At 43.3% G+C, this 56,397-nt stretch carries 64 protein-coding genes, 1 tRNA gene and 3 pseudogenes (2 of these 68 cut by a window edge); 45 read left to right on the top strand and 23 right to left on the bottom strand.

Translation table 11 applies throughout. The features are described 5' to 3' along the window. Together JMY03_RS00890 and queF are read left to right on the top strand one after the other, a co-directional pair. Positions 1-447: the 3' portion of an ABC transporter permease gene (locus tag JMY03_RS00890; RefSeq protein ID WP_025644465.1), read on the top strand. 327 nt of this gene lie to the left of the window's left edge; the window shows 447 of its 774 coding nt (coding positions 328-774); the start codon falls outside the window, past its left edge; the stop codon is at positions 445-447. A gap of 341 nt (positions 448-788) precedes the next feature. Further along, on the top strand, positions 789-1,661 hold the full coding sequence (gene queF, locus JMY03_RS00885) for an NADPH-dependent 7-cyano-7-deazaguanine reductase QueF (protein WP_201600124.1): 873 nt from the start codon (positions 789-791) through the stop codon (positions 1,659-1,661). A gap of 78 nt (positions 1,662-1,739) precedes the next feature. Here queF and JMY03_RS00880 read toward each other — a convergent pair whose 3' ends face one another. Further along, positions 1,740-3,461: a proline--tRNA ligase gene (locus JMY03_RS00880; RefSeq protein ID WP_201559653.1), complete on the bottom strand. Its 1,722-nt coding sequence runs from the start codon at positions 3,459-3,461 to the stop codon at positions 1,740-1,742. Between the two features lie 428 nt (positions 3,462-3,889). On the opposite strand from JMY03_RS00880, the gene JMY03_RS00875 reads away from it, so the two are divergent. Next, entirely contained in the window at positions 3,890-4,639 is a 750-nt protein-coding gene (locus tag JMY03_RS00875) for a DUF4230 domain-containing protein (protein ID WP_201600121.1), read from the top strand. Between the two features lie 155 nt (positions 4,640-4,794). On the opposite strand, the gene JMY03_RS00870 is transcribed toward JMY03_RS00875, so the two are convergent. Beyond that, positions 4,795-6,438 carry a cryptochrome/photolyase family protein gene (locus tag JMY03_RS00870; RefSeq protein ID WP_201600118.1) on the bottom strand — a complete coding sequence of 548 codons (1,644 nt, stop codon included), beginning with the start codon at positions 6,436-6,438 and terminating at the stop codon, positions 4,795-4,797. A gap of 194 nt (positions 6,439-6,632) precedes the next feature. On the opposite strand from JMY03_RS00870, the gene JMY03_RS00865 reads away from it, so the two are divergent. The 7 genes from JMY03_RS00865 to JMY03_RS00835 all read left to right on the top strand — a co-directional run bounded on the left by JMY03_RS00865 (position 6,633) and on the right by JMY03_RS00835 (position 14,654). Further along, positions 6,633-7,289, top strand: coding sequence for a phosphoribosylanthranilate isomerase (locus JMY03_RS00865; protein WP_201600115.1), 657 nt, complete (start codon positions 6,633-6,635; stop codon positions 7,287-7,289). Between the two features lie 137 nt (positions 7,290-7,426). Further along, positions 7,427-8,692, top strand: coding sequence for a tryptophan synthase subunit beta (gene trpB / locus JMY03_RS00860; RefSeq protein WP_201600113.1), 1,266 nt, complete (start codon positions 7,427-7,429; stop codon positions 8,690-8,692). 71 nt (positions 8,693-8,763) lie between these two features. After that, on the top strand, positions 8,764-9,582 hold the full coding sequence (gene trpA, locus JMY03_RS00855; protein ID WP_201600111.1) for a tryptophan synthase subunit alpha: 819 nt from the start codon (positions 8,764-8,766) through the stop codon (positions 9,580-9,582). Positions 9,583-9,818: 236 nt separating this feature from the next. Then, positions 9,819-10,736 carry an acetyl-CoA carboxylase, carboxyltransferase subunit beta gene (gene accD, locus JMY03_RS00850; protein ID WP_390879983.1) on the top strand — a complete coding sequence of 306 codons (918 nt, stop codon included), beginning with the start codon at positions 9,819-9,821 and terminating at the stop codon, positions 10,734-10,736. A gap of 196 nt (positions 10,737-10,932) precedes the next feature. Next, positions 10,933-12,363 carry a bifunctional tetrahydrofolate synthase/dihydrofolate synthase gene (gene folC / locus JMY03_RS00845; protein WP_201600101.1) on the top strand — a complete coding sequence of 477 codons (1,431 nt, stop codon included), beginning with the start codon at positions 10,933-10,935 and terminating at the stop codon, positions 12,361-12,363. A gap of 314 nt (positions 12,364-12,677) precedes the next feature. Next, positions 12,678-13,907 (top strand): SPOR and LysM peptidoglycan-binding domain-containing protein, encoded by a 1,230-nt coding sequence (locus JMY03_RS00840; protein WP_201600098.1) that lies wholly within the window; start codon positions 12,678-12,680, stop codon positions 13,905-13,907. A 216-nt stretch (positions 13,908-14,123) separates the two neighbouring features. After that, positions 14,124-14,654: a DUF2726 domain-containing protein gene (locus JMY03_RS00835; RefSeq protein WP_201600085.1), complete on the top strand. Its 531-nt coding sequence runs from the start codon at positions 14,124-14,126 to the stop codon at positions 14,652-14,654. Between the two features lie 14 nt (positions 14,655-14,668). Here JMY03_RS00835 and JMY03_RS00830 read toward each other — a convergent pair whose 3' ends face one another. The 8 genes from JMY03_RS00830 to gatC form a co-directional block, all read right to left on the bottom strand. Beyond that, positions 14,669-15,634 carry a DUF1853 family protein gene (locus JMY03_RS00830; RefSeq protein WP_201600083.1) on the bottom strand — a complete coding sequence of 322 codons (966 nt, stop codon included), beginning with the start codon at positions 15,632-15,634 and terminating at the stop codon, positions 14,669-14,671. A 963-nt stretch (positions 15,635-16,597) separates the two neighbouring features. After that, complete coding sequence (locus JMY03_RS00825) at positions 16,598-16,915, bottom strand: STAS-like domain-containing protein (protein ID WP_201600081.1); 318 nt, start codon at positions 16,913-16,915, stop codon at positions 16,598-16,600. A gap of 10 nt (positions 16,916-16,925) precedes the next feature. Then, positions 16,926-17,993 carry a hypothetical protein gene (locus JMY03_RS00820; RefSeq protein ID WP_201600079.1) on the bottom strand — a complete coding sequence of 356 codons (1,068 nt, stop codon included), beginning with the start codon at positions 17,991-17,993 and terminating at the stop codon, positions 16,926-16,928. Positions 17,994-18,192: 199 nt separating this feature from the next. After that, a tRNA-Pro gene (locus JMY03_RS00815) sits at positions 18,193-18,269 on the bottom strand. A gap of 109 nt (positions 18,270-18,378) precedes the next feature. Beyond that, positions 18,379-19,881 (bottom strand): Asp-tRNA(Asn)/Glu-tRNA(Gln) amidotransferase subunit GatB, encoded by a 1,503-nt coding sequence (gatB, locus tag JMY03_RS00810; RefSeq protein ID WP_227675437.1) that lies wholly within the window; start codon positions 19,879-19,881, stop codon positions 18,379-18,381. A gap of 166 nt (positions 19,882-20,047) precedes the next feature. Beyond that, positions 20,048-20,386 (bottom strand): hypothetical protein, encoded by a 339-nt coding sequence (locus JMY03_RS00805; RefSeq protein ID WP_201600074.1) that lies wholly within the window; start codon positions 20,384-20,386, stop codon positions 20,048-20,050. Between the two features lie 96 nt (positions 20,387-20,482). Then, positions 20,483-21,979 carry an Asp-tRNA(Asn)/Glu-tRNA(Gln) amidotransferase subunit GatA gene (gatA, locus tag JMY03_RS00800; RefSeq protein ID WP_201600071.1) on the bottom strand — a complete coding sequence of 499 codons (1,497 nt, stop codon included), beginning with the start codon at positions 21,977-21,979 and terminating at the stop codon, positions 20,483-20,485. Positions 21,980-22,099: 120 nt separating this feature from the next. Next, positions 22,100-22,426 carry an Asp-tRNA(Asn)/Glu-tRNA(Gln) amidotransferase subunit GatC gene (gatC, locus tag JMY03_RS00795; protein ID WP_025644431.1) on the bottom strand — a complete coding sequence of 109 codons (327 nt, stop codon included), beginning with the start codon at positions 22,424-22,426 and terminating at the stop codon, positions 22,100-22,102. Positions 22,427-23,090: 664 nt separating this feature from the next. Between gatC and JMY03_RS00790 the strand changes: the two genes are divergently transcribed. The 33 genes from JMY03_RS00790 to rplQ all read left to right on the top strand — a co-directional run bounded on the left by JMY03_RS00790 (position 23,091) and on the right by rplQ (position 42,896). Then, positions 23,091-24,128, top strand: coding sequence for a rod shape-determining protein (locus JMY03_RS00790; protein WP_025644429.1), 1,038 nt, complete (start codon positions 23,091-23,093; stop codon positions 24,126-24,128). A gap of 186 nt (positions 24,129-24,314) precedes the next feature. Then, positions 24,315-25,166 (top strand): rod shape-determining protein MreC, encoded by an 852-nt coding sequence (gene mreC / locus JMY03_RS00785; RefSeq protein ID WP_201558523.1) that lies wholly within the window; start codon positions 24,315-24,317, stop codon positions 25,164-25,166. A 146-nt stretch (positions 25,167-25,312) separates the two neighbouring features. Next, positions 25,313-25,798, top strand: coding sequence for a rod shape-determining protein MreD (gene mreD / locus JMY03_RS00780; RefSeq protein ID WP_025644425.1), 486 nt, complete (start codon positions 25,313-25,315; stop codon positions 25,796-25,798). Between the two features lie 113 nt (positions 25,799-25,911). Next, a complete protein-coding gene (locus JMY03_RS00775) occupies positions 25,912-26,571 on the top strand; it encodes a Maf family protein (protein WP_037058727.1) in 660 nt (219 codons plus the stop codon). A 132-nt stretch (positions 26,572-26,703) separates the two neighbouring features. Next, positions 26,704-28,344 (top strand): Rne/Rng family ribonuclease, encoded by a 1,641-nt coding sequence (locus JMY03_RS00770; RefSeq protein WP_201600068.1) that lies wholly within the window; start codon positions 26,704-26,706, stop codon positions 28,342-28,344. Between the two features lie 334 nt (positions 28,345-28,678). After that, a complete protein-coding gene (rpsJ, locus tag JMY03_RS00765) occupies positions 28,679-28,990 on the top strand; it encodes a 30S ribosomal protein S10 (protein ID WP_025644420.1) in 312 nt (103 codons plus the stop codon). Between the two features lie 48 nt (positions 28,991-29,038). After that, positions 29,039-29,677, top strand: a complete 639-nt coding sequence (rplC, locus tag JMY03_RS00760; RefSeq protein ID WP_201600065.1) for a 50S ribosomal protein L3 — start codon at positions 29,039-29,041, stop codon at positions 29,675-29,677. Positions 29,678-29,691: 14 nt separating this feature from the next. Next, positions 29,692-30,294 carry a 50S ribosomal protein L4 gene (gene rplD / locus JMY03_RS00755; protein ID WP_025644417.1) on the top strand — a complete coding sequence of 201 codons (603 nt, stop codon included), beginning with the start codon at positions 29,692-29,694 and terminating at the stop codon, positions 30,292-30,294. Next, positions 30,291-30,641, top strand: a complete 351-nt coding sequence (gene rplW, locus JMY03_RS00750; protein WP_025644414.1) for a 50S ribosomal protein L23 — start codon at positions 30,291-30,293, stop codon at positions 30,639-30,641. Before rplD ends, rplW begins: the two co-directional genes overlap by 4 nt. 11 nt (positions 30,642-30,652) lie before the next feature. Then, positions 30,653-31,483 (top strand): 50S ribosomal protein L2, encoded by an 831-nt coding sequence (rplB, locus tag JMY03_RS00745; protein WP_025644412.1) that lies wholly within the window; start codon positions 30,653-30,655, stop codon positions 31,481-31,483. A gap of 11 nt (positions 31,484-31,494) precedes the next feature. Next, entirely contained in the window at positions 31,495-31,770 is a 276-nt protein-coding gene (gene rpsS / locus JMY03_RS00740) for a 30S ribosomal protein S19 (RefSeq protein WP_025644410.1), read from the top strand. 10 nt (positions 31,771-31,780) lie between these two features. Then, entirely contained in the window at positions 31,781-32,110 is a 330-nt protein-coding gene (gene rplV, locus JMY03_RS00735; protein WP_025644408.1) for a 50S ribosomal protein L22, read from the top strand. Positions 32,111-32,113: 3 nt separating this feature from the next. After that, the gene (gene rpsC, locus JMY03_RS00730; protein ID WP_025644406.1) at positions 32,114-32,842 is read left to right on the top strand and encodes a 30S ribosomal protein S3; all 729 of its coding nucleotides are present in this window, start codon (positions 32,114-32,116) and stop codon (positions 32,840-32,842) included. 3 nt (positions 32,843-32,845) lie between these two features. After that, on the top strand, positions 32,846-33,259 hold the full coding sequence (gene rplP, locus JMY03_RS00725; RefSeq protein ID WP_025644399.1) for a 50S ribosomal protein L16: 414 nt from the start codon (positions 32,846-32,848) through the stop codon (positions 33,257-33,259). Beyond that, positions 33,259-33,456 (top strand): 50S ribosomal protein L29, encoded by a 198-nt coding sequence (rpmC, locus tag JMY03_RS00720; RefSeq protein WP_025644397.1) that lies wholly within the window; start codon positions 33,259-33,261, stop codon positions 33,454-33,456. Before rplP ends, rpmC begins: the two co-directional genes overlap by 1 nt. Further along, the gene (rpsQ, locus tag JMY03_RS00715; protein ID WP_025644394.1) at positions 33,453-33,728 is read left to right on the top strand and encodes a 30S ribosomal protein S17; all 276 of its coding nucleotides are present in this window, start codon (positions 33,453-33,455) and stop codon (positions 33,726-33,728) included. The genes rpmC and rpsQ overlap by 4 nt, the downstream gene beginning before the upstream one ends. 181 nt (positions 33,729-33,909) lie before the next feature. Next, complete coding sequence (gene rplN / locus JMY03_RS00710; protein ID WP_025644392.1) at positions 33,910-34,278, top strand: 50S ribosomal protein L14; 369 nt, start codon at positions 33,910-33,912, stop codon at positions 34,276-34,278. Between the two features lie 8 nt (positions 34,279-34,286). After that, positions 34,287-34,604, top strand: coding sequence for a 50S ribosomal protein L24 (gene rplX / locus JMY03_RS00705; protein WP_025644390.1), 318 nt, complete (start codon positions 34,287-34,289; stop codon positions 34,602-34,604). A 21-nt stretch (positions 34,605-34,625) separates the two neighbouring features. Beyond that, the gene (rplE, locus tag JMY03_RS00700; RefSeq protein WP_025644388.1) at positions 34,626-35,162 is read left to right on the top strand and encodes a 50S ribosomal protein L5; all 537 of its coding nucleotides are present in this window, start codon (positions 34,626-34,628) and stop codon (positions 35,160-35,162) included. 12 nt (positions 35,163-35,174) lie between these two features. Next, positions 35,175-35,480 carry a 30S ribosomal protein S14 gene (rpsN, locus tag JMY03_RS00695; RefSeq protein WP_025644387.1) on the top strand — a complete coding sequence of 102 codons (306 nt, stop codon included), beginning with the start codon at positions 35,175-35,177 and terminating at the stop codon, positions 35,478-35,480. Positions 35,481-35,491: 11 nt separating this feature from the next. Continuing rightward, positions 35,492-35,890 (top strand): 30S ribosomal protein S8, encoded by a 399-nt coding sequence (gene rpsH, locus JMY03_RS00690; RefSeq protein ID WP_025644385.1) that lies wholly within the window; start codon positions 35,492-35,494, stop codon positions 35,888-35,890. Positions 35,891-36,153: 263 nt separating this feature from the next. Further along, positions 36,154-36,687, top strand: a complete 534-nt coding sequence (gene rplF / locus JMY03_RS00685) for a 50S ribosomal protein L6 (RefSeq protein WP_201558529.1) — start codon at positions 36,154-36,156, stop codon at positions 36,685-36,687. Between the two features lie 11 nt (positions 36,688-36,698). Then, entirely contained in the window at positions 36,699-37,049 is a 351-nt protein-coding gene (gene rplR, locus JMY03_RS00680; protein WP_025644381.1) for a 50S ribosomal protein L18, read from the top strand. Positions 37,050-37,051: 2 nt separating this feature from the next. Continuing rightward, positions 37,052-37,567: a 30S ribosomal protein S5 gene (gene rpsE, locus JMY03_RS00675; RefSeq protein ID WP_025644379.1), complete on the top strand. Its 516-nt coding sequence runs from the start codon at positions 37,052-37,054 to the stop codon at positions 37,565-37,567. Positions 37,568-37,587: 20 nt separating this feature from the next. Further along, positions 37,588-37,767, top strand: coding sequence for a 50S ribosomal protein L30 (gene rpmD, locus JMY03_RS00670; RefSeq protein ID WP_071003155.1), 180 nt, complete (start codon positions 37,588-37,590; stop codon positions 37,765-37,767). Further along, positions 37,767-38,207: a 50S ribosomal protein L15 gene (rplO, locus tag JMY03_RS00665; protein ID WP_025644375.1), complete on the top strand. Its 441-nt coding sequence runs from the start codon at positions 37,767-37,769 to the stop codon at positions 38,205-38,207. Before rpmD ends, rplO begins: the two co-directional genes overlap by 1 nt. A gap of 19 nt (positions 38,208-38,226) precedes the next feature. Further along, positions 38,227-39,558, top strand: coding sequence for a preprotein translocase subunit SecY (secY, locus tag JMY03_RS00660; RefSeq protein ID WP_201602044.1), 1,332 nt, complete (start codon positions 38,227-38,229; stop codon positions 39,556-39,558). Positions 39,559-39,589: 31 nt separating this feature from the next. Beyond that, complete coding sequence (gene rpmJ, locus JMY03_RS00655) at positions 39,590-39,706, top strand: 50S ribosomal protein L36 (protein WP_025644371.1); 117 nt, start codon at positions 39,590-39,592, stop codon at positions 39,704-39,706. Positions 39,707-39,971: 265 nt separating this feature from the next. Then, positions 39,972-40,328 (top strand): 30S ribosomal protein S13, encoded by a 357-nt coding sequence (gene rpsM, locus JMY03_RS00650; RefSeq protein ID WP_025644369.1) that lies wholly within the window; start codon positions 39,972-39,974, stop codon positions 40,326-40,328. Between the two features lie 20 nt (positions 40,329-40,348). Then, positions 40,349-40,738: a 30S ribosomal protein S11 gene (gene rpsK, locus JMY03_RS00645; RefSeq protein WP_025644368.1), complete on the top strand. Its 390-nt coding sequence runs from the start codon at positions 40,349-40,351 to the stop codon at positions 40,736-40,738. A 48-nt stretch (positions 40,739-40,786) separates the two neighbouring features. After that, on the top strand, positions 40,787-41,428 hold the full coding sequence (rpsD, locus tag JMY03_RS00640; protein ID WP_025644367.1) for a 30S ribosomal protein S4: 642 nt from the start codon (positions 40,787-40,789) through the stop codon (positions 41,426-41,428). Positions 41,429-41,509: 81 nt separating this feature from the next. Beyond that, on the top strand, positions 41,510-42,517 hold the full coding sequence (locus tag JMY03_RS00635) for a DNA-directed RNA polymerase subunit alpha (protein WP_025644365.1): 1,008 nt from the start codon (positions 41,510-41,512) through the stop codon (positions 42,515-42,517). Positions 42,518-42,536: 19 nt separating this feature from the next. Next, positions 42,537-42,896 (top strand): 50S ribosomal protein L17, encoded by a 360-nt coding sequence (gene rplQ / locus JMY03_RS00630; protein WP_025644362.1) that lies wholly within the window; start codon positions 42,537-42,539, stop codon positions 42,894-42,896. 202 nt (positions 42,897-43,098) lie between these two features. Here rplQ and JMY03_RS00625 read toward each other — a convergent pair whose 3' ends face one another. The 10 genes and pseudogenes from JMY03_RS00625 to JMY03_RS00580 all read right to left on the bottom strand — a co-directional run bounded on the left by JMY03_RS00625 (position 43,099) and on the right by JMY03_RS00580 (position 52,009). Beyond that, positions 43,099-43,719 (bottom strand): L-threonylcarbamoyladenylate synthase, encoded by a 621-nt coding sequence (locus JMY03_RS00625; protein ID WP_201600061.1) that lies wholly within the window; start codon positions 43,717-43,719, stop codon positions 43,099-43,101. Between the two features lie 150 nt (positions 43,720-43,869). Further along, positions 43,870-44,244, bottom strand: a pseudogene (locus JMY03_RS00620) (elongation factor P hydroxylase); the annotation flags it as partial. 394 nt (positions 44,245-44,638) lie between these two features. Continuing rightward, positions 44,639-45,136 (bottom strand): elongation factor P hydroxylase, encoded by a 498-nt coding sequence (locus JMY03_RS00615; protein WP_102094158.1) that lies wholly within the window; start codon positions 45,134-45,136, stop codon positions 44,639-44,641. Positions 45,137-45,241: 105 nt separating this feature from the next. Continuing rightward, positions 45,242-45,661, bottom strand: a complete 420-nt coding sequence (locus JMY03_RS00610) for a hypothetical protein (protein WP_057758729.1) — start codon at positions 45,659-45,661, stop codon at positions 45,242-45,244. Position 45,662: 1 nt separating this feature from the next. Beyond that, positions 45,663-47,702, bottom strand: coding sequence for a hypothetical protein (locus tag JMY03_RS00605; protein WP_201600047.1), 2,040 nt, complete (start codon positions 47,700-47,702; stop codon positions 45,663-45,665). Beyond that, positions 47,699-48,289 (bottom strand): hypothetical protein, encoded by a 591-nt coding sequence (locus tag JMY03_RS00600; RefSeq protein WP_201600044.1) that lies wholly within the window; start codon positions 48,287-48,289, stop codon positions 47,699-47,701. Before JMY03_RS00600 ends, JMY03_RS00605 begins: the two co-directional genes overlap by 4 nt. Positions 48,290-48,419: 130 nt before the next feature. Further along, a pseudogene (locus tag JMY03_RS00595) lies at positions 48,420-48,803 on the bottom strand (transposase family protein); the annotation flags it as partial. An 8-nt stretch (positions 48,804-48,811) separates the two neighbouring features. Beyond that, the gene (locus tag JMY03_RS00590) at positions 48,812-49,252 is read right to left on the bottom strand and encodes a transposase family protein (RefSeq protein ID WP_201600041.1); all 441 of its coding nucleotides are present in this window, start codon (positions 49,250-49,252) and stop codon (positions 48,812-48,814) included. 5 nt (positions 49,253-49,257) lie between these two features. Further along, positions 49,258-50,577, bottom strand: a complete 1,320-nt coding sequence (locus JMY03_RS00585; RefSeq protein ID WP_201600026.1) for a hypothetical protein — start codon at positions 50,575-50,577, stop codon at positions 49,258-49,260. After that, positions 50,570-52,009: a tyrosine-type recombinase/integrase gene (locus JMY03_RS00580; protein ID WP_102092554.1), complete on the bottom strand. Its 1,440-nt coding sequence runs from the start codon at positions 52,007-52,009 to the stop codon at positions 50,570-50,572. The genes JMY03_RS00585 and JMY03_RS00580 overlap by 8 nt, the downstream gene beginning before the upstream one ends. A gap of 267 nt (positions 52,010-52,276) precedes the next feature. Between JMY03_RS00580 and JMY03_RS00575 the strand changes: the two genes are divergently transcribed. Continuing rightward, the gene (locus JMY03_RS00575; RefSeq protein WP_160023035.1) at positions 52,277-53,221 is read left to right on the top strand and encodes an Arc family DNA-binding protein; all 945 of its coding nucleotides are present in this window, start codon (positions 52,277-52,279) and stop codon (positions 53,219-53,221) included. Positions 53,222-53,327: 106 nt separating this feature from the next. Next, positions 53,328-54,076: pseudogene (locus tag JMY03_RS00570) on the top strand (IS5 family transposase). A gap of 312 nt (positions 54,077-54,388) precedes the next feature. Here JMY03_RS00570 and JMY03_RS13385 read toward each other — a convergent pair. From JMY03_RS13385 to JMY03_RS00555, 3 genes are all read right to left on the bottom strand, one after another. Beyond that, entirely contained in the window at positions 54,389-55,411 is a 1,023-nt protein-coding gene (locus JMY03_RS13385) for a DUF4158 domain-containing protein (RefSeq protein WP_201600023.1), read from the bottom strand. A 91-nt stretch (positions 55,412-55,502) separates the two neighbouring features. Continuing rightward, positions 55,503-56,249: a sterol desaturase family protein gene (locus JMY03_RS00560; RefSeq protein WP_265089580.1), complete on the bottom strand. Its 747-nt coding sequence runs from the start codon at positions 56,247-56,249 to the stop codon at positions 55,503-55,505. A 68-nt stretch (positions 56,250-56,317) separates the two neighbouring features. Then, a protein-coding gene (locus JMY03_RS00555; protein ID WP_008295685.1) for a Glu/Leu/Phe/Val family dehydrogenase crosses the window boundary here: on the bottom strand, positions 56,318-56,397 show its final stretch. It continues 1,222 nt past the right edge of the window; 80 of the gene's 1,302 nt are visible here — the last part of the coding sequence; its start codon lies off the right edge, out of view — the gene reads right to left on this strand; its stop codon occupies positions 56,318-56,320.

Here is a 56,397-nt window from a genome sequence, read left to right as displayed (position 1 = left end):
TATGTCAGCGGCGGTATCTTTCGCGGGCTAGTGATTGCCTTTATTGTCTCTATCGTGGCGCTGTTCTTTACCGATTTGGGAATTGAGCATTTATTTGTCACTATCTTTACGGTACTTGGCACGTCTATCTTATTCTCGTTAGGCGGCTTTATTAACGCGGTATTTGCGCGCTCGTTCGATGATATCTCTATCATTCCAAGCTTTGTATTGACGCCATTGACCTTTTTGGGTGGGGTGTTTTATTCGATGGAAGATTTGTCGAGCTTTTGGCAAAACGTCTCGCTATTGAACCCGATTGTCTATATGGTCAACTCATTCCGTTACGGTATCTTGGGTTACTCTGACGTCAACGTTTGGTATTCGATGGCGGCTATTTTTGTCTTTTGCGTAGTGTTCTATGTCATCTCTTATCGCTTGCTCAGTGACGGCTCGCGGATTCGCTTGTAGCTTGAGTTACGATAGTTCGTTTTTAATCAGTCACGTTTAGGGCGTGTTGAACATTCGCAAATAGGCACTGCTGATCGCTAAAATTGTTCCAGACAAGACACAAAGCGACGATAATGCAGATGCCTTAGCGAGATTTGTAACGCAGTATGGGGCAATTTTAGCATCAGACCCAACGATAAAAGCAGGGGACAGGACTCTTTTTTGCCGCTTCATCGTTAAAAATAAGCGCTTAGAATGACTAAACTTATTATTTTTAACATCGAAACGCCTAAAAAATAGTCGCTGTCAGTGCCATGGTCGAATGTTCAACACGCCCTAATAGCATAGACAAAAGGCAAGTTATGAGTATCCATGGCATTTTAGGCGAGCAAACCACCGACTATCCGACCAAGTACAGTCCTGAAACCCTGTATCCGATTGACCGTAGTATGGGGCGCGAAGCTATAGGCTGGCAATTTGATAAGCCCAGTATTGCTAAACTTAGCATCGGTATGGACTGGTGGCACGCATTTGAAGTCTCTTGGCTAAACACGCAAGGTATCTCGCAAGTCGCGATGGCGCGTTTTAGTATCCCTGCGACGTCGCTTTTTATCGTCGAGTCCAAATCGCTGAAGCTTTATCTGAATAGTATTAATTTTACTGAGTTTGCCAGTTGGGACGAGGTTAAGACAATGCTAAGCAAAGATTTATCTAACTGCGTGCAAGGTGAAGTCAAAGTTGAATTATTTGATTTAAATAATAGAGATTCAGAGCTACTCATTACTCAGCCGAAGGGCGTATGTATCGATGATACGCTAGCGGATAGTGACGAAAAAATAGCTCTGACTTCGCATCCTGATGCTTCATTATTAAAAGCTAAAACGCAACAATCAAGTCGTGACAGTAGTCAGCGGTTCAGCTTTTATTCCAATCTACTGCGTAGTAATTGTCCGGTGACCAATCAGCCCGATTGGGGAACGCTAGCAGTAGAGGTGAGTAGCGCTATCGAAGTTGATGACGCGAGTATGCTGCGCTATATCTTAAGTTTTCGTCAGCATAATGGTTTTCATGAGCAGTGTGTCGAGCAGATATTCGCTGATTTAAGTGAGTTCTATCAGCCTACAAAGCTGATGGTCAGAGCTTGGTACACGCGCCGCGGCGGTATCGATATTAACCCTTGCCGTGTCAGTGATATCTCACTATTGCCGAAGCCAAGTCGTTTGATTCGCCAGTAGCGCGTGTCATTGAATAGGCCGCAAAAAAAATAGCCTAGCTCATTTAATGAGCTAGGCTATTTTTTATATTGAAGCGTATTAACCAACGACCTTTGCCAATACTTCCTCGCGGCTTAGCATTTGCTTCTCACTATCGCGGCGATCGACATACTCATACTTATCTTCAGCTAAGTTGCGATCGGAGACCACAATGCGATGCGGAATACCAACCAGTTCAAGATCAGCAAACTTAACGCCTGGGCGCTCATTACGATCATCGAGTAGGACATTGACGCCTTTCGCTTTTAGCTCTTCATAAAGCGCAGTTGCCGTCTCCATCACCGTGTCTTCTTTGGATTTCATTGGTACGATAGCGACTTCAAATGGCGCTAAGGAGTCATCAACATCTGGCGTCTGTGGCCACATGATGCCGTTCTCGTCGTTATTTTGCTCGATAGCAGCGGCGATAATACGGCTCACGCCAATACCGTAGCAGCCCATCATGAGCGTCACAGGCTTGCCATCTTCGCCAGAGACAGTAGCATTCATCGCTTGAGAGTACTTATCGCCCAACTGGAAGATATGACCGACTTCGATACCGCGCTTGATTTTTAGCGTGCCTTTACCATCAGGAGAAGGGTCGCCTTCTTGTACGTTGCGCACATCGACGATGCGGGTGATACGGGTGTCACGCACCCAGTTCATACCGATAGTGTGTTTATTAACGACATTAGCGCCGGCCACAAAGTCGGATAAAGTGGCCGCTGAGCGATCGACAAACACAGGCATATCTAGGTCAACGCCGATATAGCCTTTATGCAGCCCCGCCGCTTTTAGTTCTGCATCAGAGGCAAGTGTTAGTGGCACATTGGCTTCTTCGATTTTCTCTGCTTTGATGGTATTGAGCTGATGATCGCCGCGCAAAACTATGGCGATTAGCTGCGGCGTATCGTCTTCTTTATGACCATGGACGATCAAAGTCTTTACCGTATTCGCCAGCGGGATATCTAAATGTTCAGCAACCATCTTACAAGAGGTCATACCTTCGGTGAGCACATCTTCGCGCGCTTGCTTTGGCGGCTGGCGCTCAGCCATATTAAAGGATAAAGATTCGGCAAGCTCAACATTCGCCGCGTAATCAGAGGAGTCAGAGAAGGCGATATCGTCTTCGCCGCTGTCCGCCAATACATGAAACTCATGCGAGGCAAAGCCGCCGATAGAGCCGGTATCTGCTTGTACGGCACGAAAATCTAAGCCTAGACGAGTAAAGATACGCGTGTAAGCGTCGTACATATCCCGGTAAGTCTTGGCAAGCGAGGCTTGATCGACATGGAACGAGTAGGCGTCTTTCATAGTAAATTCACGCGCGCGCATCACCCCGAAGCGAGGACGAATCTCATCACGGAATTTGCCTTGAATTTGAAAGAAAGTAATCGGTAGCTGCTTATAGCTACGTAGCTCGCTTTGAGCTAAAGTAGTGATGACCTCTTCGTGGGTGGGCCCAAGTACAAAGTCGCGATCATGGCGATCTTTGAAACGTAGCAGCTCAGGACCATAGTCCTCAAACCGGCCGGTAGTTTGCCATAGCTCAGCGGGCTGAGTCATTGGCATAAGCACCTCTTGCGCGCCGATATTTTGCATCTCCTCACGGACGATACGTTCCACCTTTTGTAAGACGCGTAGTCCTAAAGGCAACCAAATATAGAGTCCAGAAGCGATTTTACGAATAAGACCGGCACGCACCATCAACTGGCTGGAGGCGATATCGGCATCACTTGGGGTCTCTTTTAGCGTGGCGAACAAGAACTGACTGGCTTTCATAAATAAAGCGTAACCTTATCTTCAATCATACAATAAATAAAAAAGACGCTAAACGTAAGGCTAAAATTTTATGCCAGCGCTAGCTTGCCTTGGTAAGAAGTCGCTGAAACGAGTCGATTAACGCTCTTTATAATAGAGCTTTTATAATGCTTCAGCGTAACCTGTCTATGTTAGGTAAAGTTAGGCTCAGACGCAATGACTTTTTGTCATTTCCATCCTAGCAAGCCTTTATTATTAACACAAAGCGAATGATTAAAAGATAACTCACTTAAGGTTTGTGTTGACAATAAGTAGCGACGCCTTGAAGTTAGGTGCTTTGATAGCATTTAAGTAGCAGTATTTATTTAAGCTTATGATTTTAAGATAAATATTCTGCACTGAATTTTTTAAGCTGCACACAACAAATAATCCATAAAAAGGTAGCCGCTATGAGTACTCCTGAGCAACCCGTTTCTGATCCTAATAATAGGCTTGTCAAAGAGCGTAAGGCTAAGCCAAAAATTGCTAAGATGTCGTGGCTACTACTTTTTGTGGGTCTGGCGGCGTTGGCTTTTGCGATTTATATCATGCAAAACAGTGCTGAGGAAGAGCCTGTTGAGACGATTACTAGAGAAGGCGTTGTCACCCAAATTCAGCAGCTTAATCGTCTGCAAACGGTGGCTTTTAGTGTCGATACCATTATTACTAGTGAGCGCGAGGGCAGCTGGGCAAAGCTGTGGCAAGATGAGCAAAAGGCGTTGTTCATTGCTAAAGGACGCGTGCAAGCAGGTATCGATCTGAGCGCCTTGACGCCTGAGATGGTACAAGTGGTGCAGCCTACTAATGAGCAGCTCGAAGCCGCGGATAACTCGACTACGCCATCATCGATCATGCCAAAGATTAATATCACTATACCGCCCTCAGAGGTGTTTGCCGTATATCTTGATGATATCGAGATATACGACTGGCAAACGGGCGCGTTTGGGATGATGCAAGTTGATCCGGCGATATTGGCACAAGCGCAAAGTATGGCCAAAAAAGAAGTGCTTGAGCGTGCCTGCCGCGGTGATATGATGACCATGGCACTGAGCAACGCGCAAACACAATTGCAGCAGCTATTTGCGATGACAGGAGCGGTAGTTACTGTTACCACGCAAGGCGCGGGCGCTTGTCGCATGCCGGCGAGTACCGCGAGTTAACTTGGTCAAATTAACTGATTCAAATTAACTTAGTCAAACTAGATAAGTTCTAAGTGTTTAGCTCAATATAAAAAAGCGCTCAGTTACCGATAATTGAGCGCTTTTTTATGGCAACTTTCAGAGGTATGCTTTTCGTATAAATACTGAGCTATGCTTTATTTTTTAAACTCAGCAATAGCCAGTTTGCGCACTTCTTTATGCTCAACCATAGGCACAGGGTAGTCTATATCTGCAAACTCGCCGCCTTTTTTTAGTGCTTTACGCATTGTGTCCTCAGAGTGCAACGTGCTAACAGGGACGTCTTTGAGCTCTGGCAGCCAAGTCTTGATAAACTCGCCCTTAGCATCATGGCTTTTGCCTTGGCTAAAGGGGTTCATAATGCGGAAATACGGCGCAGAATCCGTACCCGTAGAAGCGCTCCATTGCCAGCCGCCATTGTTAGAAGCAAAGTCACCATCGATCAGCTGCTGCATAAAGTAGCGCTCGCCCCAGCGCCAATCGATGAGCAAGTCTTTGGTCAAAAACATTGCCGTCACCATGCGTAAGCGATTATGCATAAAGCCTGTGGCATTCAGACAACGCATCGCGGCATCAACTAACGGCACACCTGTTTTGCCTGCGCACCAAGCGGCAAAGTCATCTTTATCATATGACCAATTGACCTTATTATCGGCGTCTTCTTTATAAGCTTTATGCTCGATGAGTTTGGGTTTATCGACTAACACATGACGATAAAAGTCGCGCCAAGCCAGCTCGCTTATCCAGCGATTGATGTCCTCATTATCGCTATCATTACCGTGCAGTTTTTCTTGCGCTTGCGCTGCTTGCAGGTAACATAGCCTTGGACTGATAGCGCCAATCGTTAAGTAGGCCGACAGGTGACTGGTACCTTGCAAAATAGGCTTGTCACGACTGACATCATAATCTTCGATATCCTCAGCGACAAACTCCTTTAAACGTTGTATAGCAGCGTCTTCACCTGCTGGATAATCCTCACGTGCTTGCTTAAGCTGCGCAGACTTATCGGTGAATTTTTGCTCGTCGTCCTCTAAAGGTTTTTGATAGTCAGCGACTATTTTGTGCGCAAGCTTTTCTATACTGGCGCTAGTATTGGCATTGTCTGTGGCAGACTTTAGTGTCATAGATTTTATGCGAGCTTTGGTTTTATTATTAGCAGTCACTTTTGTAGCTTTATGAGCGCTAAGCGAACCTGCCTCCAACGTATCGCGCCATTTACGATAAAATGGGGTAAAGACTTTATACATGCTATCGCCGTCATTAGTGGTGATGCTCAGCGGCGGCAATATACACTGGTCATGATGGCGGATAAACTCGATGTCATCATTAGCAAGCTGCTTTGTCAACTTTTCATCGCGATCGATTTCATTGCCTTCGTACTCGTGATTGGCCATAACGGTAGTAATTTTTTGCTCTGCACATAGCTCAGTGATAGCGTCTATAGACTTATCAAAATCGGCACATAGATAGACGTTTAAAGCGATATTTAACTGATCTTCTAGCTTTTGCGCTAGTATCGGCAGAGTACGCGCGATATGATCGACTTGTACGAGCGAGTCATCATGCTCATACCATTGCTCAGGAGTGATAAAGTAGACGGCGGTAACAGGCGCTTCACTGGCATTAGCCTGTTCACAAATAGCGGCCAAAGCGGTATTGTCATGGTTACGCAAGTCACGACGAAACCACATTAGATAATGGGGCGAATGTGCATTATTATCCGGCTTTTTTTTACTATCGTTATCTTTACTGCTGCTAGTTGCCGCTGTCTTTTTAGACATTGAAAAGTCCTTATGGTAATCATAAACAAAACTATGAATAAAAGTATGCTAGGATAAGTTTTTGGATGCAATTGATTTGGCTTTGAGTTAACAAATCACCCTCATTTCTAGAGCTGGGCGCCTCTATTAATCGCTAATTTATGAACAGCCACTTTATTAAGACAACTTCAAGTTTACTTGGCTAAGGTCAAAATATGCAGGTAAAATTTTGCGGATTCACTCAGCTTGCTGATATTGAGGCAGCTATCCAGCTAGGGGTCGATGCGGTAGGCTTAGTGTTTTATCCGCCAAGTCCGCGTGCGGTGACCATAGCGCAAGCGCAGCAATTGACTACCGGAGTACCAGCCTTTACTAGCGTCGTCGCTTTAGTGGTCAATGTGGATAAAGACGAGCTTATGGAGTTAGCCGATAAAGTCGCTTTTGATATTATCCAGTTTCATGGCGATGAGAGCCCTGAGCAATGTCAGCAACTGGCTAATAGCGTGCATAAACGTTGGATAAAGGCGCTACGTATCAATAGCGAACAAGATACGCTAGCGAGCGTCCAAGCTAAAATTAACGATTTTGCTAGCGCTGGTGCAAGTAGTATTTTACTTGATGCTTATAATCCGCAGAAATATGGCGGTACGGGCGATCAGTTCGATTGGGATTTGATCCCAACAGACAGTGCGCTGCCTATTATATTGGCAGGCGGGCTTGATGCTGATAATGTCGCTGCAACTTTAGATCTACCTATCCATGCGCTCTACGCGCTCGATGTGAGCGGCGGTATTGAGTCCGCGAAAGGTAAAAAGGATGAAGACAAAATGCGCGGCTTTATGAAAGCGGTCAAACGAGATCGATGGCAATGATCGGTGAAGAGATTGACTATGGCCGAGATCAAGGCAAAGAGTTTTATCGATTTATTTATAAGCCCTATATTGTTTTAATCGTTTGGCCTTTAATTTATAAGCATTTTTAACCTATATGTTATCTACAGGATATTTTGATGAGTACTACAACCGAAAATAATTCAGCACAAACGATCAATACTTTTACCAATCCAAAAGACGTCGCCGATTTCAATCAATACCCTGATTCTCGTGGTCATTTTGGCGTGCATGGCGGCCGCTTTGTGTCTGAGACTTTGATGGCAGCGCTAGAAGAGCTTGAGACACTATACACCAAAGTCAAAGCTGATCCGGATTTTTGGGAGGAGTATCATAACGATTTGGTCAATTACGTCGGTCGTCCAACACCGCTGTATCATGCCAAGCGTTTAAGCGATGAAATCGGCGGCGCGCAAATTTACTTTAAGCGTGAAGATCTCAATCATACCGGCGCGCACAAGGTCAATAATACTATCGGGCAGGCGCTACTCGCCAAAATGTGCGGTAAAAAACGCATTATCGCGGAGACAGGAGCGGGTCAGCACGGCGTGGCAACCGCGACTATCGCCGCACGTTTGGGCTTAGAGTGCATCGTCTATATGGGCGCAGACGACGTCGAACGACAAAAGATGAACGTCTACCGTATGCGTCTCTTAGGCACGACTGTCGTGCCAGTGACTTCAGGGTCGCGCACCTTAAAAGATGCAATGAACGAAGCCATGCGCGATTGGGTCACCAATGTCGATACGACTTATTATATTATTGGTACGGTCGCAGGCCCGCATCCTTATCCGCTACTGGTGCGTGATTTCCAAGCGATCATCGGTAAAGAGACGCGTGTACAGCACTTGCAACAAACGGGTAAGTTACCTGACGCACTAGTCGCTTGTGTTGGCGGCGGCTCGAATGCTATTGGTCTGTTTTTTGACTTCTTAAACGATACCAATGTGAAGATGTATGGTGTCGAAGCTACAGGCGATGGTATCGAAAGTGGTCGTCATTCAGCGCCACTTGCGGCGGGCCGTATCGGCGTGTTGCATGGTAATCGTACGTATCTAATGGCAGATGATGAAGGCCAAATTCAAGAGACGCATTCTATCTCGGCAGGTCTTGATTATCCAGGTGTTGGTCCTGAGCATAGTTTCCTAAAAGACATGAACCGGGTTGAATATGTTGGCTGTACCGACAAAGAGGCGTTAGAGGGCTTCCATGAAGTGACGCGTAAAGAAGGTATTATTCCAGCTTTAGAAACGTCTCATGCTTGTGCTTATGCATTAAAACTGGCCAAAACCATGTCACCTGAGCAGACTATCGTGGTGAATATGTCAGGTCGCGGCGATAAAGATTTGCATTCAGTGATGAAGGCGGAAGGGATTGAGCTGTAGCATTCAATAATATGATTAACAGAGGCTAATAATAGCCTCTTGTTTTTATTAAATAATAACTAGAGAAAATTATGACCCGAATTGAAAGCACCTTTGAAACTTTAAAATCACAGAACAAAAAAGCGCTGATTCCGTACGTGATGGCAGGCGATCCCAATCCGAGTAACTTTGTTGGCTTGCTACATGATCTTGTCAAACACGGCGCCGATATGATCGAAGTCGGTTTACCGTTTTCAGATCCTATGGCCGATGGCCCAACCGTAGCTTTAGCAGGCGAGCGCGCGTTAGCGGCAGGTACCAGCACTCGTGATGCGCTAAATATGGTAAGCGAGTTTCGTAAGCAAGATACACAGACGCCTATTATCCTGATGGGCTATCTTAACCCTGTGGAAATCATTGGCTATGATAACTTTGTGCAGCTGTGTGAACAGGCAGGGGTTGATGGTCTCTTGATGGTGGACCTGCCGCCAGCCGAGGCGGGCAGCTTTACTCAGCATCTATCCGAGCATGCGATGAATGAGATTTTCTTATTATCGCCGACGACTTTACCTGAGCGCCGTGAGCAAGTCTTGACCCATTGTGGCGGTTATATTTATTACGTGTCACTCAAAGGCGTTACCGGATCTGCTACGCTCGATACTGATGATGTCGCGCAGCAAGTACAAGCGATTAAGGCAGAGACGGATTTGCCAGTTTGTGTTGGTTTTGGTATTCGTGATGGTGCGTCTGCCAAAGCCATTGGCGAGCACGCCGATGGGGTCATTGTGGGGAGTGCCTTAGTGCAGAACTTTGCTGATATCGATGCCAATGATAGCAAGGCGGTAGCGGAAGCACAGCAGCGTATTATGACCAAAATGGATGAGCTAAGAGACGCTTTAGATAGTTTGTAATATTATCGTCAGTGCGGGTTTTATATACTATTACTCCAGTAAACTATCGAGAAAAGCCGTTAATAGCAATATGTTGAATGGCTTTGCTAATTTTAGTTTACGTGTGTAAACTAAGACCATATCTGCAATGATGCATGAGCAATCATTCATAATACTATAAACGGTTATGCGCAAACGTGCCGGATAACCTTTTGATAATGGCGAATAATATGACTGAAACTATAGAAAAAACTGAGATGTCAGAGGACAGTGCCAAAATCAGTGCCAAAACCAGTACCGATATGGCAGGCCAATCGTGGTTTAATCGTCCCGTACCGGGCGTTAAGCAGCAGCTCACGCCGCAACTGACTGCAGTTGAGACTGAGCCTTCAACTAAGTGCCCGAACTGCCTGTCGATGATCACCAATACGGCGCTTATCTTTAACTGTTATGTTTGTCCGCACTGCGATCATCATCTGGCGATGACTGCTCGTGAGCGCTTGCAATGGTTTTTGGAGCAAGTCGATGGCGAGATTGGGCAGGAGTTTGTCGCAAAAGACCCGTTAGGCTTCGTCGATAGCAAACCTTATCCTGAGCGTATGACGCAAGCCCAGACTAAGACGGGCGAGAGCGAAGCGCTGATTGTGCTATATGGCAAGCTACGCAATCTTGAAGTCGTGGCCTGTGCTTTTGACTTTCAATTTATGGGCGGCTCGATGGGCTCAGTGGTTGGCGATCGATTTGTACAAGCGGCGGAGAAGTCCTTAGCAGAGCGTAAACCGTTAGTTTGTTTTGCTGCTTCTGGTGGTGCGCGTATGCAAGAAGGGTTACTGTCCTTGATGCAGATGGCGCGTACCGCAGCTGCGGTTGAGCGTCTGCGTTTGGCAGGTATTCCTTATATCGTGGTGTTGACCAATCCCGTTTACGGCGGCGTGACGGCATCGCTTGCCATGCTTGGTGATATCCATTTAGCCGAACCAAAAGCGATGATAGGCTTTGCCGGCAAGCGCGTCATTGAGCAAACCGTACGCGAGACCTTAGAAGAGCCTTTCCAGCGCGCTGAGTTTTTATTAGAGCACGGCGTTGTAGATGAAGTGGTGCATCGTCATCAAATGATAGATACCATTTATCGCCTGCTTGCTAAGCTTTGTCATCAGCCAAACGTGGATGCTTAGCTCTGCATTTAAGCTGTTTTTAAAGTACACTTAGCACACTTTTAATAGCATTTATCGTCAAAAGCGGTAAGTGCTATTTTTTGGTTTTGACTTGTCATTTTGAATTGGGGTTTTGATTGAATTTGCTATACACTTTGAGGCAAATATAATGACGATTTATAGCTTTTTTTACGCCCATTTTTGATATAGGTTATTTATGGACTCTTCTTCTTTGACTTCGCAGGCGTATAAGCCGACTAAAGACTCTAGCCTGACGGAATGGCTAGATTATATGCAGCAAATCCACGTCTCAGCGATAGATATGGGGCTCTCCAGAGTGCTGCCGGTCGCTGAGCGTTTAGGAGTCGTCCAGTCGGCCAAAGAAAATACCTACGTTTTTACGGTAGCAGGCACCAATGGTAAGGGCTCCACGACTGCGATGATCAGTGAGCTGTGTCAAGCTGCGGGATATAAAACCGCGCTGTATCAGTCGCCGCACTTAATTGAGTTCAATGAGCGCGTACGTATTAATGGCCAGATGGTTAGTGATAAGACTTTGATAGCGGCTTTTGAGCAAGTTGAGGCCGCAAGGCTGCAATGCGGACTAACCTTATCCTTTTTTGAGATGACGACTTTAGCCGCGCTTTTGATATTTGCGACCGCAGACTGCGAGGTTTGGGTGCTAGAAGTTGGCTTGGGCGGGCGCTTAGATGTGGTCAATATCATCGATCCTGATCTGGCAGTGATTACCAATATCGGTATCGATCACGTGGATTGGCTCGGAGACAACCTTGAAGATATCGGCCGTGAAAAGGCAGGTATTTTACGTGAAGGTATTCCCCTGATTTACGGCGCTACTGAAATGCCCGCCAGCGTTGCAGAACTTGTTGAGCAGCATAATGTCACTTGCTATCAAGTGGGACAGGATTTTTATTACCGTGAAGTTAAGAGTAGTAGCGAAGATAAGATAAATACTAAGCTTAATAATGAGCTTAATAACGAGCTTAATAACGAGCTTAATACTAATGCTAAGCCCACTTGGCAATATAGTAATGCGGCAGTGACACTGCAACTACCGCGGCCAAAACTGTCACTGACCAATACTGCTAATGCGGTATCAGCCGTGCTAGCCAGTCCTCTCGATATCGGCATTGACGCTATCAAGCAAGCCTTGGGTAGCGTTCAGCTAGCAGGGCGTTTTGATTATCGGCAGCTGGCTGATCGCCATTGGCTATTCGATGTCGCCCATAACGAGCATGGCGTTGATTTTATGCTCGCGCAGTTAGTAGCGCTTTGGCAGCAGCACAAGCAACTGGCCGGTAATAAAACCGCGACGATTAAGGTAGTGTTTTCTATGCTCGCAGATAAGGATATCGAGCTGGTTGTTCAACGTTTAACGCAAGCTGATTTGCCGATGTCTGAGTGGTTTATCGCTGAGATAGATTATCCAAGAGCAGCGAGCGTTGAGCAATTAGTAGCCGCGATGAGCGCTTATATTCCTCAAGAGCGCATCCATACTTTTGAGAGTTTACAGCAGGCGGCGCAAGCGGCTATTTTGGCGAGTCAGCCACACGATCTCCTGCTAGTTTGCGGCTCTTTTCATACCATTGGCGAGACGCTTTCAGCTTTAACCCTTGAGCCAACATAGCGCTAGAACAGAGCCGCAAACTAACATGGTCAAGCTAAAAACATTAAGCTCAGCCGATAAGTAGTTTGATTTAGCTTTTGTTAGGTAACGCAGTTTGCATAGTCTGTTGAAGTATCCTGTTAGCAGACAATATGAAAAAATTGTTTTATAATCAAAGCGCTTTGTTATGATAATAAAAGGCTTTATAAATGAATGAGTGCTATTTTTTCGTAAAAATAGTATTCATTTATCACATAAGTTTGCAGTATAAGCAGTGCGTATAAAGCTTTGAGGGTATGAAATGATCATTGTTACCAACTGAGGAAATGAAACGGATGAATTTTTCTAGACAAGCCTTATTGGGCATCGGCATGATTATTGGCGGTAGCGTGATGCTATATGCCATGGTGCAACAGATTGGAACCAATGATAATACCGCTGCGGCCCCAGCTATCGTTGAGACTAGCGCTGAAGAGCAACAGGCCGTGACCCCGTTGACCACAGATATCGAAACTGAAAAAAAGCTATTGGCTCAAAAACAAAAAGAGCGTGCCCTACGAGTAGCGGAACAAGAAAAGCGTGCCGAGCAGTTTTTGGCTGAGCAAGAGTCTGCAGAGGCCAAAGCACTCGCTAAAGCACGCGCAGAAAACCAACGCTATATCGATAATGCCACGCCCAAAGCTGCTGAAGAAGAAGCGATACAAGAAACGCCCATCACATCAGACACCCCTGCAGTACAGACGCAGCAAGATACCGTGACAGTGACACCTACTAGTACGAGCGCAAACGCTGTAAGTAACGACAGTCGCATTGAAGAAGAAAAGCGCCGCGCCGCTGAAGCAAAAAGAGCAGCTGAGCAAGAGCAGCAGCGCGCTGCTCAACAAAAGGCAGAAGCTGAGGCCCGAGAAAAAGCGGCAGCCAAAGAACAAGCCGAACGCAAAGCTGCCGAGCAAAGAGCGGCAGAACAAAAGGCCGCTGAACAAAGAGCCGCTGAAAACAAGGCAGCTGAGCAAAAAGCGCAAGCGGCTGAATCCGAGCCACCAAGCTCACCAAGCGAATACAAAGTCAAGTCCGGTGATGGCTTAATCAAGCTAGCACGTCGGTACAATGTGCCCGTTGAAGCCTTGGCCCAAGCCAATAACACCTCACCATCTGCTACCTTACAATTAGGGCAGACGATTACCATTCCTTCGCGTAAACAGATTCAGCGCTTAGAGCGTGAGGCGGCAGAAGCAGAGCGTAAGCGGGAACAAGAAAAAGCGCAAGCACAAGCAAAGCGTGATGCGCAGCAGCGCTTGGTAGAGGCTCGTAGAGAAGCGAAACAAACCGATGCTAAGGGCAGCTTTGGCGTACAAGTCTCGCTAGCTAGCGATCAAGCCGGTGCCGATAGAGTCGCCAAAAAATTCAAAGATGCAGGCTATCAAGTGACAACGAGTAAGACCAGTCGCGGTGTCCGCGTCGTCGTTGGTCCTGAGCGCGGTAAAGTGGCCGCATTAGCGCTAAAAGATAAGATTAACAACGACCCCAAAGTAGATACTAGCGGTGCTTGGGTCAAATATTGGTAAACACTTACTTTCTTATGAGTATCTATCTTTAGCTCGAAACCATCTATAGCGCAAAACTTTAGCTTAAAACACGACATGTATTGTCGTGTTTTTTATTTTATAGATTGCTGATTGAGTTAAGCTTGTATACGATAGCGGCTGCTTTTCTATTTCCTACTGTATGACTTATCAGCCTACAAAGGCTGGGCGGTCGCCTCAAATTTATAAGGTAAACCTATGTCACTTGGCATTGTATTTCTGCTCGCAGCTATCGGCTTTTTGACTCTGATAGTGGTGATAAAGCATCAGTCAAATTCAAAAAGAGAAGAGCCGGCTCCTGCACCGGTAGGTGGTGACGATTTGGCGATTTGGCCTTTTGCGCCGATGCCTATTATGACCGATACCGAAGTCATCTTTTTTAATAAGCTCAAAAATGCCCTCCCTGAATATCATATCTTCGTCCAAGTTCAGTTGTCCCGCATTATCGAAGCCAACTCTGAGGAGGCCAGCGAGCGCAGCTTTTGGTTTAATCGCATCTGCCGGCAAAGCGTCGATTATGTGATTACCGATATCGACGCACAAACCACTTTAGTCGCCATCGAACTGGATGACTGGACTCACAGCAGTAAATCGCGGCAAAAGGCCGACGATAAAAAAGACAAAGCACTAGCCAGTGCCGGTATCGCTATCGTCCGCTTTCATGCTGAGCGTATGCCGAGCGCCGATATGCTCAGATACGAGATTATGCAGGTCATTGAGAACTATTGAAACAAGGCTCCACCTTAGAGTTTATTCTCACTACTAGCGCTCACATAAGGGTAAATCACCAGTGGGCGCTCTTCTATGAAGTATAACCCCGCTTTAGGTGGCTGTCCCGTTGACCCTAGTGGCAGACTAAATAACGACTGATGCTCGTCATAAAAGTCGCGCTTGGTGAACCACTCGATATAGTGGGCTTGGCGTAGCGAGCTTTTATCGAGATGAGCAAGAGTAGTTTCATCGTTTATATCGCACCATTCATGCATAGGAAATGTCGGCTCTAGCCAGTCAGGATAAGTAAAATCAGTACAATGAACAGGCAAAAAGAAGCGACCTTTGATCACTCCATAACGTTTATCAATCTTGACGCGCCCATGATCCTCAGTATCTACCCAAACGCTGCGAAACTGCTTATTTTGCATATAAGTCATTTTGCGCTGAAGATTATCGTTTGAATTGATGCCAACCCAGTCTTGCGGTGCGAATGGCTGCGAGCCCATAAAGAACTTAATCGCTAACTCCCAATGCTCCGTCTGCTGCTGCACATGATTATAAAGAATTAAATCAAGCTCACCTACCGTTTGCTTATCATTATACAGTTGAATATTACTGGCTAAGGTCTCAAACGCGTGCAGCCCACGTGCAAACCCGTCTTCTAACCAAAACGATAGCAAGCCTTCAAAGTGAAAGCCTAAACGATTCGGACTAGGCCGCGATAATAGATAACGCGTCAAATCTTGATAAGCGTTAGTGTTATCAAGCTGCTCTAAGCGCTGCTGGTACGCTTGAAACTGCGCTAGCCAAAACTCACTATTATGAACCGCGATGGGATGAGTAATTTGATCTGGCGAGAAGTCGATCCAGTGAGTTAAGATGTTAGGGCAAGCAAGTACATACGCCAAATCACGCACATAGGGTCGCTTATACGCTTCCCAAGGTTCATCATCTATGAGGCGATTATGTGTGGGTTTATTGATAGGCTCGGGCATAGGATAAACCATCATTGTGATGTAGCATTTACCCTAACGGCTTGCTCTGTAAAAGTCTAGTTATGGTGAGTATCTGCTAATATTGAAGCAATCAGATAGTTAATAGTTTCGATGATTAATTCTTGAAATGAGTTCGCTACAGTAAGCATTTTAGTCTACAAGCGATGGACAGAAAAATAGAGATACTAGACTTCTTGCATAAGTCATTGCTAGCCCTTATAACTGCGTCAGTGGAAGTCAATAAACTGATACTTTTGCAAGAGGTCTGCTAAGTTAGTAATTATGAATTTGATAACTTGAAAAATGCAAGTAGATATCTTAATACGTTTACTTAAAGACTAAAATTTTATATTTATTTTTGAAGATATTAAGCCCAGAGCCTTTATAATAAATGAAGGGCTATTAACTGTGCTGAAGTATCTTTATAATAAATGAAGATTAAGAAGCATAAAAAAGCCAGTCATTAATCGTAATGGCTGGCTTTTCGTTCATAATAATTTATATATTCTACTTACTATTTTATTGGCAAGCATATGAACTTTGAGAGTAGTAGGTAATTTATTGATCATATCTCCAAATAAATCCGTTTCTATATTCTCAGGGGACTCGACTGGAGTATGCATCTCAATATATTCTAGCAATTCTGTACACTCTCTCGACAGTATATCGAACTCGTGTTTTTTAAAAAATAGAGTAGGAGCGTTCGATTTAAAGTTATCAATACTTTTCAATAATATTTTAGAATTAAATTCATACTCACCTTGAGAACGGGCATAGGGGAAGGTGTTACAAGAATTTAAAGCAATAGTAGTTATAATATCAAGACGATTGATCACTTCATCTAAACAACGATGCTGTTTAGTTTTAAGGTTCTGATAATGAAAAAAAATAACAGCTAATATAATTGAAAATACAGTTAAATAATCAATTATATTTAGATTTAGAGCCTTAATATAATATAGTTTAAGCCTCTTTTACGTATCTTAATATCTTTTCTCTAATTTCAGGATAATCATTAGCTTCTATAATGAATTTATTAGAAAAATTACTTTTAGTTATATTTTTCTTACGAATAAGCCCAGCGAAAGACTGTTCCAAAAAAGAAGAACCTGCTGATAATATGCCATCGAAATTAACTATAATTTTCTCGTCTTCAGGAATACTCTTCATGACACGAACTAAATAATCATAAAAGTGTTCACCCGTATAGCTTCCATCAGTATAGGATCTACCTGAAGGCATTAAAGAAAAATCTTTAGCGACATTAATTGTTGCCATCATTACAAACTCCCTAAACTAATCTAATAACCCAAGAAATTACGGTACCTTCAATTTTTGATTCAAAATCGTCGAAGTTTTTGTTAAGAGATACCTCTTTAGCACTACCGTCTGAGTTAGATTGTAGTAAATAACTACCACTTTTACTTAATACTGAGGTGTGTACCTGCTCAATCTCTGGAAATTCATCCGTTCTTCTAACCAAATCTAATATATCATTAAAGCCTTTTCCTCTACCCTTTTCTTTGGTACGAGTAGTGTCTAAATTTGTAGCAAGCTGTATTAGCTTAGAGTCAGAATGATCTTTTAATGAAGCTAAATTTGCTCCTAGTATTACTTCTTTAGCCTTGTTCGCCTTTCCTTGAAAAAATTCTAAAATAGATAGAGGCGCTGTTTCAGGAATAGTTACCCCTAAATCAGATACTACAACTACAATGCACTTCTCATCAATGCGTGTAAGAGCATACCACTTTTGAAAATCAATATTTGAGCTATCTGTATAAGCATGCTGAATAACGTTATTAATAGCTTCATTAATAGCAGTTACTAGCTTGAAAGGGATAGTCTGATCATCAAACTTCTGGTAAATCATTAACATATGATTTTGCATATCTTCTGGTAAATCACAGTTATTTCCTGAAAACATATGCCAGTTATCAACAATCTCTATATGCTTATTCTTTCTAATTTTACTTAACCCAAATACCTTGTCTAAACCTAAGAGCGTAAAAACAGCTCTAGGTACTATGCTTTGGCTATGACGTGATTTGAACTTTGCATCAATATATTTATACTTATTTAATACATGTACCAAGTGGAGAGCTGTCAAAGGTTCAATCAGTTCTAGCTTTCTAAAATCAAGGTATAACTGATTATAAGTGTTTTGTGGTAAGGAACTCAATACCTTTAGTATTTTAGTTCTCTCGTTACTATGAAATAGACTCAATTTCTTATTGAACTCAATTCGCTTCTTACTATGAGAAATTAGCCTAATAGTTCTATCTTCTTTACTATGGCTCTTTCTCATTTTTATATTGAGCTTTTTGAGCCGATCCTTTTGTTCTGATGTTGTCTTTTTCATTGAGAGGCTACTATAGCTAATAGGATAAGTAACAATAACAGAATTACTGGAGATGTCTATCTACAGAAAGTAGATATAAGTCTAATACTTCAAGATGGATTCCAACTTATTCTAATATTATAAAAAAATTTAAATTAAGTATGATTTTCCGAAGTCAGAAAAAAGAGCAGACAATTAATGCCTGCCCTAAATCTATGTTTGGTCGGAACGGCAGGATTTGAACCTGCGACCACTACACCCCCAGTGTAGTGCGCTACCAGACTGCGCTACGCCCCGAATGACTGCTATTCTACCCAAATTTCTTTAGATTGCAAGAGCTAATTGTTACGGCGCTTTATCACCTTTTAATTGCACTTATAACAGCCATAGCTCTCTTACTGACGCTCTAGCCAAGCAGCTCTTTTAAGATCTGATTGACTTGCTGAGGGTTAGCACTACCGCGGCTGGCTTTCATTACTTGCCCGACCAGACCGTTAAAGGCTTTCTCTTTACCGCCTTTATACTCATCGACCATGGTTTGATTGTTGGCGATCACCTCTTCGACCATCGCTTTAATCGCGCCGGTGTCAGTTTCTTGCTTGAGACCTTTATCTTTGATGATAATATCTGCGGCATCATCGCCGTCGCCACCTTCACGTGCGTATAAAGCGCTAAAGACTTTCTTGGCCAATTTACCTGATAAAGTATCATCAAACAGTCTGGCAAGCAGTCCTGCTAGCTGTTTAGCGCTGATAGGAGAGTCGGTAATATCTGTATCATCCTTATTGAGCGCGCCGAGCAGATCGCCCATGACCCAGTTTGCGGCAGTCTTAGCATTGTCTTGCCCAACCTCAGCAACGACGTCTTCGAAGTAGTCGGCAATCGCACGGCTACCAGTTAGGATACGCGCATCGTATTCTGATAGCTCAAGCTCATTCTCGAAACGCTCACGGCGACGAGCAGGCAGCTCAGGCATCGCCGCTTTTATTGCATCAATGGTGGCTTGCTCGATACGTACAGGTAGCAAGTCAGGATCAGGGAAGTAGCGATAGTCATTGGCGTCTTCTTTGGTACGCATGACGCGGGTTTCATCTTTTTCAAGATCATAGAGCATCGTCGCTTGCACGACTTTACCACCGTCCTCGATAATATCGATTTGACGTTCGATCTCACGAGCGATAGCGCGTTCGATTGAACGAAATGAGTTTAGATTTTTTAGCTCAGTACGAGTGCCAAGCTCACCGCCTGGCTGACGCACAGAGACGTTACAATCGCAGCGGAACGAGCCTTCTGCCATGATGGCGTCTGAGATACCAAGCCAAGTCACGAGTTGATGGATGGCTTTGATATAAGCCAAAGCTTCGGCCGCTGAGCGCATATCTGGTTCAGAGACGATCTCGATGAGCGGCGTGCCAGCACGGTTCAGATCGACACCCGTCATCCCATCGATTGCATCGTGGACAGACTTGCCAGCATCCTCTTCTAAATGCGCGCGAGTGATACCCATACGTTTATGATATTCATTCTTTTCGCCTTCATTAACCACGACATCGATATAGCCTTTGCCGACGATAGGGTTTGCCATTTGCGTGATTTGATAGCCTTTAGGCAAGTCAGGATAAAAGTAGTTTTTACGATCAAAGGTATTAAATAGTCCTAATTCGGCATCGACGCCGATACCGAACTTTAAGGCGCGGTCGACAACACCTGTATTTAAGACAGGTAATACACCAGGGAGACCTAGATCAACGATACTCGCCTGAGTGTTTGGCTCATTACCAAAGTCGGTAGGGGCGCTTGAGAATATTTTACTGTCGGTATTGAGTTGACAGTGAATCTCAATACCGATGACGACTTCATAGCCGTCGACGAGCAGCTCTTTACGAGTTGCAAATTCTGTCATTTCCATCATAAAATCCTATCGAAAAATTAAATAAAACAGGGGTATGCTAAAAGTCTTCTAGGCTCATAGTCGCGAGCGACGATAATAGTATTTGTGCCCATTTATCGTCTTATCGTAGTTCATTAGCTCGCTACCGCCGAATGTGTCGTGCTGTTAGCTCAGCTTTCAGACTTTAATAGCTATTCATCAGTTGGGTATAAGTATCTGAGAAAACCTCACTATCGCCGCCGCTTTGATAATAAGCGGGGATAATGTAGCTGACCAAGATCTTAAAATCGCCTTGCAAATACAGATCACTTACCAAAGGCTCGGCTTGCTTTGCATCCCTTTCCTCAAAACCGTAAGGAGCAATCGTCTCTTCAAACTTGCTATAGAAAGTCTTGAAAAAGCTTGGACTATCTTCAAAGTTTTTATCAAAAAACGCCTCTAACTCTTTTAGCTTAGCCTGCAAGCCAGCTGCTTGGTCATTATCTAAGCCGTAATCTTGTTTCAACATATCGATAACAGTCATCTTATATCCTTATTAGAGTCCAGTTTTACTCAGCAAAACCAATCAGCAAAACCAAGTAGTCTTATACTGTAAGTGATTTGACCATCAACAGATAACTTATACGTTTTGCTTCGCGATAAGCGAGTTTTGCAAGTGATGATCAGTATGTTGCTGAAACAGATGCGCGGTGCTCAGCAGTTTACTCTCTTGCCAATACTGACCAATGAGCTGTAGACCGACAGGTAAGCCATCAGAGGTTAGACCTACTGGTTGGCTAAGTGCTGGCAAGCCTGCCAAATTGACCCCGATAGTATAAACGTCGCCTAGATACATAGCGGCTGGATCTAGGTTGTCACTGAGCTTATAAGCAGTAGTTGGCGCAGTAGGACTGGCGATGACATCGCAATGAGTAAAGGCCTTGTCGAAGTCCTCAACAATCATACGGCGTACTTTTTGTGCTTTGGTATAATAAGCATCAAAGTATCCCGCCGATAGCGCATAGGTGCCGGTCAAGATACGGCGCTGCACCTCAGGACCAAAACCTTCAGAACGCGAGCGCGTGTAAAGATCAGTCAAATCTTTTGGCTCTTCGCAGCGATAGCCAAAGCGCACGCCATCGAAGCGTGACAAGTTAGAGGAAGCCTCAGCAGGGGCCAACATATAATAAGTCGCGAGCGTGATGTCAGGGTTAGTAATGTTAACCTCTACAATCGTCGCGCCAAGCGCCTCGTATTGTTTTAGTGCCGCGCGCACGGTTTGTTCGACCTCTTTGTTCAAACCTTCGGTGAAGTAGTCTTTTGCGACACCGATACGCAGACCATCAAGAGGCTTGTCACCCGCTGCAGCTTCAGCGTCTTTGATATCTTGTACATAGTCTGGAATGTCATGTTTGACGGAGGTAGCATCGCGCTCATCATGGCTGACCATAGGCTGCAAAAGATAAGCGCAGTCTTGCGCGCTACGACCCATAGTGCCTGCTTGATCGAGACTTGACGCATAAGCAATCATGCCAAAACGCGAGACGCGGCCATAAGTGGGCTTAATACCGGTTAAACCACAAAACGATGCCGGCTGACGAATAGAGCCGCCGGTATCGCTAGCGGTTGCCATAGGTACAAATCCTGCCGCTACTGCTGCCGCGCTACCCCCTGATGAGCCACCAGGAACGCGCTCTAGGTTCCAAGGGTTTTGCACCTTGCCATAATATGAGCTGCTATTGTCTGAGCCCATCGCAAACTCATCCATATTGAGCTTACCTAGATTAATCATCCCAGCCTCGCGGATGTTACTGACGATAGTCGCGTCATAAGGCGAGATAAAGTTATGCAGCATCTTCGAGCCACAAGTGGTCAATACCCCTTGAGTACAAAAGATATCTTTGTGCGCCATTGGTACGCCTAGCAGTGGGCGTTTGTCGCCTTGAGCACGCATAGCATCAGCGGCGCTGGCTTGCGCGCGAGCGCTATCAAAGATTGTGGTAATAAAGCTATTAACTTGGTTATCTAAGCTTTCTATACGCTTGATATAATGTTCGGTCAGCTCTAGACTGCTGAATTGCTTGTCCTGCAAGCCTGTAATCAGCTGCTCGGTGGATAAGAGATGCATCTCAGACATAAGGTGTCGTCCGTTATAGTTATAAGGCTAAGAGTTATGAAGCTAGTAGTTATAAAGCTAATTAAAAAAAGCTAAATGAGAAATAAAAGTAGAAGGGCCTATTAAGCTGGTGTCTATAGGCTATTCAATCACTTGCGGTACGAGATAGAGACCGTCTTCGACTGCAGGTGCCATAGACTGGTTACGCTCGCGGTCGATATCATGTTTGGCGACGTCGCTGCGTAGTTCTTGGCAGACTTCATGAATATTAGATAAAGCCTTAATACCTGTAGTATCAACGCCGCCTAGAGTTTTCATCAGGCCTAATACTTTACTGATATCTTCAGCGTAGCTACCAGCGGTGTCTGTATCCACTCCTAAACGTGCTAAGGTGGCGATTTCTAAAATCTCTTCACGGCTTACATGGTCGTGCTCAATAGAGGTTTTGTCGGGTGCTTGCTGTGACATAATTTCTCCAACGAAAGGTAAATAATAAAAGTGCTGTGGCCCCTTGATAAGTCTCATTAATAAGAGACGCTTATCTGTATTCAAAAGCTTAAAATTCAAAATCTCAAAGGGCGAGCTGATACGCGATAGCCATATGAGTGTTATTATAAAGCATCTAAGCTAAGTTTACAGAGTAGAGGTGCATATTAGCCACCAATTGACCACAATGTATTGACGATGTTGTCCTAAATTTGCTCTTTAATTTTATTATTCTTGCCGTTACTTCTACCGGCATTTCACTACTTCTTAAAGAGAGGTTGTCTCAGCTATAAATTTGTTTTGATGAGTACAGCGTCGTAATAAAAACTAGCATAGACGGATGATACCTTGTATCTTAGTTGCACTAATTAAAAACGGCATCAATTATGAACGGCATCGCTTTAGTTTTTGTAACAAATTCTAGCATTTAAGATGTTATTTATTACTTCACTCCTGTAAATAGCCATGTTTTTTTTATCCTAAATCGGTATAATTTAGCCCACTTTCATCTTTGTAGTTTAGGGCCCTCTTGTTGTATAGGTAAGCTTTCGTTACCATAGGCGGTAAATACCGACCTTACACTGCCAATAAGTACGCCTTAGCCGTTTCATTCGCCTCATTTGCCTTCATTTGTAAGACGCTGGATATAATAGTCATGAACCTGTTTGGATTTTTATCAAGTAATATCGCCATTGATCTTGGCACTGCCAACACCTTAATTTTTATCCCTAATAAAGGGGTAGTGCTCGATGAGCCAACAGTCGTTGCTTTGCGCAGCAATCGCACTCAAAATCCGACGGTTGCGGCGGTAGGTATCGATGCCAAGCAAATGCTAGGTCGAACGCCGGCGAACATTACCGCTATTAGGCCTTTAAAAGATGGCGTCATCGCTGATTTTGAAGTGACGCAAAAGATGCTCAAACACTTCATTACTAAGGTAAAAGCCAAACGCTTTTTGGCTCAGCCTAACGTGGTGGTTTGTGTACCTTGTAAGTCAACGCTAGTAGAGCGCAAAGCCATTCGTGAAGCGGTATCTTCAGCAGGTGCAAGCAAAGTCTTGTTGCTAGAGGAGCCAATGGCAGCGGCTATTGGTGCTGGCATGCCTGTCCATGAAGCAAGTGGCTCTATGGTGGTCGATATTGGCGGCGGTACTACTGAGATTGCAGTTATCGCGCTATCGGGCTGTGTTTATGCTGAGTCTATCCGTATTGGCGGTGATATCTTTGATGAAGCGATCATCACGCATGTGCGCCGTACTCACGGCTGCGTGATCGGTGAAACCACTGCCGAGCGCATCAAGACTGAAGTCGGTTCAGCGCTCAATGAAGAAGAGCAGCTAGAAGTAGAGGTTCGTGGCCGTAGTATGGCTGAAGGGGTGCCTAAAACCTTTACGATCAATTCGCAAGAGATTCAAAAAGCGTTAAGTGATCCGCTAAGTGGTATCGTCAGTGCGGTCAAAGCCGCGCTTGAGCAGACCCCGCCTGAGCTGTCTTCGGACATCGCTGAGCGCGGTATCGTCTTGACCGGCGGCGGTGCTTTGCTACGCGATTTGGATAAGCTTGTCTCAAGAGAGACCGGCCTACCGGTGACAGTCGCTGAAGATCCATTAACTTGTGTTAGTCGCGGCGGCGGTATGGCGCTTGATTTTATTAATAACAAAAGCTTGAATATGATCTTCGTTTAACCGCTTAAGCGTCTAAGTCAATGGGCAGCTTAGTCAATGAGCAGCTTAGTATGAGCAGCTTAGTAAATGAGCAACCCTCATTAAATTTATCGATAAAGGCGGTCATAAGGCGGCCTTTATTGCTATCAGTTATAGATATTTAATAACCGCTTAGCCCTTATACTCTTTAAAGAAGCTAGATCTTATATGACTCCCAGTATTTTTGCTCGTCAGCCTTTGTCATTACGCGTCACTGCTATCGCTCTGATAGTGGCGTTGGTTTTGATGTGGTTTGATAGTAAGAATCCAGAATGGTTCAAGCCGATACGCGATACTAGCCACGCCTCTATGCAGCCGATTTATCAATCAGCGCTGCTCCCAAGCTACGCCAAACATTGGGCGAGTGGAAGGCTACAGTCCAAAGAGTCGCTGCGCCGCGAGAATGTGCAACTCAAGTCGCAGTTGCTACACGCGCAGGCCAAGCTTCAGCAGCAAGATTATATCTTGGCACAAAACGCACGCTTGCAAGGTATTTTATCAACCACAAGACCTGAGCAGTTTGATCTCAATCTGGCGCAAGTTATTGGCACCGATACCAACCTGCTCAAGCAAATCGTGGTGATTAACAAAGGCGAGCGCGATGGCGTCCAAGTGGCACAAACCGTCATCGATGAGCAGGGCATATTAGGGCAAGTCATTAACGTCTATCCCAATACTAGCCGTGTATTACTCATAAGTGATGAGCAGCAATCTGTGGCGGTAACAGTCAAGCGCACCGGTCAGCGCGCGATTGTGACAGGCGTCGGTCTGCCGACCTCTTTGAGTCTAAATTATGTGTTTAAGACCTCAGATGTGCGCGTTGGTGATGTGCTGATATCCTCAGGCCTTGGCGGCCGTATTCCAGCAGGCTACCGCGTCGGTACGATTGCACATATCGAAGATACGCAAGCGGATAACTTTAAGAGCATTAAGGTGACGCCCGCGGCCAATTTTGTGGATAACGCCTACGTCTTAGTGCTACAGGATAAAGAGCGCCCAATTCGTGAGTTAGCGAATTAGAGAAGTAGCTAGTCATTAACTAAGCCGCTAAGAGCCTTATCAGTATCACTTCTAATCGTAACTTAAACAGCAGGCTGTAAGGTTTTTTATCTATGTTTAGCAAACCTATCAGCAATACTCGCTAAGCTTTCGTACAGGTAGCAGTTATGGCGTATCCGGACTCTGAACATCCTACTGGGCTATTGATAAGCGCTATGGTGCTAAGCTTTATTGTCGCTTCATCGCTCAGCGTCTATCCTTTGGGTCAGTATTTGGCTGCGCTACGACCTTTATTTATGGTGATGGTGCTTATTTTTTGGCTATTATTCCAGCCACGTTATGCCGGTGTCTTTCTTGCCTTTACTATAGGTCTTATCGCTGATTTATTGACCGATAGCCTTCTTGGTCAACAGGCTTTTGCTGCTGTGGTCGTGGCCTTTACGATTAGACTCTCTAGTATTTATCTCAAGCAGTTAAATACGCTTAGCGCTTGGATAGTCGCCACCATAAGCTTGTTGGTATTTCAATCGACGCTTTGGTTATTACAACTAATCACCCAAAGCACTTTTATCGCTCAGTCCGCTTTTGCATTAGCGTTAAGTATCATTAGCTGGCCTTTGGTGCTTTTAGTTTTACGCAAGTTTACTCGTTAAGATCAATCATAGGCTTATAAACTAAGCCTAACCATAAGCTTTTGCGATGCTATAAATCCGCGCTTTTATCAATAAACCTGTAAGCAATCAATCCTAAGAACCCTAAAAGTATTATGTCTACTATCATTTTAGCGTCTGGCTCACCGCGTCGTCGTGAGCTGCTAGATTTAGCGCAATTGCGCTTTGACACTATGAGTGTCGATATCGATGAGACGCCTCTTACCGATGAGCTGCCGACCACTTATATAAAGCGGATGGTCAAAGATAAGTCTGATGCAGCTATTGAGCAGTTGAATTTACAGCTAGCGGATCGTACTGAGCGTACGAGTATCTCAAGCACGCCAACGGCTATTGTGTTGACCGCAGATACCATTGGCGTGCTAGCTGATGGCAAGACGGTTTTGGTCAAGCCAGTTGATCGCGCTCATGCGCATAGCATGTGGCAGCAGATGTCTGATAGTACTCATCAAGTCTGGACGGCAGTACGTGCGGTAAAAGTGCAGCTTACTTGCGATGATAAGGGAGTAGAGCTGTGGCAGATCACAGCCGAGCGGCAAATGATGGAGAGTACCGATGTCAGCTTTATCCCGTTAACTCAGGCAATGATGGATAGCTATTGGGACAGCGGTGAGCCGGCAGACAAGGCGGGCGGCTATGGTATTCAGGGCTTAGCAGCTGCTTGGGTTACTCGTATCAGCGGCAGTTATACCAATGTCGTCGGTTTGCCTTTGGCGCAGACTGTCGCTTTGATTGATGAGCTGCAAGTTAGCTAAGAGGAGCAAACTCACATAATGATACGGCAGGGGAGTGGGCAGATGCGCGTGCTATTTGCTACACTATAAATCCTTAACGAGAGTCACTGTCATTAAAGCTGTGTCATATAAGACCATATAAGAAGAGGCATTATGTCTGAAGAGCTGCTGATCAATGTTAGTCCGATGGAGTCGCGCGTAGCAGTTATGGATAATGGGGTACTCAGTGAGATCTACATTGAGCGCCATCATAAACTTGGCTTAGTTGGCAACATCTATTTAGGAACAGTGGTACGAGTGCTGCCTGGTATGCAAGCTGCATTCGTCGACATCGGCCAATCGCGTACTGCTTTTTTGCATGTCAACGATATGCAGCGTCCGCCTAGAGCTGTCAGTAAAAGCGAGCCTAGCCGAAAGCCAGATCCAGCCAGTAACAGCCAAACGACTAGCACGCTTAAGATGCAACAAGACAAGGCTGAAAGCTTAGTGTCGACACTCGCTGCTACGCCGCCGGTAGTCAGCGCTGAAAGTACAGCGGTCAAAACCACTGAAATCGTCTCTGCGGCTAGCCAAAACCTCATTCAACATCGCCTGCATGAAGGTCAGCGCATTTTAGTACAAGTCACTAAAGATCAGCTGGGCAGTAAAGGTGCGCGCCTTACTACTAACATCTCTTTGCCGTCACGTTATTTGGTGTATTTGCCATCTAGTGATCATATCGGCATCTCTCAGCGTATTGATGGCGAGGAGGAGCGCAGCCGCCTAAAGACTGAGCTGACTTGCCTGATGCAAACGGTTAATCTGCAAGGCGGCCTGATCGCGCGTACTGCCGCTGAGCGTGTCCCAGTCAATAAGCTTGAAGAGGATATCTATTATCTGCTGCAGCTGTGGCGTACTATCGGTGCGCGCCGGCAAGAAATGAGACATCATCAAAGCTCAGAGCTTATCTATCAAGAGCTATCGTTGCCGCTACGCTCCATCCGTGATTTAGTCCATATCGATACCGAAAAGGTCATCATCGATGATGCTCAAATCTACGCGCAGCTACGCTACTTTGCCAAAGAGTTTGTGCCTTTTGTTTATGACCGTATTATTCATTATACCGCTGAGCCTGCTTTATTTGATGTCCACCGTGTTGAAGACGATCTAAGCGATGCCCTAAAACGCCGAGTGAACCTAAAATCAGGCGGCTATCTGATTATCGATCAAACTGAAGCGATGACCACTATTGATGTCAATACTGGCTCCTTTGTCGGTGGTAGATCCTTAGAGGATACCGTTTATAAAACCAACCTTGAAGCCACGCATGCAATAGCAAGGCAGCTGCGTCTGCGTAATTTAGGCGGTATTATTATTCTCGACTTTATCGATATGTTGGAGCAAGAGCATAAGGATGATGTCCTAAGCAGCTTGCAGCAGCAATTGACCGAAGATTATGCCAAAACCAATATCACCCAAGTCAGCGAGCTGGGTCTGGTTGAGATGACCCGTAAGCGCACGCGTGAGTCCTTAGGTCAGCAGCTATGTGAGCCTTGTGCCACTTGCGAGGGGCGCGGGTTTGTCAAAACCGCTGAGACTGTCTGCTTTGAGATATTTCGCGAAATTATGCGCTGCGCGCGTACTTATAATTCGCCAAAGAAGTTTATGGTAGTCGCTCATGCAGCAGTGATTGACTTACTGCTAACCACAGAGGCCGATACTGTCGCTGATCTGGAGTATCTACTAGGGCGAGTTATTACCTTTGAGGTAGAGAACTTATACACGCAAGAGCAGTACGATATCGTTTTGGATTAATATTACCCTTGCAATGAGTGACAAGGTGTGTATAATACACACCACTGAATTATAAGCATCCGCCTAAGAAAAAGCGGCTGCTATGACAGCTAGAGCATCGTTTCTAGCACTATTTCATTATGGCTTTGCTGATTTTTCCGATAACTGGAAGAGTCGGCGGGGCTTTAAATTATTTTGCTTTTGGCACGCTGCTGGTTCTCTTCAAGAGCCTGATTTTTCAGAGAAGTCTGACAAAGAATAAGAAGCCGCTTAAAGTAGATCTTTAACCAAACGGCTTATGTTTATCCACTTGCAGCGCAAGAATGAACAAAGCACATATTAGGAGCTTGCTGGCATGGCTAACCAGAGAATCCGTATCCGTCTTAAGTCTTTTGATCATCGTCTGATTGATCAATCGGCACAAGAGATTGTTGATACAGCAAAGCGCACCGGTGCGCAAGTTTGTGGTCCTGTACCGTTGCCGACTCGCATTGAGCGCTTCGACGTTTTAACCTCGCCACACGTCAACAAAGACGCTCGTGACCAGTACGAAATCCGTACTCACAAGCGTATGGTTGATATCGTTCAGCCTACTGACAAAACTGTGGACGCGTTAATGAAGTTAGATTTAGCGGCAGGTGTTGACGTCCAAATTGCTTTGGGTTAATACGCAACAACGCCCAATCCATTAATAGAAGATATAAAGAGGTTTAAAATGGCGATCGGTTTAGTCGGTAAAAAATGCGGCATGACCCGAATCTTCACAGAAGCAGGTGTTTCTATCCCTGTTACTGTGATTGAGGTCGATGCAAACCGCATTACTCAAGTAAAAACTAATGACGTAGATGGCTATCAAGCCATTCAAATCACCACAGGCACTCGTCGTGACAGCCGCGTAACTGCAGCTCAAAAAGGTCACTTCGCAAAAGCTGGCGTTAAAGCGGGCCGCGGTGTTTGGGAATTTCGTACCAATGATAGCGATCTTGAAGGCCGTGAGATTGGTGGTGAGATCCTAGCTGACCTATTTGAACAAGGTCAGATTGTTGATGTCACAGGACAGAGTAAAGGTAAAGGCTTTCAAGGCGGCGTAAAGCGTCATAACTTTAGCATGCAAGACGCCACTCATGGTAACTCAGTCTCTCATCGTGCCCTTGGTTCAACTGGTCAAAACCAGTCACCAGGTAAAGTATTCAAAGGCAAAAAGATGCCAGGTCAGATGGGTAACAAGCGCGTCACCGTACAAGGCCTAGAAGTGGTCTCAGTTGATGCTGAAAAAGGGTTACTTGTCATCAAGGGTGCCATCCCTGGTGCCACCGGTGGCGACGTCATCGTACGTCCGTCAGTCAAAGCCTAAGCAAGGGGATTAACGTGGATTTAAAAACAGTTACAGGTGCGGCGGTTGAGCTTTCTGATACGGCTTTTGGTCGTGAATTCAACGAAGCATTAGTGCATCAAGTCGTCACCGCTTATTTAGCTGGTGCTCGCCAAGGTACACGTGCGCAGAAAACCCGTGCCGAAGTTTCTGGCGGTGGCATCAAGCCATGGCGCCAAAAAGGTACTGGTCGCGCTCGTGCAGGCTCTATTCGTAGCCCAATCTGGCGTTCTGGTGGTCGCGCATTTGCTGCGAAGCCACAAGACTGGTCACAAAAAGTTAACCGCAAAATGTACCGCGGTGCTATGCAGTGCATCCTAGCTGAACTCATTCGCCAAGAGCGTTTGATTTTAGTTGAAGAGATAAGTGTTTCTGCACCTAAGACCAAAGAGCTGATCGCAAAGCTAAATGAATTAGATGCGCCGCGCGCATTGATCGTCACCAAAGAAGTTGACGAGAATTTATATTTAGCTGCTCGCAATATTCCACACGTCAATGTACTAGGTACATCTGAAGTGGATCCAGTGAGCCTGATCGCCTTTGACAAAGTCATCATGTCAGTTGAAGCTGCGAAACAATTTGAGGAAGCACTAGCATGAATAACGCAAGACTTTATCAGGTCTTAAGAGGACCTGTATTCTCAGAAAAATCTCAAATGCTTGGTGATTCATTTGGTGTGCAAGTATTCAAAGTTGATTCTAATGCCACTAAGCTTGAAATCAAAAAAGCAGTTGAGTTGATGTTTGAAGGTGTTGAAGTCACTAAGGTGAACACTTTGAATGTTAAAGGTAAGACAAAGCGTTTTGGTAGAAGCATCGGCCGTCGTAATGACTTCAAAAAAGCCTATGTTACCTTAAAAGCTGGTCAAGATGTACAAATGGCTGATGCTGGTGAAGAGGTCGCAAATACGACTGATTCTACTAGTGAAACAGCGAACAACGAATAAGGATTACACTCATGCCTATCGTAAAAGCAAAGCCAACATCACCAGGCCGTCGTTTTGTTGAAAAAGTGGTGCATCCACACCTTTATAAAGGTCGTCCTTATGCAGCACTTGTCGAATCAAAAGGTAAGTCAGGTGGTCGTAATAACAATGGTCGCATAACTTCTCGCCATATCGGCGGTGGTCACAAGCATCATTATCGTATCATTGACTTCAAACGTACTAAAGACAATATCCCAGCTGTGGTTGAGCGTATCGAATATGATCCTAACCGTACTGCTCATATTGCTCTACTTAAGTACGCTGATGGTGAGCGCCGTTATATTATTGCTGCTAAGAAGCAAAAAGTTGGTGATTCAGTATTATCAGGTGATACGGCTCCAATTCGTCCAGGCAACTGTATGCCGCTTAAAAACATCCCTTTGGGTACTGTGATCCATAATATCGAATTAAAAATCGGTAAAGGCGCACAGATGGCTCGTTCAGCGGGTGCAAGCGTACAGCTACTAGGCCGTGATGGTATCTACGCGATTCTACGTCTACGTTCAGGCGAGACTCGCCGTGTACACGTTGAGTGCCGTGCGGTTATTGGTGAAGTATCTAACACTGAAAACAACTTGAAGTCACTTGGTAAAGCCGGTGCCTCACGTTGGCGTGGTGTTCGTCCTTCAGTCCGTGGTGTCGCTATGAACCCGGTTGATCACCCACATGGTGGTGGTGAAGGTCGTGTTAAAGGTCGCCATCCAACTAGCCCTTGGGGTCAGAAGTCTAAAGGACTTAAAACGCGTCATAATAAGCGTACTGACAATATGATCATCCGTCGCCGCCGCGCCAAGAAGAAATAAGGAAGAATTTCATGCCTCGTTCATTGAAAAAAGGCCCATTCATTGATGCGCATTTGTTTGCCAAAGTTGAGAATGCTATTGACACCAACTCACGCAAGCCCATTAAAACATGGTCGCGTCGCTCGATGATTCTGCCCCAAATGGTTGGCTTAACCTTATCTGTTCATAATGGCCGTACTCACGTACCTGTCATTATCAGCGAGCAGATGGTTGGTCATAAACTAGGTGAATTTGCCCCGACTCGTACGTATCGTGGTCACGGCATTGACAGAAAAGCAAAAAGATAAGGTGCTTACCATGGAAGTAACTGCAAAATTACGCGGTGCCGCCATCTCGGCACAAAAAGTTAGACTCGTTGCTGATGAAGTTCGTGGCAAGCCGATTGAGCGTGCTTTGGATATCCTAACGTATAGCAATAAAAAAGGCGCAGTCTTTGTTAAGAAATGCCTTAACTCAGCCATCGCCAATGCCGAACATAATCACGGCCTAGATATCGACGACCTAAAAGTTGCGACTATCTACGTTGATGAAGGCATTACGCTAAAGCGTATCCTACCACGTGCTAAGGGTCGCGCTGATCGTATCAGTAAGCGTACCTGTCATATCACTATAAAGGTAGGAGAATAAGCTATGGGTCAGAAAGTACATCCAATCGGAATTCGTCTTGGTGTTGTCAAAAAGCATAATGCAAACTGGTATGCTGATCCAAAGCAATACTCAGAATACCTCATCAACGACATCCAAGTTCGTGAATACTTGCGCAAAAAGCTAGACAACGCGATGATCAGCAACATCACGATCGAGCGTCCTACTGGCGCCGCTAAGATTACCATCGCCACTGCGCGTCCTGGTATCGTTATCGGTAAGAAAGGCGAAGATATCGAAAGATTGCAAAAAGAATTGACCAAAATTATGGGCGTACCTGCTCAGGTCAATATCGAAGAGATTACCTCGCCTGATCTTGATGCTCGTCTGGTAGCAGACGGTATCGGTAGCCAGCTTGAGCGCCGTGTCATGTTCCGCCGTGCTATGAAGCGCGCGGTACAAAACAGCATGCGCTCTGGTGCGAAAGGTATCAAAGTTGAGCTCTCTGGTCGTCTAGGCGGCGCTGAGATTGCTCGTACTGAATGGTACCGTGAAGGTCGTGTGCCATTGCACACACTACGTGCTGACATTGATTATGCGTCAATACGTGCGGAAACGACTTACGGCACTATCGGTGTAAAAGTTTGGATCTTCCGCGGTGAAATCCTTGACGGTATGAACAGTGTTTATAATCCGGTCAAAGAAGAGCAGACTCGTGCGCCAAAACGCCGTGGTCGCGGAAACTCAAACCGTCGAAACTCAGACAGAGGTTAAACTATGTTACAGCCAAAACGTACCAAGTTTCGTAAAATGCACAAAGGTCGTAACACAGGGCTCGCTCATCGTGGAAGCACCGTTGCATTCGGACAAATTGGTCTAAAATCTTTGACTCGTGGTCGTATGACTGCTCGTCAAATTGAAGCAGCACGTCGTACTATCACTCGTAAGATTAAGCGTGGTGGTAAGATTTGGATTCGTGTTTTCCCAGACAAGCCAATTACTAATAAGCCTCTAGAAGTACGTATGGGTAAAGGTAAAGGTCCTGTCGAGTATTGGGTCTGCGAAATCAAACCTGGTAAAGTGCTATACGAAATCGAAGGGGTTTCAGAAGAGCTTGCTCGCGATGCCTTAACGCTTGCAGCAGCAAAACTGCCCTTTAAAACTACCATTGTTAAGCGGACGATAATGTAATGAAGATCAGTGAATTACGTGATAAATCATTAGAAGAACTGACCCAGTTACTTGATGAAAAGCAACTTGATGCTTTCCGTATTCGTATGGCTAAAGCAACCGGTCAGTTGGGGAACACCCATGAAGTACGTGCCAATCGTCGTACGATTGCTCAGCTTCAGACTTTGATCAACGAGAAACAACGAGGCGACTCATGAGCGATAACAATCAAGCAACTACCAATGCTAGCGTCCTAACAGGACGTGTTGTGAGCAACAAGATGGATAAGTCCATCACGGTTTTGATTGAGCGTCTGGTTCGTCATCCTTTGTATGGCAAACAGCTTCGTCGTTCTACTAAAATCAAAGCCCACGATGAGAACAATGTCTGCCAACAAGGCGATCTTGTCCGCATCAAAGAAACGCGTCCAATCTCAAAAACAAAGTCTTGGACTTTAGTTGACGTGGTTGAAACTGTAGAAAAAATTTAAGTAAATTGCATTGAAAGTCAGAAGCTGTTAAAATATCCGCCTTTTTAGGGATGCTGATTGCGCCGAGCGTTTATCACACACCTATGAGTAAAATGCGGCTACTAGTATAAACCTGCCGCTTACTCATACTGTGCAAGCGGCAGCAACTGGCTTTTATTGCTCATACGTGTGGAGTAACGCTATGATTCAGGTCGAATCTATGCTGGAAGTTGCAGACAATAGCGGTGCAAGAAGAGTTCAGTGCATTAAAGTACTGGGTGGTTCTCATCGTCGTTATGCATCTGTCGGCGATATCATTAAGATAACGGTTAAAGAAGCTATTCCTCGTGGTCGTGTCAAAAAAGGCGACGTGATGAATGCGGTAGTTGTACGTACCAAAAAAGGCGTTCGTCGCTCTGATGGTTCAGTGATTCGTTTTGATGACAATGCTGCGGTATTGCTCAACCAAAACAAAGCACCAATTGCAACTCGTATTTTTGGACCGGTAACTCGTGAACTACGTGGTGATCAGTTTATGAAAATTGTATCCCTAGCACCAGAAGTATTGTGAGGTAACCCATGGCTAAATTACGTAAAGGCGATACAGTTATCGTGATTGCTGGTAAAGACAAAGGCAAGCAAGGTACTGTACAAGCTGTTAAAAACGATCGCATCAAAGTCGAAGGCATTAACATCGTCACCAAACACCAAAAGCCAAATCAGGCGACTGGTAGCGAGGGTGGTATCGTTAAGCAAGAAGCCTTTTTGCATATTTCAAATGTCGCAATCTTAAATGCGCAAACCCAAAAAGCAGACCGTATTACTTATCAGACGAACGATGAAGGCGTGAAACAACGCGTTTATCGCTCAAATGGTGAAGTAGTGGCGACTGCGTAAGACACTAAGGGTGTAATAGTAATGGCAAGATTAAAAGCTTTATATAACAATGAACTCAAGCAGCAGATTCAAAAAGAGATCGGTGTAGAAAATGTGATGCAAGTGCCTAAAATCACTAAAATCACATTGAACATGGGTGTCGGCGGCGCATCACAAGATAAGAAGTTACTTGAAGGTGCTGTAGCAGACATGACCGCTATCGCTGGTCAAAAGCCTGTTGTCACCAAAGCACGCAAATCAGTTGCTGGTTTTAAAATTCGTGAAGAGTGGCCAATTGGCTGTAAAGTAACGCTTCGCGGTGAGCAAATGTACGAATTTTTAGATCGTCTCATTGCTATTGCGATTCCTCGTATTCGTGACTTCCGTGGTTTTTCACCTAAAGCTTTTGACGGACGTGGTAACTACTCATTGGGTATCAAAGAGCAAATCGTATTCCCAGAAGTAGACTATGATAAAATTGATCGTATCCGTGGTATGGATGTGACAATCACTACGTCAGCAAGTTCTGATGAAGAAGGTCGTGCGTTACTCAAAGCATTCGGCTTCCCATTTAAATAAGGTAAAGACGTTATGGCAAAGAAGAGCATGATCAACCGCGAATTAAAGCGCGAAAAAATGGTTGCTAAATACGCTGAGAAGCGTGTGAAGCTAAAAGAAACTATCAGTGACATCAACGCAAGTGACGAAGAGCGTATGGATGCAATGTTAGAGCTACAAGCTCTACCACGCAACTCATCACCAGTACGTCTGCGTAATCGTTGTGCTATCACCGGTCGTCCTCACGGTTACTTCCGCAAGTTTGGCTTATCACGCAATATGCTGCGTGAGCGTGTCATGCAAGGCGATGTGCCTGGTGTTCGTAAAGCAAGCTGGTAAGGAGTAATCATATGAGTATGCAAGATACTGTTGGGGATATGCTAACCCGTATTCGCAACGCACAAATGGCTAATAAAGTGTCCGTAGCTATGCCAAGCTCAAAACTACGTAAATCTATCGCTGACCTTTTGGTTAGTGAAGGTTATGTAGCCAGCGCTGAAGTTAGCGAAGAAGCGAACAACAAAGCGACATTAACTATCGAGCTTAAATATTTCGAAGGCAAAGCTGTCATCGAAACTATTCAACGTTATAGCCGTCCTGGCCTACGCCAGCATCGCGGTAAAGACAATATCCCTACTGTTAAGCAAGGTATGGGTGTGGCTATCGTATCAACCAGTCAAGGTATCATGAGTGATCGTGCTGCTCGCGCTGCTGGTATCGGTGGTGAAATCGTTGCATTTGTTGCTTAATTAGCATTTTTGCTACGCAATAAAACGATAAAGTCTATTTGTATCTTATTAAGCTTACAGACTATTTTTTTGAATAGCTGTAAGCCTGATATCACATCAGCACTTACTAATTATAAATTGATAGGTGTTAATTAAGATCAATTATGATAAACTAACACGCTTTTTAGCCTGTTAGTTTTTTCGCTATTATCCTAACTGAATTTAATTTATGTTTTGATAGTGGTCAGCTAACAGATGTTTTAATTTTTTTAAGGAATATTCCTATGTCTCGTGTGGCTAAAGCCCCAGTGACACTGCCTAGCGGCGTAAGTGTTACTTTGAACGATCGGCAGGTCGAAGTGAAAGGCAAGAACGGTACTATGTCTTTACACCTGCATGAATTGGTCGAGCTGAAACAGGAAGATGATACTATCATTCTCTCACCTACAGTCGATTCAAAAGAAGCCATGATGCACACTGGCACCGTTCGCGCCTTACTTAACAACCACGTTAAAGGCGTTAGCGAAGGGTTCGAGAAGCGCCTTCAGCTAATCGGTGTTGGTTATCGTGCACAAGCTGCTGGCGATAAAATAACCCTAAACGTTGGTTATTCACATCCAGTAGAATATACGTTGCCTGAAAGTGTGTCAGCTGAAACGCCAACGCAAACTGAAATTGTTTTGAAATCAAACAATAAGCAGCAACTTGGTCAAGCAGCGGCTAATATCCGTGGTTTCCGTCCGCCAGAGCCTTACAAAGGTAAAGGTATTCGTTATAGTGACGAGCGCATTATTCGCAAAGAAGCCAAGAAAAAATAAGGTGAGAGGACATGTTTGATAAAAAAGCAGCTCGTCTGCGTCGAGCTAAAAAAACCCGTGCACATATCCGTCATTTAGGCGTTAATCGTCTTACGGTAAACCGCACACCAAAGCACATCTATGCCCAGATTATCTCTCCGAACGGTGGTGAAGTGATCGCTCAGGCATCTACCTTAGACAGCAGCTTGCGTTCAGGCGCGACTGGTAACGCTGATGCAGCGACGTCTGTAGGACAAATGATCGCAGAACGCGCAAAAGCAGCTGGTATTACGAAAGTTGCTTTTGACCGTAGTGGTTTTAAATATCATGGTCGAGTAAAAGCTTTAGCTGAAGCTGCTCGCGAAAATGGATTGGAGTTTTAATCATGGCTAGAAACGATAGAAATGATAAAAATGAACAAAGCGATGGTTTAGTAGAACGCCTAGTTACCGTTGATCGCGTTGCAAAAGTGGTTAAAGGTGGTCGTATCTTCTCTTTCACTGCTTTAACGGTAGTGGGTGATGGTAATGGCCGCGTTGGTTTCGGCCGTGGTAAAGCGCGCGAAGTACCAGCTGCTATCCAAAAAGCTTTAGAAGCAGCTAAACGCAACATGATCACTGTGGATCTTAATGAAGCCACTTTGCATCATCCTATTGCAGCACGTCACGGTGCGAGCAAGGTCTATATGCAGCCTGCATCTGAAGGTACTGGCGTAATCGCTGGTGGCGCAATGCGTGCGGTATTAGAAGTTGCTGGTGTTAAAGATGTTTTAACAAAGTGTCATGGTTCTACCAATACCGCTAACGTCGTTCGCGCGACATTCAACGGTTTACGTGATATGTCAACTCCAGAGAAGATGGCAGCAAAACGTGGTAAATCTGTAGACGAAATTTTGGGTTAACTTAGACTAGGTGAGTTACGATGAAAAAAATGAAAGTCACTCAATTTAAATCAGGTGCCCATCGCCTCAAGAGCCACAAAGCTAGCTTGAAAGGATTGGGTTTACGCCGTATTGGTCATAGTGTGGTCGTTGAAGATACTCCTTCAACTCGTGGTATGGTCAATCGCGTCAACTACATGGTAAAAGTGGAGGAAGCGTAATGGGACTTAGATTAAACGAATTATCACCAGGTGTTGGCGCGAAGAAAACTGCCCAACGTCGTGGTCGTGGTATCGGTTCAGGTCTTGGTAAGACAGGTGGCCGCGGTGTAAAAGGTCAAAAATCACGTTCAGGTTCTAGCGTTCGTTCAGGATTTGAAGGTGGTCAAATGCCTTTATATCGTCGTCTACCAAAATTTGGCTTTACCAGTAAAATGGCAATGACTACCGCTGAGGTACGTTTGTCTGAGCTGAATAAAGTTGAAGGCGATGTGATTAGCTTAGAGACTCTAAAAGCAGCTAACCTTATCCGTCACGACATGAAACGTGCCCGTGTTATGCTATCAGGCGAAGTTACTAAAGCTTATACCTTTAAAGGTATCAAAGTAACTAAAGGCGCCAAGCAAGCAATCGAAGCTGCTGGTGGTAGCATCGAGGAGTAGTAACGTGTCAAAACAATCAATGACCTCAAGTGGTATTCCGCTTAATCCTTTCGCTTTTATACGTAAGTATGACGAGCTTTGGACGCGTTTGTTATTTTTGATTGGCGCATTGATTGTTTATCGTTTAGGGTCTCATATTCCAGTACCGGGTATTAACCCGGTCAACTTGGCAGATTTGTTCTCGCGCAACGAAAACACTATTTTGAGCATGTTTAATATGTTCTCAGGTGGCGCGCTTGAGCGTATGTCAATTATGGCACTAGGTATCATGCCGTACATCTCAGCGTCAATTATTGTACAGATGATGTCGGCAGTCGTACCTTCGCTTGAAGCTCTCAAAAAAGAGGGTGAAGCAGGTCGACGTACGCTGAACAAGTATACCCGTCAAGGGACGCTTGCTTTGGCTTTGGTGCAGTCATTAGGGATGTGTGCCGGTTTGATCAGTCAGAATCTGACTTTATCTTCCGGTCTGACCTTTTATATTCCTGCTGTAACCTCATTGGTTGCAGGCGCTATGTTCTTGATGTGGCTTGGTGAGCAGATTACAGAGCGCGGCGTAGGTAACGGTATCTCAATGCTTATTTTTGCAAGCATTGTCGCCGGTACGCCAGGTATTATTTCGCAATCGATCGAACAGGTCAATCAAGGTCAGATGAACTTGATTGTACTCTTTATCTTTGTAATATTAGGCATTGCGGTAACCGCCGGTATCGTTTATATCGAACGTGCGCAGCGCCGTGTCCCAGTAAACTATGCGCAAAAGCAGCAACAAGGTCGCAAAATTTATGCTCAGCAGCAGTCACATTTGCCGCTGAAATTAAACATGGCAGGGGTTATTCCCGCTATTTTTGCTAGCTCCTTATTACTGTTTCCAGCGAGTTTAGGGCAGTGGGTTGGTCAATCGGCTGATCCTACTTTTACCCAAAAGATATTACAAAATATAGCGTTGGTGTTGTCTCCTGGACAGCCGCTATATCTAGTACTGTTTGGTGCGATGATTATTTTCTTTTGCTATTTTTATACGGCATTGGTTTTTAGTCCACGCGAGGTTGCAGAAAACCTTAAACGTAGTGGAGCGTATATTCCAGGTATTCGCCCCGGACAACAAACTCAGCGTTATCTTGACCATGTGTTAAATCGACTAACCTTTATTGGCGCGATGTACATGACGGTTATTTGTTTGATGCCGATGGTCGTTCAATCCTCATTTGGTGTGCCGTTCCAACTTGGTGGTACGTCGCTACTGATTATGGTGGTTGTGGTAATGGACTTCATCTCGCAAATTCAAGCGCATTTGATGACCCATCAATACCATGATCAGACGTTAATTCAATCACCCACTCAGCCATAAGCGAGTGTGGTGGTTATTCAAGGAGCATTCCATGAAAGTTCAAGCCTCAGTAAAAAAGATTTGTGGTAGCTGCAAGATTGTACGCCGTAAAGGTCGTGTACATGTTATCTGCACAGCTGAACCGCGCCACAAGCAACGCCAAGGTTAATTAAAAACTGATCATGGCGTTAAGCCTAAACAGTTTATTAAATTAATACTTGAAAAAAAGTGGCGGATGCGATATCATCCGCCACTTGCCGTAGTTCATACCAAAAAATTTTATAACTTCTGCTTTAGTAGCACTCTTATTATCTGTTAATGATAATAAAAGCTTCAAAGTAGGGAGATAGAAGTGAGGTATCAACAGCAACAAATCTGAAAAATGCGCTATTTATAATAAATAATGCATATTTTTCTTTAATGGAGAGAAATCAATGGCTCGTATTGCCGGCGTAAACATTCCGGATAATAAGCATGCTGTTATTTCACTAACTTACATCTTTGGTATAGGTCGTACCACTGCTCAGAAAATTCTAGAAGCAGTTGGCATTGCCCCTACTACTAAAGTTAGTCAGTTAGATGATACACAGTTAGATGCTATCCGTGCACAAGTTGCAGAATACATGACTGAAGGTGATCTTCGTCGTGAAGTGTCAATGAATATCAAGCGTTTGGTTGACTTAGGTTGTTACCGTGGCATTCGCCATCGCCGTAACCTACCTGTTCGTGGTCAAAATACCAAAAACAACGCTCGTACTCGTAAGGGTCCGACACGCCCTCTCAAAAGATAATTAACTTAGGAAGCTAAAAGATGGCTAAAGACACTCGTAGTCGCAAAAAGGTGACTCGTCGTTCAGTATCGGAGGGCGTTGCCCATATCCATGCGTCTTTTAATAACACCATTGTAACGATTACCGATCGTCAAGGTAATGCATTGGCTTGGGCCACTTCAGGTGGACAAGGCTTCCGTGGTTCACGTAAATCTACACCATTTGCCGCTCAGGTTGCAGCTGAAGTCGCTGGTAAAGCGGCTCAAGAATATGGTGTTAAGAATGTCGATGTTTTGGTCAAAGGACCAGGACCGGGTCGTGAGTCTGCGGTAAGAGCACTAGGTGCATTGGGTTATAAAATTAACAGCATCTCTGATGTAACCCCAATCCCACACAATGGTTGCCGTGCGCCGAAAAAGCGCCGCGTCTAATATTAGAGACGAAGCTTTTAATAATAAGAGCTTAAAGGAGACAGAACAATGGCCCGTTATATTGGACCAAAACTCAAATTATCACGTCGCGAAGGCACTGACTTAGGCCTTAAGTCTGGTGTTAAGCCGTATGATGTTAAAACAAAGAAAGCTGGTCGTCCACCTGGTCAGCACGGTGTAAGCCGTAACAAGAGCTCAGAGTATTCTCTACAGCTACGCGAAAAACAAAAAGTTAAGCGTATCTATGGCGTACTTGAGCGTCAATTTGCAAACTACTACAAAGAAGCGGCGCGTAAGCGCGGTGCTACGGGTGAGAACCTACTAGCTATGCTTGAGAGTCGTTTGGATAACGTGGTATACCGCATGGGCTTTGGCTCAACTCGCGCTGAAGCACGTCAGCTAGTCAGCCATCGCACTGTTATGGTAAAAAAAGCTGGCCGTGATGAGTTTGTTCGTGTGAACATTCCATCAATCCAGTTGCAAGATGGTGATGTCATTGCTATTCAAGAGAAGTCTCGCGAACAGCTACGTATTAAAAACGCTATGGAACTAGCATCACAACGTGGTATTCCAGAATGGCTTGATGTTGACAACAGCAAACTACAGGGCACGTTTAAACATGCTCCAGATCGTATTGATCTACCTGCTGAAATCAACGAAAGCTTGATCGTTGAGCTATACTCTAAGTAAGTAACGTACTGCTCAATGTTATGCTTATAGCATTGAGCCATTAACGTTAATTAATCCAGATAAACAAATCGAGGTGACATCATGATGCTAAATGCAACTGAGTTTCTAACGCCGAATGCCATTAACGTGGATACGGTTAACGAGACGATTGCGAAAGTCACGCTCGAACCGTTAGAACGCGGCTTTGGTCATACCTTAGGGAATGCCCTGCGTCGCATCTTGTTATCTTCATTACCTGGTGCTGCAGTCATCGAAGCTGAGATTGATGGTGTTGACCATGAATACTCAACTTTAGAGGGTCTGCAAGAAGATGTCCTTGACTTGCTTTTGAATTTAAAAGGCTTGGCATTGACGCTTCATGACCAAAATGAAGTATTCTTGACCTTGGATAAACAAGGTCCAGGCACCATTACTGCTGCAGATATTGAATTGCCGCACAACGTAGACATTATTAACCCAGAGTTAGTATTGGGTACGTTGAGTGAGCGCGGTCATCTTAAGATGCGTCTGCGCGTAGTGATGGGTCGTGGATATGAGCCAGCAAATCAGCGCCGTGAAGATGGTGACACCAAAGCGATTGGCCGCTTAAAGCTTGATGCAAGCTTTAGCCCAGTACTGCGGGTTGCTTATCAAGTAGAGAACGCTCGTGTTGAACAGCGTACTGACCTTGATCGTCTTATCATTGAGCTTGAAACTAATGGCACTATAGATCCAGAAGAAGCAATTCGTAAAGCGGCCACTATTTTACAACAACAGATTTCAATCTTTGTTGATTTAGAAGCTGAAGAAGCGCCTGAGCCTGTGAAAGAGAAAGAAGAGGTCGATCCTGTGCTATTACGCCCTGTGGACGATCTTGAACTAACGGTTCGCTCAGCCAACTGCTTAAAAGCTGAAAACATTTACTATATCGGTGATTTGGTACAGCGTTCAGAGACTGAACTTCTAAAAACCCCAAATCTTGGTAAGAAGTCATTAACCGAAATCAAAGACGTTTTGGCGTCTAAAGATTTAGAGCTTGGTATGCGCCTAGATAACTGGCCACCAGCTGACCTGCGGGTTGATGATCGCTTCTCTTATCGCAGCCGTTAAACATTAAGGATATTTGACTATGCGCCATCGTAAGAGTGGAGTCAAGCTGGGTCGTACCGGCAGTCATCGTAAAGCAATGTTCCAGAACATGACCAACTCATTATTTGAGCATGAACTGATCAAAACAACTTTACCAAAAGCTAAAGAATTACGCCGCGTTGCCGAGCCATTAATTACTCTAGCAAAAGAAGATAGCGTTGCTAACCGTCGCTTGGCATTTAGCCGTATGCGTAGCAAAGCTATGGTAGGTAAACTATTTAGCACGTTAGGTCCTCGTTACCAAACGCGTCCAGGTGGTTATCTGCGTATCGTTAAGTGTGGTCACCGTGATGGTGATAACGCACCTATGGCTTATGTAGAATTAGTTGACCGCGACTAGTCTATAAGCTGTTTAGGTTTTGTACAAAAAAGCGCCAATTTATTGGCGCTTTTTTTATGTCTGAAATTTAGGTCTAAAGCTATTACATTATTTGTAAGGTGCATTTTATGCACTAATGTTTAAATGGTTCTTAAAAGCAATCGGTATGTGGAACGCACCCTACGTTTAGTGAGCAGTTGAAAATACAAATAATGCAAAGCCTTTATAGTAACAAGTCGCTAACATCCGCCGCGCCCTGCCGGATAACCTCAGGTTGACTATTGGTCATATCGACGATAGTAGTCAGCTTAGTAGTCTTAATGCCGGCATTTATGAGACCATCAACTTGATTATCTAATAGCTCTTCGATATCGAAAGGATCATCTAAAATATCGTCACGATCAGGTAAAATAAGTGAGCTGGTCAAGATAGGCTCGTCCATCGCTTCTAATAGTGCTTGTGCGATAGGATTGCTCGGTACGCGAATACCGATGGTCTTTTTCTTAGCATGAGCGAGCTTTTTTGGGACATCTTTGGTGGCATTCAAAATAAAAGTAATCGGCGCAGGAGTATGCGCTTTTAGTTGTTTGAATTGGACATTATCGACCGTAGCATAAGTGGCAATCTCACTTAGATCGCGGCACAGCAAGGTGAATTGATGCTTATCATCAAGCTCGCGTATCATCTTTAACTTCTCTAAAGCGTCCTTAGCGCCTAGACGGCAGCCAAACGCATAACTAGTATCAGTCGGATAAATAAGAAGTTTGTCATCTCGCAGCATGTCAGCGGCTTGCTTGATAAGCCGAGGCTGCGGATTGTCAGGATGAATATACAGCGTTTGCATAATAGCTCCTCGTTTATAGTTGTTTTTTATTGTTTTTCTCATTTATATTAAATAAATGACGATTCAATACCCAGTATAAAATCAAAAAAGTTTTAGATAGTAGTAGTGACAGGTTACAAATGGTGGCGAATCGTTAACTGGTAATTTTTATTAATAAATTGATTGGGTGTCTTTATCAGCAAATAAGCTCAAGAGTGTTTTTAGTAAAGTCTGAGCATCCCTAGGTAAGCTTTGCGGCTGAGCGATATAGTTTTGTGCTTGCCGATAGACGTCACTGGCAAAAGTGCTACGGCTAGTATCGAATTCTGCAAATAGATTGTCTTGGGATACTTGAAAGGGGCGCTGACAGGCTAAAGTAAACAAGCACTCTAAAGCTTGCGGTTTGACCTCAACACGCTCAAAAGCATGCTGCTGGGCTTCACTGCGACCATCTGCTGCATACCAATAGCCAAAGTCGCTTAACTGTCGCCGTGCCTGTCCGGCGATACACCAGTGGCTAGATTCTAGTAAACTCTTAACTATAAATGTACATTACTAAGTTATTGATTGATAAAGAAGTAATTGTAATGATGTAAAATCAGCTTCTTGATAAAAAAATGTACAATATTCCTCATAAAAGGAGATATTGTACATTAAGTGAGTCATTGGAATTATCACTTTTCAAAGCACTAAGAAGCTTATATTAGCCGTGTATATACAATCGAGACATATCAATATTTTATTTTTGATGAATAGATCGGGACTTTTTGTTGGTTCTTCTCTTAGTAGATATTCTTTGTTTTTTCAATAAAATTGGGAAGGCTAGAATATTTACTATAGTTATCATCGGCTGAATAGTAGCCTGATGAATATACTTCACATGACTGCTTTGAAATTTTAAAATTAAGTAAGTATGAATTTGCAATATGTAGTTAATAAACTAATTATCCCTTAACGTAGAAAAATCTGTATGCATTAATGTTTCTAAAGCTATTCTAGCCGTAGGAGGAGGATTCGTAATCATCTCTTGATAATTAACTTCTAAGTTTTTTAGAAACATCTCTGATATCGGTCGACCTGAAAAATCATCAAAGCTAGGTGAAAAATGTATACCTATAGCTTCACACATAGCCTTTTCTAAGCCTTGAGGTCTTGCTTCAACCAATTGAAATAGCTCTTGCTCTTCACTTGTTCTACCACATTCAGTATACCAGTAACCATAGTCATCTAATTTGCGTCGTTTTTGCCCTGCCAAACAGTAATGAGCAATTTCATGTAATAGGCTTCTTGGGTAGTTTTCTTTAAAAAAGATCTTCGCATTTGTATCTGCTTTTGGCGCTTCATAGTAGGGTTCATCTACTCCACCAATTATGGTTAGAGTAGGAAACAGATGTTCAAATAAAATTTTTAGTTTGTTACACAAATGATCGTCATTCATAGGAATACTTTTAAGGCATCTTAATAGCCGTAATATGAGAAAAATAAAGCTTTAGAGAGGCTTTATTCATAGATTGTATTTGAGCTAAACAGGAACAAGATTAAGCTATTTATTAGATCTTTTCACTAATCTTATATGTGGAGAATCTGCTAACTCTCTTTGAAGTTCAAAATTCTGTCTTAGAATGTTAAGATAATCTTGCATTATAATGTCATATTCTTCTTTTATCATGTCGTATTTCAAATTAGCTTTTATTTTGAGCTCTTTTTCATGTTTTAACTTAGTAGAAGTATTAGGTTTTTCTTGAGCACGATTTTTGCGTTCTTCTTCCGCTTTTGTTATTGCTTCGCAAAGTTCTGGATATCTCTCATTACGGACATACCCTTTTCCTTTACCTGCCTCTCTACCTACAGCGTCTCTAGTAAACTTAAACCGTGATGACTTTGTATTGACAATTTTGGCTGTACCATCTTGTAGACGATTCAAAGCATCCCAATAAGCCTGTTCTGCCTGGCTAGTTTTCATGTTATTTCTCTTGATTTACTTCTAATACTGAAAGAAGACTGTCTATTTTTTTAATACTCACTTCGTATTCATGATGAACACGCTTTGGAATATCTAAAGTGAGTTGAGACTTATAAAAATCTTTAGTTTGTAGCAAAATACTTTTGGATTCTGGTGAAAACACCGCATTTTCACAGCTAATACAAGCAGATGCCAATACACCAGCACCTTTATCACAAGGTTTAATAGACATACATCCGCCAACTAAAGTAGATCGATAACGAATTTTGCCATTTTTGACTGCTTTCTTAGTACTATTTCTATTATCTAAGAACTTAGGAAGCTTATTCTCTACTTTTCTTTTTTGTAGATTTTTACCAGCTGCACCAGTTAGTGTCACCCCGCTATCTAACAATTCATGCAAACTATCTGACTCTACTCTTGCTTGGGCCTCCTGCCATTCCTTTTCCATAGCTTTGACTTCAGGGCCGTTGCCTAAAATATTTATCGCTCTAGAGTTTGAGTCCGTGTAATAGACTGTCATCATCATGCTTATATGTTTTAGCTGGGATTTAAGGGTAGGATATGAAACATAACCACTAGAAGCAGCATACACGGCTAAGGAGCGTCTAAACTGATGAAAGCCTAAAGGCCAAGGCTCACCTAATTTAATATTATTAGGTATTTCATCGCCGTATAAAAATTGACTGACTTCCTTTAAGTCTTGTTCTGAAATCAATAAGTGCTCTGATGACATTATTTTTTGAATGAGGTTGCTATTTAAGGCAGTTGTTGCATAATCAAAATGCGGATGAGGCTTTCCAGATTTCCCATTTTCAATTGAAAAAAACAACGGTAACTTACTCTCATCTTCTGCCACCTGACTCTTATTAGCAGACCAGTTCAAAGCTCCTTGAGTGATAAATTTAGCTGCTTCAAAAGCTTCTTCAACAATTGAACCTGTTACCCATTTTGTAAATCTTGGTACTCCATTACTTTCCAATTTTGTTGTAGTTGACCATACTACAGGTATATTTCCAGTATCGGAATGAATATGTCTTAGCCCGTTGAAAGGGATAGATAGTAATTCATTTTTACGCATACCTGTAAACGCAGCTATAACAAAAGCGCTTTTCATCTGTATTTGACCTAGGCTGATTGTTAAACTTAACCAACTAGCATTCTTGATGATGTTTAAATCTGTTAATTCTGCTAAAATATTAGTTAGCTTTTTATCTCTCTTTAAGGCAGTTTTCCAATAAAATGAGACTAAACTTGTTTGTGATTTATTAAGCTTACTTATGGGCATACTCTGATCTAGTCTTAAAGCTTCATCCCTTACTTTAGTACGTGCAGAAAAAACATATGATATCTTCTCAGCATGCTTATTAAAAATCTGTAAGCTTTCAATGGTATCTTTTAGCAGGTTCTGATAAATGCGTGAAGGGATAATCATAGTTTGAAGACCTTGAGAGGTTTCAGGGAAAGACTTTCTAGTTTTTCTTAAACTGCTTGAAAATTCTTCTGAAGGTTGTATATTGCACCAAAAATTGTTTCGATTTAAAACAGATGCTGTATCAATAAACCTTTGTATCTTGCCTAAATGCAAACCTATTTGTTTCTCCGTCGAACTATTAGTTACTAGGAAGTCGATTGCACTACTGTCAGTAAATATATTATTAAAGTCAATATTATTGTTTACACAGTAACTAACTAGGAAAGATATAGCGACTATATCACTATTCAATTTTGACATAGAACATCCATTCATCTCACAATTCCAATTGAGAGTAAATACCTTCAAGAATTTAACTGCTGATTTGAATTTTTTGCCGTCGGTATTAATAGATGAGGATAGGTTCCGAATTTTAGTTCTAAAATTAATAGTTCTATGTGAATTGCTAGTAGCACTATAGTCCCAAATATCATCAGAGAATAATGATAAAGCATCTCCACTCTTGGAAAGCGTTACAATCAAATCAGATGATGGGTTCTCGATTAGGTCTTTAGATATTGGTTGTATCTCTTTAACAAGGGGTTCACGCATCATTATTTTGGTCATAAACTTAAGCTTTTTCTGTTAGATTCTGAGGCTACAGTGAGAAAATTTATATGCTCATCCCAATACTCATTATAAATTTGCATTTTTATTTTTTGTTCAGCATCATCAACGAGTTCAATTACTCTATTATCTTTTCCTTTAAGAATATTGATAATCTCGTCAATTCTAAATAGTGATGGTTCTATAGAGAGAAGATGATATTCAGGATCATCACGAATCATAGAAGACTTTAGTAGAGCCTCCTTCAAACTTAATAGTTTATGTATATCTTCAAAATCTATATGAATTGCAAAAAATTCACAGAACAAACAACTTTCAAATGTAGCACAGGAAGGGTTGGGGGCTTCATTATTAAAGCCCAATGCCTTAACAGGATCATTATCTGATAGGTTAGAACAAGATCCTGCTGGTATTTTCTCCGTATCATAGTTAGTTGAAGTCTTGATAGATATAGTTTGTTCATTAGTTCGATTAGACCTAAGAACTGCGGTAATCATTTTTTCGTGATAATGATTCATCTCTATTGCTTGAGACTCAATATCGATCGAAGTGTAAGATTTAGCTACTGTAGTTAAAGAGTTATTCAACTTCCTAGCTACTAATGACAAATTTCCTTTAGAATGTTTTATGTAGTATTCCGCACATAGGTTTCTAATGTCTCTAGCAGTAACCCTTTTAACCCCTTTAAAAAGTGGAGTATTAGACCTCTTGCAAAAGTCATAGGTTAAGCTCGGAATTAATGATACCAGCAAACAGCTTCATTCTAAGATCATAGCGCTGACGACGGTTGCGATATTTATGAGCCACGATTTTAAACAACTTGATTAAGCCTATTTTGTGCTCAACCACAATACGGAACTTTGCCAGATAGTGATTGGCCTGTTTGCATATCTCCAGTAACTGACCACCACGTGGCTTTTTAAAAGGGGTGAAGGTTTGCTTATGTAGCTTTGCTATACCTTGATAGCCACTATCTGCTAGTAATTTAGCATTGTCAGGAAGCCAATCAGGACAAGTATCTTTATAGAGCTTAAAATCGTGGATTGACCCTTTGCAGGTTTGCACATCAAGTATCAAGCCGGTTTGCCAATGGACGATAACCTGCGCTTTTAAGGTGTGTTGTTTTTTCTTGCCGCTGTAGTAGTCGCTTTGGTTTTTTTTGGACGCTCAATAGGGGTTTCGGTGGCATCGACGATGACGACTGACCAATTGATGTCCTCATCGACACGACTAGGCAGCTTTTTAGGCAATTCAAACTTGCCAGAGTCAATCAGTGTGTCTTCTACTTTACGAATGATACGGCTAGCAGAAGACTCATGAATACCAAAGTCCATACTGATATGATAAAGCGTGCGGTATTCACGCCAATAAGTCAGGGCTAGTAGTATCTGCTCCTTAAGACTGAGCACACTTGGTCTGCCTGATTTGGTCTTAGATGCTTCATGCTCTTGCATGGCATCAAGCATCTCATAAAAGGTGGCTTTATGAATGCCAGTGTAGCGTTTAAAACCAGCGTTACTTTGTTTGAGTAGCTTATCTATGTTTGGCATGGTTCCTAGACAGTTATGAATGTTTCAGTTATTGTAAAATTCTCTGCTACTTTTGCAAGAGGTCTATTGTCGTCAATAGAACTGACAGAGCTACGTGCAAAACGCTTTAATTGACGATGTTCTCCAATACGCATAAACAAGTATTCTTGACAGTCTCCAGGAAGATGAAGGTTATCAACCCACTCTCTAAGTTTCAAATACTGTATGAGATAACGTTTTAAGTGAGAAGGAGCGGAAAATTCAATCTGTCTACCTGCTCGATATTTATGTTTTTTAGCAAAAGTTGATAAGCCAAGGTTTTCCAAATTTAAATCAGATATTTTCAAATCAAGTGTGGGTTGTATATTAGCAGCAGTGAAAGAAAGGTAAATGTAATAAAAGCAATATGTACATAGGTTATAAGCATAAATTTTTCTAGAGTCTAAATTCTCATTGATCCATGTATTTCTGTTGTTTATTAATGTGTTTTTATAGAAATCTTTCTTAGTATGCTCACAATTATAATAATTTGATAAAGCATTTTTTACCTCATTAAAGGGTAAGGGTTCACCACTATTGTAGAAGCAATTAGGTAGTTTCTTTATGCCATATTTTCTAGTTGAATCCCAATAATAATCATTACTTGATGATTTTGCTAAAGTAATAGGTATAGGGTAGATTTTATTTAATATGGCGTATGAGAATTCATTAAAGTATGTAATGCAGGTTTGTAAGAAGTTTTTGAAGTCTTCTAATGAGGAGTCTCTTTCTTTACTGTTATGCCCCATATGACGATGCTTGGGAATAATACTAAGTATATCGATATCAGATAAGTTATAAGCGATTTTTATGAAATCTCTTGCAGTATTTAGCTTGTCATAAAGAGTTGTAGTGCTTATAGATTTTGCACCACTTAAACGCGCCTTTTGATAGAGATTAATTTGATAATATTTATAATTAGATGCTAAATCATCTAAAGTAAGAGGCTTAGAGCCTTCAAAATCACAAAAATCAAAAAAATATCTTAAATTATGAAGGTAACCTCGCACCGTTTCATCTCTCAACCCTTTTTGAAGGATTTCCCTAAGGTACCTTCTCAACCATTCTACACGTTCTATAGACAATGTTGATTCATCAACTAGGCCCGTAATATAGCTCTTAGTTTTATCTCGGGAATGACCAGAATCGTTCTCTCTATTGGTATAGCAGACTCTACCAATATCGACTTTAAAGGACACACCATCAGCTCTTGAACCTACAATTACTGTGTATTGAGGATCAACGATATCTTCTATTTGCTTAGTGCTTATCTCAATAAGCTGCCTGTCATTGAAAGAATTAGACATTGTATTCGCCCTTATCAAATGTTACGCCGAACGTATCTTGTATATCATTGAATTCTTTTACTTCCGAGTCGAATTTTAGATAGGCCTCAGTGGTTGTTAGGCTTCTATGGTTTAACCTTTGTCTGACATGATCAAATATCTTAGAATCAGGGTATTCCTTAGCTCTAAGGTTTCTTACGATATTCATCCCATAGGTAGCACGCAAATCATGGAATGAAAAATTTTGAAGACTTGGTTCAAATTTTTGAACCTTGGAAATGAATTTTTTTAATTCATTTCTTAAAGATTGGCCGTTTTTAGGTACCATAACGGGCGCTTCAGTGTTCCAAACTGGTTTAGGGTTGTTACGATTACGATCTATAATTTCTCTTTCAGCAGTTAAATAGGGGTTTCCAGTTCGAGTTAAAAACACATAGTTATCGTCAGTATTTGCATAAAAGCTGTTTATATTTTGTCTTCTATGTTCCGCTCTTTCGCAATCTATATATGTTGCTAAATGATCAATTAGGTTACGTGAAAACATTAAGCGGTTTAGTCGCCCACCCTTTGAATCTGTTCTGTATTTATATCCAGTATTTATCACGGCATAATTTGAATCAGCATTTTGTTCTAAGTAGTGGAGAGCAGTTTTGATACAAGCAATAGAGAGAGTGCATACGCTTTGTTGTCTAGCTCCTGTTCCGAGAGCTATTCTTATCATTAGCTCTAACTCTATTGACGCATAGTTTTTATCAAATGCCCTGAAAATAATTTCTTGTTCTTCAGAGCTTAAAGGACGCAGACTGCCTCCATCTCTCAACTTACCTAGTGATGGTAAGGGTTTTCTGCTGCTTCTTAGCTTGAGATCATTTGTAATAACACTAATATTCCTCATTATTCCTACATTATTATGAATAGGTATAGAAACCTTCCTTTCTCTAAAGGGCTTATTCTCTATATCAGACTGAGATACGAATGATTGATGCTGTATATAATTATAGAAATGAGCAACAGAGGACAGAATGTTATTAATGTATTGAGAGCTAAAGTCGTGCTGTTCTATTACAGCCTGTAAAAAAGCTTTGAATTTGCGAGGAACCCTTTGCTGATACTGGGTAGGTAAGTCTAAAAAGTGTTGGTTACTATGTTCTAGGTACTGTAGATAGTATTTTAGGTGGATAGCTCTTGCGGATAACGTTTTCATATTTGAAAGCGCAGGAGGAGTGTCTAGTTGTCCCATGAGATATAGGTTACCTATTTTCCAAGGTAAACCATCTGATTGAATGATAACAGGCATTCTGAAGTGATAATCTGAGTTAGCTAAAGAGCTAAAAGTGTAATCGTAATCATTAGCCTGAGAAGTCTTTGACCAATTTGCATTCTGCAATCTAAACCGTCTTAGATAAATTACTTTTGCATTAGAGTCAAAAAGGTCTTTAAGATAAGGTTTCATCTCTTTTCTAGTTCACTGAGTTCTTTGGCTTTAAACATAAGCTTTTCTATATATTGAGATAACGAATGGAACTGGTTCTTTGCATCATTTATGGCAAAATTCTTAAGTTCTTTAGGTACCCGGACGTTCATCTGAACCTTCTGATTTGACATGTATTTACCTCTTTAGGGTTTGTTACATAATATGATAGCATTATGCTATCATTGCCGCAAGTTCCTTATGGTAATATTATTTGTTTTAAATTCAATATTCTATTTGGGCTTTAAAATGTCAAAAAATGTGCAGTTTAATTTAAGAATTCCTACTGAATTGAAAGCCCTGATCTCCGATGCCTCAAAAGTTAGTGGACGTTCAATTAATGCCGAGGCACAGTATCGACTAGAAAAATCTTTTGAAGGTCAAGAAGGAAGTTATATCGAAGCTATCGACGATTTAAAGAGTTTTTTTGATGCTCATTTACGTAGCGATCGCTTAAATCTACTATCTGGCAAACTAAATTTCCTCTTGAGTGAAGCTAAGGCAACTGATAGTTTTCATACCCCAAGTATTTCTAGAGTTGCTGAGGCCCTGGGATACAATAGTGTGGGCGTTACTGAGGATTGGTTTGAAGGGCGAAAAGAGCCATCGTTTAACGAATTAGAAAAATTAGCCACATACTTTGGATGCCAAAAGAATTGGCTCGCTCATGATGAAGGAAGGCCTTTCGCAAAAGAAACATTTGAGTTTGGTTATGATATTGAAGAGAATGCTAGAAGCTTATTAAAAGGTAATAATGAAGATGAGGTTAAGTTGGTCTGGTTTGCTCGGAACAATACTGAAAACGGTGAACTAGTTATTATCAAGCATTACGATAGTTGGCATGGTTTGATTCTAGACTCTCGTGTGCATGTCAGTGACAAAGTAGGTATAGGTGGCTCTGAAGACAGAGCGCTCCTATCCTTAACATTAAAGTATCTTTGTAAGTACCATATCTCAAAGATCAGAGGAGCAATAGTTTCAGAACCAGACTTTAACGAATTAATTTGGGCCAAACAAAATCCGATCAAAGTAATTGATAAGTATCGTCACAATTCTTGGATTGAAGATATTTGGGATAGGTCAATGTATTCAAAGAAAGCTAATAGTTACTGGAAGGGATGGAGTGAGATGTGCATGTCTAATGAACTTTATATTAGTGGACATGAGATTTTATCTAAAATATCTATAAAGTAATTTGAGATAAAATAAGTATGCCATACTAGGGCGTGTCATCAATTAGCATAGATATTTCAGAATAAGCTATACTTAGATCGTATTTAGGAATTTGAGCTCAATGACTATGACAAGACGACATGCCCTACGTGATGACCAATGGGAGAGAATTAAAGACATTCTACCTGGTAAACCAAGTGACGTTGGTGTTACTGCAAAGGATAACCGCTTGTTCGTAGAAGCGGTTCTGTACCGTTACAAGACCGGCATACCTTGGCGTGACCTACCTGAACGCTTTGGCGACTTCAGAGTGATTCATACTCGTTTTAGTCGCTGGTCAAAAAAAGGCGTATGGGAGCAGGTTTTTAATCAACTCTCTGAACAATCCGATGACGAATATGCCATGCTAGATGCCACGATTGTTAAAGCCCACCAGCACAGTGCTGGAAAAAAAGGGATCAAGCCATTGGACGCAGCAAAGGTGGACTGAAGACTAAAATACATACTCGAACAGATGCATTAGGCAATCCTACTGGCTTTTATCTAACAGGTGGGGCAGCTCATGACCTGTGTGGCTCAGATGAATTGCTTGATGTCAGTATTAGCCAAACGTGGCTTGCCGATAAAGCTTACGATGCTGATGCCCGCGTTATTGAACCGATTAAAGCAGTGCAAGGTAATGCAGTTATACCATCTAAGTGTCATCGGCTGCAGCCAAGAGACTTCGATAAAGAGCTTTATAAAGCGAGGCACCTAATAGAGAACTTCTTTGCCAAGATTAAGCAGTATCGTGCGATTGCCACTCGCTATGATAAGTTAGCCAGTCATTTCCTTAGTGCCATTCACTTAGTTTCTTGTGTCGTTTGGCTTAATTGATGACACGCCCTAAAGAAAATCAATAAATATGGACGTGCAAGGTAGCCATTACTCGTGGTAATGCGCCTTTAGCAATGTTGCTTTATTGTAATGAAAATAAGGGCACTATACTAGCGTTATTGCGAGCAAATACTGATGTAAATAATAAGGTAAGTAGCAAAGTAAGTAGTAATAAATAATGCTAAACCAAGGATTTAGCGTCTATGTTAAAAAGGCTATTTAGTAAGATTGAAAAAGCCAACGTCCTACTATCACAGGAAGTTGGCTTTTTAATGGGTAGAAATGATGTGGAATTTATCTACATTTAAACGATTAGTTTAACGCGGTTAAGGTTTGCTCAAACGCTGCGCGCCCGATTTCACCCACTTGTTGATTGACCAATTGACCGTCTTGATAATACAGCAATGCTGGCGGACCAAATAGTTTATAACGCGCTAAGATTGCTTTTGAATCCGCTGTAGTCTCTGTGATATCAAGTTTGACCAATTGCCAATCTTGCATTTGCGCAGGACGATTATGAAATAAGTTTTTATCCATAATCCGGCATGCAATACACCATTCGGCGGTGATAAAGACCAGAACTTTAGGATTGGCGGCTGGAATGTGATCAACAGCGGGCAATCGTTGACACCAGCCCTGAAGCCACTCCAGATGCTGAAGATACTTCTTCACTTCTGTATTGGTCGGTTTTTTGGGTTCCTGTTTCAGTTTATGCCAACTGGTATGAGGTGAATCGTCAGGCACACGCAGCAGCCGGTCAAATTCCTGTTTTTGCTGCTCCGTCAAAGCCGCATTGAGTGTCCGAAAGAACCCCGTGTTGACCTGGCTGCGAGCCTGACGGGCTGTCCGTTGCAGCGTTGAAAAACCGGGTAGCTCAAAACGCTGGCGCACCAGCTCTTCGATCACCACATTGATAATGTCTGCCAGATCCTGTTTGGTGGTCGCCGCTTCTCGTGCCAAGTCCCGCACGACCGCCTTGCCTTCGACGGTAAACGCCTTGATGCCCACCTGTTGACGAATCGCGTCCAACATCCGCTGACGGACGCCGCCGCTGCGGTCGTATTCCCTGAGTCGGCTTAGTGCGAGATGTGAGAGGTCGTCGCAGGCGAGAATGTGTGATGTGATCGATTTGGGAACGGCTTTGAGACTGACAAAGTAGCCCAAACGCTGAACTGTTTTCAGGAGAATGAGCAGAGCGCCCCGAGCAGCGGGTGTTCGACCATGTTGTCTGGCAAAAGATCGTTCCTTGACCGTGGGTGTATAAATTTCTGCCAGTTCCTGGTCGGAGACGGCCGCTTTCAATCTTGGATAGGCGGTTTCATGGAGGCTACTCATGGACAATCCCTTGATATTTCGGCCCTTTTAAGGGACCTCTCTGGCCGAATAAAAGATCAATAATTCCTGAAAATCCTATTGCCCATTACAATCAAGGCCGTCGGTGGGTCCGACGAAATGGCTGAATCAGCATCTGATCCAACCGGAGGTCCTGCGGCTCGCGAAAATCCTCGATGCCGATGATCATTCCAATATGGCCAGCGGCAGGCTGATCGCGATAGATGCCAAAAAGCCGGTCCCACCAAGGCAAATTAAAACCAAAGTTGCTATTTGTCTCTTCAGGAACAATCGAATGGTGCACGCGGTGCATTTCCGGCGTAACAACCACCGGTCTCAACTTTTGCTCCAGTCCTTGAGGCAATCGTACGTTTCCGTGGTTGAACATTGAGGTCGCATTGAGAATCACCTCGAAAATCAGTACCGCGATCGCAGGTGCTCCCAGCGCAACCACGACGGAGATTTTAATGACCATGGAAAGCACAATTTCCAGAGGATGGAAACGCAGGCCCGTCGTTACGTCAAATTCCAGATCCGCGTGGTGCATACGATGCAAGCGCCAGAGCCAGGGCACGGCATGAAAGATGCGATGCTGAAAGTAGATTGCGAGATCAAGCGCGATCGTCCCCAGAAGGACCGACAACCAAACTGGCAGATTGGCCAGATTTAACAGTCCCCACGCCTGCTCATTCGCCATCACCGCCGCTCCGACGGCGGCCACGGGAAACAATAGCCGAACCACCAGGGTATCCACCACGACCATCAAGAGGTTATGTGGCCACCGTTGCCGGCGAGTGTAGCGCTGGTCGCGACGTGGCGCGGCGGCTTCGGCAAGTATCATGACACACAGAATGCCCGTGAAGACCCCGAGCCGTATGACCACCTCATTACCGAGCACGACTTTACCGTCTATCCTTGATGATGGTTGAAATAGCCCTGAGTGCCTTGTTGGGTCATGGCCTCGGCGATGCGGCCGATGGCCTGTGTAT

The organism is Psychrobacter submarinus (assembly GCF_904846685.1).
GTDB lineage: Bacteria > Pseudomonadota > Gammaproteobacteria > Pseudomonadales > Moraxellaceae > Psychrobacter > Psychrobacter submarinus.
This window is presented reverse-complemented; position numbering and strand designations above follow the sequence as displayed.

Coding starts and splice junctions, on each gene's coding strand:
- queF (WP_201600124.1), top strand. CDS start 789: ATGAGTATCCATGGCATTTTAGGCGAGCAAACCACCGACTATCCGACC.
- JMY03_RS00880 (WP_201559653.1), bottom strand. CDS start 3,461: ATGAAAGCCAGTCAGTTCTTGTTCGCCACGCTAAAAGAGACCCCAAGT.
- JMY03_RS00875 (WP_201600121.1), top strand. CDS start 3,890: ATGAGTACTCCTGAGCAACCCGTTTCTGATCCTAATAATAGGCTTGTC.
- JMY03_RS00870 (WP_201600118.1), bottom strand. CDS start 6,438: ATGTCTAAAAAGACAGCGGCAACTAGCAGCAGTAAAGATAACGATAGT.
- JMY03_RS00865 (WP_201600115.1), top strand. CDS start 6,633: ATGCAGGTAAAATTTTGCGGATTCACTCAGCTTGCTGATATTGAGGCA.
- trpB (WP_201600113.1), top strand. CDS start 7,427: ATGAGTACTACAACCGAAAATAATTCAGCACAAACGATCAATACTTTT.
- trpA (WP_201600111.1), top strand. CDS start 8,764: ATGACCCGAATTGAAAGCACCTTTGAAACTTTAAAATCACAGAACAAA.
- accD (WP_390879983.1), top strand. CDS start 9,819: ATGTCAGAGGACAGTGCCAAAATCAGTGCCAAAACCAGTACCGATATG.
- folC (WP_201600101.1), top strand. CDS start 10,933: ATGGACTCTTCTTCTTTGACTTCGCAGGCGTATAAGCCGACTAAAGAC.
- JMY03_RS00840 (WP_201600098.1), top strand. CDS start 12,678: ATGAATTTTTCTAGACAAGCCTTATTGGGCATCGGCATGATTATTGGC.
- JMY03_RS00835 (WP_201600085.1), top strand. CDS start 14,124: ATGTCACTTGGCATTGTATTTCTGCTCGCAGCTATCGGCTTTTTGACT.
- JMY03_RS00830 (WP_201600083.1), bottom strand. CDS start 15,634: ATGCCCGAGCCTATCAATAAACCCACACATAATCGCCTCATAGATGAT.
- JMY03_RS00825 (WP_201600081.1), bottom strand. CDS start 16,915: ATGATGGCAACAATTAATGTCGCTAAAGATTTTTCTTTAATGCCTTCA.
- JMY03_RS00820 (WP_201600079.1), bottom strand. CDS start 17,993: ATGAAAAAGACAACATCAGAACAAAAGGATCGGCTCAAAAAGCTCAAT.
- gatB (WP_227675437.1), bottom strand. CDS start 19,881: ATGGAAATGACAGAATTTGCAACTCGTAAAGAGCTGCTCGTCGACGGC.
- JMY03_RS00805 (WP_201600074.1), bottom strand. CDS start 20,386: ATGACTGTTATCGATATGTTGAAACAAGATTACGGCTTAGATAATGAC.
- gatA (WP_201600071.1), bottom strand. CDS start 21,979: ATGTCTGAGATGCATCTCTTATCCACCGAGCAGCTGATTACAGGCTTG.
- gatC (WP_025644431.1), bottom strand. CDS start 22,426: ATGTCACAGCAAGCACCCGACAAAACCTCTATTGAGCACGACCATGTA.
- mreC (WP_201558523.1), top strand. CDS start 24,315: ATGACTCCCAGTATTTTTGCTCGTCAGCCTTTGTCATTACGCGTCACT.
- mreD (WP_025644425.1), top strand. CDS start 25,313: ATGGCGTATCCGGACTCTGAACATCCTACTGGGCTATTGATAAGCGCT.
- JMY03_RS00775 (WP_037058727.1), top strand. CDS start 25,912: ATGTCTACTATCATTTTAGCGTCTGGCTCACCGCGTCGTCGTGAGCTG.
- JMY03_RS00770 (WP_201600068.1), top strand. CDS start 26,704: ATGTCTGAAGAGCTGCTGATCAATGTTAGTCCGATGGAGTCGCGCGTA.
- rpsJ (WP_025644420.1), top strand. CDS start 28,679: ATGGCTAACCAGAGAATCCGTATCCGTCTTAAGTCTTTTGATCATCGT.
- rplC (WP_201600065.1), top strand. CDS start 29,039: ATGGCGATCGGTTTAGTCGGTAAAAAATGCGGCATGACCCGAATCTTC.
- rplW (WP_025644414.1), top strand. CDS start 30,291: ATGAATAACGCAAGACTTTATCAGGTCTTAAGAGGACCTGTATTCTCA.
- rplB (WP_025644412.1), top strand. CDS start 30,653: ATGCCTATCGTAAAAGCAAAGCCAACATCACCAGGCCGTCGTTTTGTT.
- rpsS (WP_025644410.1), top strand. CDS start 31,495: ATGCCTCGTTCATTGAAAAAAGGCCCATTCATTGATGCGCATTTGTTT.
- rplV (WP_025644408.1), top strand. CDS start 31,781: ATGGAAGTAACTGCAAAATTACGCGGTGCCGCCATCTCGGCACAAAAA.
- rpsC (WP_025644406.1), top strand. CDS start 32,114: ATGGGTCAGAAAGTACATCCAATCGGAATTCGTCTTGGTGTTGTCAAA.
- rplP (WP_025644399.1), top strand. CDS start 32,846: ATGTTACAGCCAAAACGTACCAAGTTTCGTAAAATGCACAAAGGTCGT.
- rpmC (WP_025644397.1), top strand. CDS start 33,259: ATGAAGATCAGTGAATTACGTGATAAATCATTAGAAGAACTGACCCAG.
- rpsQ (WP_025644394.1), top strand. CDS start 33,453: ATGAGCGATAACAATCAAGCAACTACCAATGCTAGCGTCCTAACAGGA.
- rplN (WP_025644392.1), top strand. CDS start 33,910: ATGATTCAGGTCGAATCTATGCTGGAAGTTGCAGACAATAGCGGTGCA.
- rplX (WP_025644390.1), top strand. CDS start 34,287: ATGGCTAAATTACGTAAAGGCGATACAGTTATCGTGATTGCTGGTAAA.
- rplE (WP_025644388.1), top strand. CDS start 34,626: ATGGCAAGATTAAAAGCTTTATATAACAATGAACTCAAGCAGCAGATT.
- rpsN (WP_025644387.1), top strand. CDS start 35,175: ATGGCAAAGAAGAGCATGATCAACCGCGAATTAAAGCGCGAAAAAATG.
- rpsH (WP_025644385.1), top strand. CDS start 35,492: ATGAGTATGCAAGATACTGTTGGGGATATGCTAACCCGTATTCGCAAC.
- rplF (WP_201558529.1), top strand. CDS start 36,154: ATGTCTCGTGTGGCTAAAGCCCCAGTGACACTGCCTAGCGGCGTAAGT.
- rplR (WP_025644381.1), top strand. CDS start 36,699: ATGTTTGATAAAAAAGCAGCTCGTCTGCGTCGAGCTAAAAAAACCCGT.
- rpsE (WP_025644379.1), top strand. CDS start 37,052: ATGGCTAGAAACGATAGAAATGATAAAAATGAACAAAGCGATGGTTTA.
- rpmD (WP_071003155.1), top strand. CDS start 37,588: ATGAAAAAAATGAAAGTCACTCAATTTAAATCAGGTGCCCATCGCCTC.
- rplO (WP_025644375.1), top strand. CDS start 37,767: ATGGGACTTAGATTAAACGAATTATCACCAGGTGTTGGCGCGAAGAAA.
- secY (WP_201602044.1), top strand. CDS start 38,227: ATGACCTCAAGTGGTATTCCGCTTAATCCTTTCGCTTTTATACGTAAG.
- rpmJ (WP_025644371.1), top strand. CDS start 39,590: ATGAAAGTTCAAGCCTCAGTAAAAAAGATTTGTGGTAGCTGCAAGATT.
- rpsM (WP_025644369.1), top strand. CDS start 39,972: ATGGCTCGTATTGCCGGCGTAAACATTCCGGATAATAAGCATGCTGTT.
- rpsK (WP_025644368.1), top strand. CDS start 40,349: ATGGCTAAAGACACTCGTAGTCGCAAAAAGGTGACTCGTCGTTCAGTA.
- rpsD (WP_025644367.1), top strand. CDS start 40,787: ATGGCCCGTTATATTGGACCAAAACTCAAATTATCACGTCGCGAAGGC.
- JMY03_RS00635 (WP_025644365.1), top strand. CDS start 41,510: ATGATGCTAAATGCAACTGAGTTTCTAACGCCGAATGCCATTAACGTG.
- rplQ (WP_025644362.1), top strand. CDS start 42,537: ATGCGCCATCGTAAGAGTGGAGTCAAGCTGGGTCGTACCGGCAGTCAT.
- JMY03_RS00625 (WP_201600061.1), bottom strand. CDS start 43,719: ATGCAAACGCTGTATATTCATCCTGACAATCCGCAGCCTCGGCTTATC.
- JMY03_RS00615 (WP_102094158.1), bottom strand. CDS start 45,136: ATGAATGACGATCATTTGTGTAACAAACTAAAAATTTTATTTGAACAT.
- JMY03_RS00610 (WP_057758729.1), bottom strand. CDS start 45,661: ATGAAAACTAGCCAGGCAGAACAGGCTTATTGGGATGCTTTGAATCGT.
- JMY03_RS00605 (WP_201600047.1), bottom strand. CDS start 47,702: ATGACCAAAATAATGATGCGTGAACCCCTTGTTAAAGAGATACAACCA.
- JMY03_RS00590 (WP_201600041.1), bottom strand. CDS start 49,252: ATGCCAAACATAGATAAGCTACTCAAACAAAGTAACGCTGGTTTTAAA.
- JMY03_RS00585 (WP_201600026.1), bottom strand. CDS start 50,577: ATGTCTAATTCTTTCAATGACAGGCAGCTTATTGAGATAAGCACTAAG.
- JMY03_RS00580 (WP_102092554.1), bottom strand. CDS start 52,009: ATGAAACCTTATCTTAAAGACCTTTTTGACTCTAATGCAAAAGTAATT.
- JMY03_RS00575 (WP_160023035.1), top strand. CDS start 52,277: ATGTCAAAAAATGTGCAGTTTAATTTAAGAATTCCTACTGAATTGAAA.
- JMY03_RS13385 (WP_201600023.1), bottom strand. CDS start 55,411: ATGAGTAGCCTCCATGAAACCGCCTATCCAAGATTGAAAGCGGCCGTC.
- JMY03_RS00560 (WP_265089580.1), bottom strand. CDS start 56,249: ATGATACTTGCCGAAGCCGCCGCGCCACGTCGCGACCAGCGCTACACT.